The organism is Clostridium sp. AF36-4, assembly GCF_003435975.1.
Lineage (GTDB): Bacteria > Bacillota > Clostridia > Lachnospirales > Lachnospiraceae > Eubacterium_F.
This window is the reverse complement of record NZ_QTVH01000014.1, coordinates 1-57,671: the sequence shown is the minus strand read 5'-3', so window position 1 is coordinate 57,671 and position 57,671 is coordinate 1. Positions and strand designations below refer to the sequence as shown.

Below are 57,671 nucleotides of genomic sequence, written 5' to 3'. Positions count from 1 at the left end.
TCCGCTCCACAATTTTAGGGGCTCGCTCATAATAAGCATCAATCATTTCTTTTCCATATTGTTTGCTCTTTAAATATTCGTCACGAAACTTTCTCATGATTGTAAGTTCATGGCAATCATCCGGAAGCCCTTTATATTCACAACATGCAGTTGTCAAAAAGCATCCCGTACCAGACGACGAACGAGTCTCTTCAAAATATAAGCATGCCGAATCATTTTCATAAACTTTTGAATTATTATATCTTTTGCACCATCCATATACTGAATTTTCGCGGTCATATTCAACGCAGTCTCCACATACACTCATATCTCTTGCCTCCTTAAAACTATTTTTTAATTACAACTTTCTTTGCCGACCACTTACCATATACTTTCTTTTTCTTAGTATTTTTGTAAGCACGAATACGAATATAATATTTTTTCCCTTTCTTTAATCCCTTTATTATAATCGAATGTTTTTTTGCACTACAGCTCTTTGTTTTTCTTTTTTTCTTAAATAATTTATTTTCAGCGTACTGCAACTGATATCCTGACACTTTACTATTTTTTTTCCAAGACACCTTCACTGACACCTTACTTTTTTGCAATTTATATTTCTTTATTTTAATACCTTTAACCTTCCCTACACTTTTGTTTATTCTTTTGACGGATGATTTATTAGTTGCATTAAAACTACTAGTTTTGTTATTAGTTACATTATTGTCCACAACATTATCTTTTTTTGTATTGGAAGTATTGCTCTTACTGTCATCATAATAATCATCATCTATCTTATCATCATCGTCCGTGTCATTATTTCGTGACTCATAATATAACGGTACAAAAACATAATTATCTGACAAATATTTTTCATTATCATCACCTTTCACTGCAATGTATAGGTTACTATCATCCTCTACTAATTGCTTTTCAAATTTAGATTTTGAAATTACAATTCGCTTTATTTCACCAGCAGTAATGTTATCTATATCAATGCTATACAGTTTTTTCCCATCACTGTTATTCTCATAAATATCCATTTTAGCATTTGTTTTAAATGCTGAATTATTTTTTACATATATTACAACGTAATTATTCTTTTTTATGGCTGATAATTCGAGTTCCGATTGTCCAATCTTCAGCTCTCCAGCAGAACTTTCTGAATTATTTAATTGATTAATATATTTACATTCTAATTTACCTCCTTTTTCAATTTGTTTTGGATACTTGACAGTCACAGGAAGATTTGCTTCATCTCCGCTATTTATTATATTTGCAATTTCCTTTTCCCCTATCATTTCACCATCAAGCAGAATTTGAACTTTTCCTGATTGAATTGCATTGAGTCCCTTGTTTCTTAATGCTACCATTATCTCCGTCTTCTCACCTGGAGAAGCCATTATATCCTCATTGTCTTGAAACTCTACTTCTGTTTTCGTATATGCATTAAATCGGACGCCGCAAATTTTACTCATTACCTCAATATTATCTTTCGAAATATCACACTTCTTTTTCACATAAACAAAATAATACCCGTTATCAGTGCCTATCCCACTAACAGCTCCAACATATCCGGTTTGTTCTGTTATAGGGACGGGAGTTGACATTTTACCATCTTTTAGGATAGCTGCATATAAATGCGTTCCTGTTTGAACTGATTTTTTAGCTATTACTAATTTCTTTTCTCCTCCTGATACAATTTGAAAATCTGTATATCCAGTGGTATCCTCGAACAACGAGATATAATTATCCGTATCCGTGTACCCATATCCTTTCGAAGATGAATAAGCAATAACATTTTTCCCTTCAATGTTTACAAACGAAACATTTGATATATTATCACTATCCTTGTCTACTACCGTACTTTCACCTCCTTGTATATTTAACAGATTCAAAATACCATCGGTTCCTGTTTCAGCATTTCCGTCTTTATCCGTTATGTAAGCAAGGCAAATTTCATCTGACACTTTTCCTATTTGTGCCGATATAATCACTAACGAGTTGCTTTCAATCAACACACTTTCTTCTTGCCAAACATCATTTAAACACGTTGCATAATGTACGCCATTTTTTCCAGATAAATTTATAAGATCTCCTTCTGAATTTGTCAACCATGCAGCATACACAGTATTTCCATCAACAGCTAACGAAGGTTTCACATCTGCATAATTATTTTCTGTCAATACTGTTGTTGAACTAAATTCATTTTTATCCGTATCAAATTTTGTAACTGCTATTTCACATTTTTTTGCAATTTCAGAAATTGACGAATCCGATTTTTCCTCTTTTGAAGAATTTGTCCATGCAATATAAATATCTTTTCCACAGACAACCGCATCAAAATAATAATCTGCTGTATGATCGTCATCAACAATTTTAGGTTGCATCCATGAATCACTATTTTTATCATATAAGGAATACATTAATACTGATTGATTACCTACTGTACGCGAAGCATCCAACGAATTAAAAAGCATCAATTTCGTTCCATTATCTGTCGCAACAATTTTAGGGTTTGAATCCTCATACGCATTTTCCTCTAATACTCCAGCATACTTATTCTCAGTTTCTTTCTTTAACACACCATCCCATATATCACCTGAAGAGGTCTTCTGCTTTACAAAATCACACTCTCTTATTTTCGTTGATTCTTTAGTGATTCTGGATGTCATCTCTTTACCATCACTGCTATATACAATTTTCTTACCACTTTTCCAAAGCGGTTTACGATAAATATTGCCCAAAAGTGACGCGCTTACGCCAGCCTCCCCTTCAACATAATCTCGGACTACAACTTGATCCTCCTCATTTCTACTATCTGATTCCAAAGAAACAGTGTTAGAAAACGAACCATAGCACGAGACATCACAAATATACGCAACACCAACACCACCAGATAATGTTACTTTAGGCAGAACAATATCCCATGTACCATTTGAATACACAGACACCGTATCATTTGAAAAGTCAAGTCCAAGATTGATTTTCTGAGCAGAACTAAGTTCTAATTCAGCAGAAATTACAACTGGAATTTCCACCACTGCAACCTGCCATTTTTTTTCTGTTTTAAAACTAAGCTGTACATTAATTTGTCCTGAAACAGATTTCATCTTTTGATGATCCTCATTCATAACACCTTCAACAAATCCATAAACTGATGCTTTTATATTCTTCCTTGCTGGCATAGAAGCATACCCTTTTTTTTCAGCCAATTTCAATAGAGATGAACCATTTTTTATAGATTGGTCATGTTTTTCAACTGCCTTTTTAAATGTATTCCACTCTTCCTGTTCTAAATCAAACAAACTGGTGTCACTATTTTTTAAATCTACACCAATCCCAGCCCGAATCATGTCTCCTGACATTTCCATTTTTACAGGAACCATGCCAAAATCTAAAGCAACCTCTCCGCCACCAATAACTGGTATAGAATCCGGTAATGTAAAACTGGTTTTCAATCCATTTAATTTTACATCCTCGTATTTAAAGGCATTATCCTTTAACTCCTTATATGCATTTGTCATGTCAACGTCATGCTGCAATTGATTTTCTGAAACTTCTCCACTGTCAATCTTTTTTAACAATGGTTCTAAATTATAGATGTAATACTCATTTTCCGTAGTTTGAAAAATTGCAACAGTAGCACCAACTCTTGCTTTATTTGCATAACTATAATACATTCCTGACTCTGAATGCCCATTTACCTGTGCTGAAATGAGTTCTAAACCACTTCTGCTTACTACAGCAGCTTGATTGCCAACCAAAACTTTTCCTATTTTGCTGTCAAAATCAACATAATCCATCCACTCATCTAAAATAATATCTCCGTTTTGTGAGCAATAGTTATAAACATAATCACTGTCATTATAAACGTAATCGTCATCCTTCTTTTTCCTAACAACAAATATTCCTGTTTCATATACCGAAGCATTCCACGACCAACACGAATATCCGCATACACTTTCATCAAGCAATCTCTCGCCCTTAATATTATATATACCATCTTCTGTTGTATACACCCCTGTTTTTGCAAAATCATAAACATCTTCCGCTATAATGTCCATGTCAGTATTTATTATAAAATAATCAGATCCATCACTACACAATATAACCGCTATATCATCTTTTTCATAAACATTGCGAACATTGCCTGTTAGCTTTTTCTCTGTATCTAAATTAATTATTTCGAGATTTCTATTTGTCTTCTTTCCATAACCGAGATAACTATCTCCTGCTTTTTTTACTTCCAAACAATCCCATATCTTATCTTTTTTAATATCATATACAATACCTCCTGTCTCTAAAAATCTGTCGCATACAATATCAAAATGCTCTCTATTATCAGACAAAGAAACGTAAGGAATCCATTCATCTTCCAACTTTTTAATTTCATTCCCCATTGCATCGACTAAATAATAAGGACCATCACCCATAACATTTTTACTTACAATACCATAATTCCCCTTCCAAAAATAAAGTCTATATATATCAGTCTTATATTTCTGCTTTTCTTTTTCAAGAACATATCTCTTCTCTTGTGTTCCACCACTTTCACATCCCCAAAAAGCTATTCCATCTTTTAACTTAACAACATCTGAAACAGATTTATAAGGAAGTTTTGTTTTTCCCTTTTCATTCACATAATATAAATTTTCTTCTAGTGTATTATTATCATTATCGTGAACATGCTCCCCCACATAAATTCCACTTTCTGTTATACTCGCTATATAATAATTTCCCCATTCTTTTTCCGTATCCACTGCGGATAAAGTATAATTTAAAGAACCATCTTTTGCATTCAACCATGCTATTTTCTTTCCTTTAATTCCTTTTCCATAAAAAAGAACAGCCCACCAACCATCATAACAAGCCCAATCACGTCCCCCATCATTATTTGGCGAATACACTAACTGAACACCGCCTCCATCTTCACTTTCTAAATGACGAATCGTCTTTTTATTAGAGCATAAATACAATTCATTCTCATCCTCAACCACATATGTTTCTGTTGCCTTATCACAGTAAACCGAAGGAGAGTCTTGATCTTTCAAATCAATAATTTTACCTGCTTCGCAATTTAATATCTTTCCGCCATTTTCATCATATACGATAAACCCCAGTATTTTTTTATTCTTTTCAGAAGTAAATGCATTTGCATTTTCCTTAGTAACTGTTATGCCTCTAATAGAAGATGCAGCAAGCTCATACAATTCACCTTTTGTAACATTAATCAAATCCTTCTTATTTGTTTCTGGATTCGTAATTGCATAAAAAACATCTGAATCATCTGAGTCGTAATATGATCCGATCCTCTGTACATTATTCTTATTAAACTCATGAGTTGTTTCATAGGAACACAACAAACCATTTACTCCAATTACATAAATTCTTTTTCTATTATTCTCAAGGTTTTCCTGCAAAAAAGTCAATTCTTGACAAACCCAATCTAAAATTTCTTCCGTATTATCGGAAGTTACAGTTAATTTTATGGCTTTTATATTGCTATTTTTAATTCCATAGGTTGTATTTTCTAATTTAAATGGAACATCGTTTGTTTGTGCCTGCACCATAATATTATTGCATAAAAAACTCTCAGTTTCTAAAACAACCACAAGAAAAAGAGCTATAAATTGTCGTATAATTTTTGTTTTCATAAACCAGTCTCCTTAATATTCTATAACTTAATTTTCGATGTTTCCTAAATTGCTTTCTTCAAATTCTTCTTCGTTACTTTTTTGAATTTATAGCTCATCTCATAAATATTTCCTACCAGTTTGTTTCGCTTTTTTTCAAATTTTGACTCACTTACCTTTTTGCCATTAATAAAGAAACCATCCATTGTACTTTTATCTAATGTCGCTATTTTCTTTTTCTTACCCTTCTTATATTTGTAAACAATTTCCCTGCCATCAGTAAAAGTTCCAGAGTACATCGTAATTACACTTTTTTTCGTGTTGTAATAATACTCTGTTCCTCTCTGCCAACTATTGAATACTTTAACGATGCATTTAACTTTTCCGTTTACGCAGGCATACAAAGCAGTATCTGTTCCACCATTCCAATCCTTTGCCATTGACCAACCATTTACCATACATTCATCAATTCCATCATGGTCAAAATCAATATAGCAAAAATAGATTGGCCCTTGTGCATTTATATAGCCATTTTTCGTCAACTGCTTGTTCAATTTAAGCAGGGTAGTCATGTACTTTTTATGAACGGTACGATTGCTCATTTTTGCAGAAACATGACTGCTATTCACACCACATATAATTGCTACCAGGCATAATAGCGCAACCTGAATTCCAAAATATCTTTTCATCTTTCTTCCTCCATTCATCATTTCACTTTACATTTTTTCGTAATACTCCATTTGCCGTATACTTTCTTTGTGCCAACTTTTTTAAATGCTCTGACACGAACATAATACGTCTTTTTCCGTTTTAATCCTCTCAATTTAACTCTTTCTGCATAAAGGTCATATCGTTTTGTTTTCTTCTTTTTGGTAAACGATTTGTTTAATGCATACTGCACCTCAAATCCATCCTGTGAAACAAACCACCGCCAAGTTACGACAAGACTCTTTTTCGCTGCCTTTTTGACCTTAACGCCGGTCACTTTCTTAACCGTCACATTATCACTTGAAGTATCACTGCTGCTCCAGTTGTAATCGGAGTCATCGGTCTGTGATGATGGCTTTTTAGTGGCCTGCGGTTTCTTCGTAGACTGCGGACGGTTGGTCGCCTGCGGCTTTTGCGTGGCGTTCGGCGTATTGGTTGGAGCCGGTGTGCTTGTCGCCGTTGGCATCTTGTCAAATTCACCGATAAATCCAACGTCTACACTCTGCCCTGTATAATCGTTCCATTTACCATTTGCATACATTTGTACGTAGTTTTCTCCCCCGCAGTCAGCCGTATTATTTGGCTCATTTTGCGACCAGTTGGTGTATGTTACGGCGGAACCGTCACGCCAGACAAATTTTCCTTCTGCCTTCTCATCGCTAGCACCAATGTAAAAGGTTTTATTTAATTCTTTTACTTTTTGAGCAATCACATTATTTTTTTCTTCTGATTCGATTTTCACCAGATTTCCACCAAGTTCCTTGCAATAACGTTCTGCCAGTGCATAAGGAATTCCCGCCGTGTAAAAACGGTAAACTTTGTTTCCATACGTAATCTCAGCCGCCGGTTTAAGATTCAGTGGCGTTTCCAAAATAAAACCGGAATAAATGTACGAGGACGGCATGTCATTCCAGCGTCCATGTCCACGGATTGCCGCCATATAAAATTCACTGTTACCGGCGCAATCCGGCTGTGCAGCATCCCAATTGGTATATGTAACGCTTGAACCACTCTGCCATTTCCACGGCTGTCCTTTTCCCGCCTGACTTCCGCCGATGTAATAATACTGTCTTATCTGGTCGGATACTAAATTAGTAATTACCTGCTGTTTTTGTGCATCTTCCACTTCAGCAAGTTTACTTTGCAGTTTGCCGGACAGCGTTTTCATTTCATCCCACGAATAATTCTCGTTATACAAAGACAACAAAGAATTTCCATACTTTACTATCTTCTGCGGAAACAGACCTAATGGAACTACACAGCCACTTCTGCCGCAACTGTAATTTCCGTATTTATCATAAACGTAAATATGCGTAACATAACTTCCTACTTCGTTATTGTGTTCTGAAATGTTTACCCGGAACCGGTAAGTATCACCGGAAACACGCGTACCTCTTACTGCTTGATTGGTCCACCAGTCTTTGGCAATGTCATCCTGATCGTTTTTCACAGTCCACGTCGGAAACTGTACGCGGTCCACCCCACTCGCATCGCTTGCCTTACATTCTACGGTGTAGCCTTTGGAATCTTTTTCTACCACTTTGATATCCGTCAATGTCGGTGCCGTGCGGTCAATATAAACAATCGATGTTGGCACACCACTTTTATTTCCGGATGAATCCCATGCATAAATATGTGTCACATAGTTTCCCTGCACCGCTCCGGATTTGAGAGAGGAAAGTGAGATTCTTGCAGATGCCGTATTTCCGGATACACTGCCCTGAATCCAGTTTGCATCCTCGCCTCGGTGTTTGTCAGTGTTCCAGGAAGGAAATTCCACCTTGGAAATGCCTACATTATCTGATACGTTGCAGACTACGGTATAGCCATCCGCATTGACATCCGTGATTCGGACATTGCTGATGGTTGGGGGCGTTGTGTCTGATGTAAAGTTTGGTCGAATTGCACATGCCAGACACCTTACATGAAACCAATTTTGTGTACAATAAGATCTACCTGCATAATTTTGATTCACTGCATTAAATCCAACCGAGTCAATTGAGGTAATAATTCCTACATGCCCATTTTCACCGGTAGTACAAACCGAGCAGCCATTCTTTGCCTTAAACACCGCAATATCACCCGGCTGGTAATTTGAATATACTCTTGTCCATCCGGGCGGAAGACTATTCGATGTATATTGAATAGCATTGCCTCTTGCATATCCGGCAACCCCATAATGTGCATAATAGTACTTAATTAAATCCACACACTGGTTTCCCTTAACACCATCATAATCTAAGCCTTTCCCAATCTGTGACATAGCCCAAGATACGCCTTCCTCTTTTGTTGCAGCCTGTACCTCAGTTTTGTCAACACTAACAAAAGCAACAAAAAGAAGCATTGCTCCAAGACTTGCAATCAACATTTTTCGTAATTTTTTCATACCAATCTCTCCTTTCTACACAAAATACTTCTCAATCGTTTTCTGCATTCCTCTCGCCACAGGAAGCACCACATTTCCTGCGACGGTACACTCCCGATACCCAACTCCCATAAGGTAGTCTGTATTAATCACATAACTGTGATGAATTCGAATAAAGTTATCCGGCATCTTCTCCAAAAATGCAGCTAATGTCATGCGGCTATGAACAGTTCCCCATCCATTGGTAGTGATATACAAATCATGGTTCAGTATTTCCGCATAAATAATCTGCTTGATGGGTAATCGAAGCTTTTTCCCCTCACTGTAAAAGTAAAACATGATATTCTCCTCGAAACGCTTTTTCCACCCCTTTTCTATATTCCCATAGTATACAAAATCCCCTTACCAACTTTTTTTCAAAATATTTAGGATTTCTAAAAAGGTATAAAAATCCACCACTATTTTATCACCTTATGGCGAAAAATCGGGTGTTGTGTCGTAACTAACGGTTCTATCGACGTAGACGGTAAAATTTTCCTATTGGTAAATTTAAAATATAGAAAATGCAAAAAAGACAGCTGCCGCTGATTTTGCAACAACTGTCACTTCGATTATTCATATTTTCTTAAAGTCCCATTTCCTCACAGATATCCCCATACCAATACACTTCTTCTTTTTCGATATAAGAAAGTAAGATAGCATCCATTTCAAATTCCGGATTCAGTTTGCTCATATTGCATGCGGTCAGTGTCGCCTCGGAAAGGCGCAAAAACATTTCCTTTGCCTCACCGGCAGGAGCACGCTGTAAACAAACCGTATAAATTAACGGCAGCAAGTCTTCCCGCTGAATCTGCGGGCACCGCTGTTTTTTATCGGCACTCCATGTCTCTAAACAGGCACGCGCAGTCTTTACATCCCGGCACGCCTCCTCTGTATGGATATTTTCAGCAATAAATTTTAAAATCCACTCCGGAACCTGTGCACCGCCAGGCAAGTGCTTTAACTGTCTTTTCGCCTGTGCCGCATGAATTAACTGTTCCTTCTGAATCGGACCACGAAACAAATCCGAATAGCGCTTCGCATAACGTGAACTGTCTCCAAAGACCTCTGACAAAAACTTTGCATTGGACGGTTTTGTCGCATAAACCGACTTTGCAAGTTCCCAGATAACCTCCTGCATATGCTGTGCCACCGTGTACTGGCGCGCATACCGGTTTTTATGTAAAAAACGGTCAATTTGTTTGCGCGGAGTTTCCCTGCGTTTTCCGTGCTTTTGCTGCCATGCAGGGAAATTCACTTCATCGAGAAGTTCATCTAAGCGTTTTTTCTCTTCATCTCTCACCCACGAAAGAATACTGTCTCTGTATTGTTTCACATAATTAAGTGCCGTCTGGCTGTACCCTTTGAACCAGTCGACACGTCCTCCCATCCACCACAGAAATTCCTCCGTGGAAAAATCAATCGTTCCCTCATACGCATTCATCAGCTCTCTCGTACTCCGTGTGTGGGAAATCACCACATTGTCTTCTAAATTTTCCTCATAGAAAGCAATCATTTTCTCGCACTGCTCCATCGATTTCTTATGGTCAATGCCGTAAAGATAAATCATTTCCTGATAATCATTGACATAAAAAGACGGTTCACCGATTCCCACCATCAAATACTGCTTCGTCTCCTCCCTGTCAAGCCCCATGGCAAATGCCATTTGGAAAATGTTGTACCGGCTCGGTTTGTGATACCCATTAATTCCAAACCAGCGGTGCATCGTAGGAAGAGAGGCGAAATCCACACGGCCGGTTCGCTGGCGGAATACTAAAAATGCCTGACGCCTCGTCTGTTTATCCGGTTCATTTTCTCCCCATGGATACCCCATCCGCTCCATAATAAATTCATCAAATCTCATCCAAGCACTCCCATTCCATACACCATTCCGACAAACAAGTAACTGCACAAAATCGAAATGGACTTGATAAATCCTCTACGAACGGCTTTCATGTTCTTCCTTCTCCCTGTCAATAAACATCATAATAAAAGCGGCAAGCAAAAAGAATGCACACACTAAAATTGCCTTTTCCTTCATATAAAAAATGCATACATTCCCAAGTACGGCACCAATAATAAAGCACAAAATCACACCATAATAAAGGATGCTTTTTGACAGGCATTTCTTTTCTTTCGTATGTATATAATCGCACAAATTCTGTGTACCGCTGCGAAGATTTCCGATACACATCGTGGTCGCAATTCCGTTTCCGTGAATCTTACGGAAACTCTCTACCTGAATTCCGCAGGCAAGTGACGTTAAGCTGTTTGCTAAGAGATTAAGAGAAACCGGAATAAAGCACACGCCGGCAAGGACAATTGCCTCTAACAAGACAGAAATCTGCCGCCAATGAAGTCTTCTTTTCTCATCCATCCGAAAACGCACCAAATCCGCAAGCATAATTCCTGCCGCAAATGCAAGTACCGGAAACAGATACCGCACAACCTCCGGCCAGTTTCTCTCGGATATGCTTACGCCAAGCAACAGCATATTTCCCGTCTGTGCATTTGCAAATACATGGTCGCGCATGATGTACGAATACGCATCCATAAATCCACCGGATGCCGCTAACACGATTCCTAACTCGATGGACTCTGACATCTGCTTTGCTATTTTTTTCATTCCTATCGCTCCTTTATCACAATTGTATCACCCGGTGCAAACACCGTGTTTCCATTTGGAATAATCAATTCTTCCCCCCGCTGAATCATCACGACTAACTTTCCTTTTCCGAGATGAATCCGCGATAAACTTTTGCCTACCCATTTGTGACTGCCGTCTAACTCAATTTCAATTAGCCGCACACCATCCACATCACTCGGTGCCTTTGCACTGAGAATCAATGTGTCGCCCGGCACAAGCACGGTGTCTCCGTTTGGCGTCACATCTTTTTCATCCCGCTGAATCTGAACGAGAAGTGTTTCCGGCGGCAGCAAAATATCTTTAATCTTACTGCCTGCCCACGGATGATTTTCTTCAACCGTAAACTGGATAAATTGAACCGGCACTTCTTCGGTGTAGTCGGTAAAGGTCTTTAATACGTCTTCTTTATCATCAATCATATGGAGCATTTTCGCCACATACGGAAGCAGTGTTCCTTGCAAAAGAATGGAAAAAAGCACGATGAAAAATATCATGTGAAAAATGTCGTGTTCAAACAACGTGCCGCTGCTCCTTGCCATTATCGCAAACACAATGGACGCCGCCCCGCGAAGCCCCGCCCACGAAACTAATATCTGCTGCCGCCATTTACTTCGGAAAGGCGTTAACAGCAAACACACAACCGCAGGTCTGGCAACAAACGTCAAAAACAACGCAATCATCAGTGACGGAAAGACAACCGCCGGCAATGACGATGGAAATGCCAACAGCCCAACAAGGAAAAAGACTAACATCTGCATCAATCCGGTCACACCGTCAAAGAAATGTACCAGCGACTTTTTATTGTCCAAATCCGCATTTCCCAGTACAATACCAAACAAATACGCACTTAGGTATCCATTGCCGCCAACTGCGGAAGGAACCGCATACGCCAAAAGCACGAAGGCAAATACTAAAATGGTATCAAAGCCTTCTGTCGTAACCTGAAATTTTTTCAAAACAAAAATCGTAATTCCCGCCATCAAGGCACCGATTGCCACACCATAAATAATCTGCGCAAACACCGTATAGGTAATGGCTCCCGCACTGATTTTGCCACCACTAATCAAACCAAGCATAATCGTAGTAAGCATATAGGAGCATGGGTCATTACTACCACTTTCCACCTCTAAAAGAGAGGCAGTCCGGTACTTTAAGTTCAACCGTTTAGAACGCAGAATCGAAAACACCGACGCCGCATCGGTCGAGCTTATCAGCGAGCCAATCAAAAGACTCTCAAGCAGTCCGATGTGAAGTGCATAGTAACAAAACAATGCCGTCAGCCCCGCCGTAAGAACAACACCGGCAGTCGATAAAATAACCGCGCGCAGAGCAATTGGTTTTGCAGCGCTCCATTTTGTTCCAAAACCACCATAAAACATAATAAAAATCAGGGCAATGGAGCAGATTTGTTCTGCCAGTTCAAAGTTTTCAAACGAAATCCGAATGACACCATCCGAGCCGAAAAACATACCAAGCACAATAAAAATCAAAAGCATCGGAACACCAATGCGGTTCGATATTCGGTTCCCTACTAAACACGCCAGAATCACAATTGATACGAAAAGAATTGCAAATGTCATAGTACTTCCTTTCTTTGTCGTTTTTTTCGGTTACTTCTTAATCGCCCACCGCATCTTCGTAGAACGTGCCCGCCCATTTTGTGCACATTCTTTCGCTGAAGGGCGTATCACATCTTTTGCATAATCGCTGTAAATACCAGCTTTGTAGCCGGACTTTAGCGCCTTTTTTACTAGACGGTCTTCGCCGGAGTGGAAGGTAAGAATTGCTGCCCTTCCGCCGGGTTTTATGCATTCCGGTAATTTTTCCATAAATTCATACAATACTTCAAATTCATTATTTACATCAATGCGCAGCGCCTGAAAGACCCGCTGACACGTTTTTTTGACGGTATCTTTGCGCTCCTTTTCCGGAAGAAACATTAACGTCTTTTCAATGACATCACGCAGTTTCTTCGTCGTGTCCATCCGGTTTCCTCTGCGGATTTCATCGGTAATGGCCTTTGCCAACTCCTCACTGTAAGGTTCATCTGAGTTTTCATACAGCATCCCGGCAAGCTCCTCTTTGGTAATCGTGTCAAGCCGCTCTGCGGCACTGATTCCTTCCTTTTGGTTTAACCTCAAATCAAGAGGACCTTCTACTTTAAAGGAAAATCCACGCTCCGGATTATCAATCTGCATGGAAGAAACACCCAAATCGGCAAGCACAAAATCAAATCCGCCTGCCTCCTTTGCGATTTCGTCAATCGTACAGAAATTCTGCAGTTTTATTGTGAGAATTTCTTCGCCGTATCCCTGCTCCAAAAGGCGTTTCTTCGTCTTAACTGATTCTTCCGGATCCACATCTGTCGCATAGATATGTCCTCTGCCCTCTAAACAGGCAAGCATTGCTTTTGTGTGCCCGCCATAGCCAAGCGTCGCATCAAATCCAATCTGCCCCGGCTGAATCTGCAGAAAATCCAGAATTTCCTGTACCATAATCGAAAGATGCATCCCTGCCGGTGTATTTCCCTTGCGAATCACATGCTCAATCATATCCTGATACTTCTCCGGCTGGTGTTCCTTATATTTTTCCTCAAATTTCTTCGGATATTTTCCACTGTAATGTACCCGTCTCTTGTGCTTTTTCTCTTCCTGTGGCATCATTTTCATCCCTTCTTTGCATTTTCTGCTTTATGATACAATATTCAGCGGATATTGGTCAAGTAAGCGCTTAAATATTTTATGACAAAATTCATGATTTATGGTGAGCTTTTAATTTTTGCAACTTTTTTTAATTCTCATTCGTAATATTTGTATAACTCAAAGGAACAATTAAACTTATACAAAAAAAGGAGGCAGCACTCCGCCATCTTATTTTACCAAAAACAATTACCACAATTGGAAGTTACGCCTTTGCCGGTTGCTCTTCCTTATCCCGGATTGATTTTAATCATACAGAAAGACTGCACATTCAACAGTATGCGTTTGCAGACTGTGACCATTTGCAGGATCTGGATTTAAATAATATGCGAATTGGTCCTTATGCGTTCAGCGGTGTGTCTCCGCTTGCATCGGTCTCATTATTTAACGTTGATTTTTATGAAATAAACGAATGTGAAACTTCCACCGGCATTTATCCATTCGGCACCCGTACAGTCAAAAAAATGTTTGTCGACAGTGCCCTGACTTCCTTTTATTTTCCTGGCAGCACATCAGTTGAACATCTTTATGTCTGCGGCCGCTTAACAGCATTAAAGGGTGATGTTAAATCATACAAAAAAGTAAAAGTAATTCACACATACCCTTCCGCCAAAGCCGCCTCTTTTGCCAAGAAAAAGAAACTTTGCTACGAAACACTCAAAGTCTCTGGCAAAATGAAAAAAGTGGAACAAACGAATTTAACTGCATATAATTATGTTCTTGGCAGGATATCCCCCGCCTTACTGGCTAAGCCAGCAGGGCGGAGATTTTTTAATAATAATTATGACTCCTTACTTTTATTTCGAGCAATCATAATATCCATACAATGCTGGTGTGGCACACCGCCGCTGTTACAATCAAATACAACTTCTTCAATTTTGTGGAAATACCAATCATGATACAAGGTAAAAATTTGTCCTGATTTCCATCGAAAACGATTTTTTTCCTTCCCTGGTAAAATTTCAACAAATGGTTTATCCACAAATACATTCATAACATGAATTCCATCCGGCTTGGTATGTTGCTTCAACTCATTTACAACATCTTTCCTTTTCTCCGGTTTCAAAAAATGAAACACTCCACTACATAAAACAATATCATAATCTTCGCAAAGCTGCATATCCTCAATATTTGCTGTAAAAAAATCTACATAAACACCATGCTGTGAAGCTAACGCCCTTCCCTTTTCAACTCCTGTCTCTGCCAAATCAAAAGCAGATACATGGTATCCATTTCGTGCTAAAAAAACAGCATCTTTTCCTTCCCCGCACCCTACATCAAGAACCTTTAACGGCTTTATTGGCGGCTTTAATTTTAAAATTTCATAGCATAAGTCATTCGGCTTTATTCCCCAATAATACCCTTTCTCCTGATATCGTTTTTCATAATCGCTCAATATTGGAGACTGATATCCAAGAAGAGAATCCACACTCATCCCAAATACCTTTGCAATTGCAGGTAACAAACTAATTTCAGGACATGTCATCCCATTTTCCCATTTTGATACCGCCTGATTTGACACATGCAATTTTTTTGCCAATACTTGCTGCGTGATACCAAGTTCTTTCCTTTTTTTCATAATAATTGAACCAATTTCCAACCTTCACACCTCCTACTTATATTGTAGAGTACAAATTTTTAGAATGCTATCACTTTGTTGTTGAATTTTCAATTAAATTTCGCCAAATAGTTAAAAACTCTTGGCACATACTTACATGTGTTATATAATACCAATCATAATGATGCTTCTCCTGTCTGCCAGTGGAGGGAGACGATAGGATGGAGAACACGCAAAAGAACATTGAGAAAAATTTACAGTCATCCAAAAAGCATTCTTACAATTTACACAGCCCCGGCGTACGCACTTACAAAGACAGCGTATTTTGCCGAATATTTAACGAGAAAAAAGAATTATTGAGTTTATACAATGCTCTGAACATGTCTCATTACGAGAATCCAGATGATTTAGAAATTATTACTTTAGACAATGCTTTATTTCTTCAGATGAAAAATGACGTAGCTTTTCTTATTAACACCAACGAAATGTGTTTAATTGAACACAGCAGCACCGTCTGCTTGAATTATCCACTACGGAGCCTTTTGTACCTAGCCAGAGAATATGAAGTAATTCTCGAACAGCGAAATGAAAACATCTTAAAATATGGATTGGTAAAAATCCCAACACCTGCCTGTATCGTTTTATACAATGGTATGGAAAAACGTCCGGAAGTTGAAATTTTAAAACTCTCTGACGCTTTTGAAAATCAAGAAGTTGAGCCGTGTCTTGAACTTTTTGTAAAAGTATTGAACATCAACAATGGTATGAACGAAAATGTATTAAATGGTTGCAAAACGCTAAAAGATTATGTTATACTAATCTCAAAAATACGGGAAAATTATAACGAAATCGGAGACTTGGCAAAGGCAATACACAAAGCAGTTGACTATTGTATTGACGCAGACCATTTGCGCTCGTTTCTGATTCGAAACCGAGCGGAGGTAGAGCCTATGTTGTTATCAGAGGGTACGGTGGAAGAATACGTAGATAGCATGAACGAAGTCAAGGAACAGGAAATTGAGCGGCTAAAAAAGGTAGTTCAGGAAAAGGATGAGGCATTATCACAAAGAGATAGTGAAATCGCTCGATTAAAAGCCTTACTTGCATCAAAGGAAAATAACTAATTAGCACAGCAGGAGAAGTTATCATCTAGAGAGAACACAGGAAGTGTCCTCTTGAACTAAAATGAAAGCAAGAAATTCCAACACAATTGAAACTATATTTGCATAGCAAATATCCTGTTTCAATCGGTGTTGGAATTTCCGGCTCAGCTATTTAGTCAAAATAATTCTCCCACTTTGTATTTGCCTTATCCGTTTCAGCAGCAGTCATTTTAATATCCCGCCAAAAATATGCATCTTCTGTGCATAAGACAGAACCCTCATTTTCCCCATCATGTAAACAGCGGTCCTTTTCCCCCGATAGCATTGAAATACGAACCTGCTTATCCTGGCGGTAAATTACATACTGTGCGGTTGCACTCATGAGCTGCTGCCCATCTTTCATTTCGCGAACCTTTGTGATTTTATTTGTTTCACCAGAGTATCGTATAATCACTCCTCTCTTCAAATCACTATATGCGAACCCATTAGCCGAATCTGTATCATCATATTCATTAAAAATTCCATAAATATCATTTCCACACTTATTAAATACCAACCTACCATATTTGCAGTTTCCTATAATTTTATCCAATTCCTTTTTGTGCTTCACAAAAAATGCACTTTGTTTTTCTCGTCCCAGCGTCTGCCAGTCACCATCCTCACAAATTAAATCCTGCGTAGAACCTCTTTATCCTTAATTTTTTTCCACTTCTTTTCCATGTCTTTTTCTTTAACATAATGTGTAGCAACCAGATAATCCGGCATTTCCGATGCCAGCAAATCAACTGTATCCGGCACCCTTTCCTCCAGATAGCCAAACAGGTATCCATTTCGGTAAGTAACTTGTGAGTAAGGCACTTCATATTCTGCCTTCTTTTTGAGCGAATAATCGTATTTCAGCAAATAATACTTTAATGCTCTTCTTTCAATAAGTACATAAAGATACTTTTCGCTGGCTGTTATCATCCATGGGTCTTCAGAAAGCCCTGTTTCTCGAAGCGGTTCATTTTTTTCATTTCCCACAACGAGTTTAACCCCATCATAAGTATCACCAATCCATGCAGTCCCATGAGGTGTCTTAATGTAGTTTCTCCCATACTCAATTCCGTATTCTATTGGTGGCTTTAATAAATCACAGCCGGCAAGCAGCATCACCAAAAGCAAACACACACATGCAATATGTATCTTTCGTTCCTTGAAAACGTTCTTCACAAATTAACCTCCTGCTCTAAATACTTTCATCCGCAAATACCTGCCGAACTTACACTACAAAAAGGCAAGCTGACCAAAGCCAACCTGCCTTTCTGGTTTTACGCTTTTAACACATTATAATATTCGCCAAGAATTACTTCCTCTAACACCGCTCTCATACCACTATGAATCGGATGTGCAACATCACGGTATTCACCATTTGGCATTTTCTTGTTCGGCATTGCGACAAATAAGCCCCGCTCTCCTTCAATTACCTTAATATCATGAATAGCAAATGCTTCATCCAAAGTAATTGAAGCAACCGCTTTCATTTTCGCATTCCCATCCACAATCCGGACACGAACATCTGTTATCTGCATCGTATCCTCCCTTCATCTGTACGCTACATTACATAACGCTCATTCTTCTCCTGAATGATTTTAACGTCATCCGGACTTCCGACGTAGTTGGAATTTGCCCGAATGGTTCCATGACTCTCTACGATGCAATTTTCAATATAAGTGTTATCCCCAATGTAGACTTCATTTAAAATTATCGAGTTTCGTATTGTACAATTGTTGCCTATATAAACTTCCTTAAACAAAACGGAATCTTCAACCTCACCATTGATGATACAACCACTTGACACAAGGCTGTTCTTAACTTTTGCGCCAACATTGTATTTAGCCGGAGGTAAATCCTCAATTCTTGATGCAATCTGTGGGTATTCATTAAAGAAATACTCTCTTGTTCTGCGGTCTAAGAAATCCATATTTGTCTTAAAATAGGAATCAACCGTTGTTACATTGCTCCAATAGGAGTCCAACGGATAGGCATAAAATTTCTTGACTCCTTTGTAACGGATAAAAATATCCTTTACCAAATCGAATCCATCTTCCGCCCCTGCACGCTCAATCATCTCAATCAACTGTCTGCGGCGGATTACATAGATTCCGGTAGAAACCAGCGTTTTCGAAGTCACAAGCGGCTTCTCTTCAAACTCGGTCACCCTGCCTTCGATGTCAACCGATACGACACCAAACCGGCTCGGGTCATCTACCGTTCCCAAGTCCTTCGTCACGATGGTAACATCAGCATTTTTCTCAATGTGATATTCCAAAAGTTTATTCATATCCATCTTGTATACACAGTCACCGGATGCAATAATTACATACGGCTCATGACTTGATTTCAGAAAATCAATGTTTTGCGCAATGGCATCTGCGGTTCCGCGGTACCAATAACTATTGTCATGGGTCTGTGTCGGTGTGAATACAAACAAACCGCCTTTTTTACGTCCAAAGTCCCACCATTTTGATGAGTTCAAATGCTGTGTCAACGACTTTGAATTGTACTGCGTAATGACACCAACTTTGTTAATCCGGGAACTGGACATGCTGCTAAGTACAAAATCAATGCTGCGGTATCCACCGGCAATCGGCAGTGCTGCTGTTGCACGATTTTTTGTCAGTTCTTTCATGCGGGTACTGGACCCACCTGCTAAAATCAATCCTATTGCTCTCATTACATGTCACCTGCCTTTATCAAAGTTTCGCCACCTGCTAAGGTGTTATCCGGGTAATCGTCAATGGTTGTCTTACCCGCTATGGCAGTGTTTTTACCGATGGTAACGCCATCCGGAATCACGGTCTTTTCGCCAACCGTAACCAGGTTAAAGGCATAGACATCCGGCTTTAGTTTGTTTGGAATGTCATCTTCGCCCGCACCGAGCACGCAATTTTCTCCAATTATCGAACCCTCTGCAATAATTGCACGGTCAAGAACGGTATTTTTACCAATTCTCGCAGAATTCATAATAATCGAATCACGCACTACAGCGCCTTCCTCAATAACAACATCCGAACCAATCACAGAGCTATGGACTTCTCCGTAAATCTCACAGCCGTCACCCATAATGGCTTTGTCAATCACAGCATCTCCTGCAATATACTGTGGACGAATCCATTCGTTACTTGTGTAAATCTTCCAAAACTCTTCGTACAGGTTAAATACCGGAATCAAGTCAATCAATTCCATATTTGATTCCCAGTACGAACCAAGCGTACCAACATCCTTCCAGTATCCATTGTACTCAAAGGCAAAAATGCGGTCGCCCCTTTCGTGGCAGTAAGGTAAAATATGTTTACCAAAGTCACAGCCTTTTTGGTCTTTCAACTGAATCAGGGCTTCTTTTAATACCGGCCATGAGAATATGTAAATTCCCATAGATGCCAGATTACTGCGTGGATGCTCCGGTTTTTCCTCAAATTCCAAAATACGATGGGTATCATCTGTAATACAGACACCAAACCGGCTTGCCTCTTCAATCGGCACCGGTATCGTCGCCATCGTAATGTCCGCGTGATTTGCCTTATGGAAATCAAGCATTACCTGATAATCCATCTTGTAAATATGGTCACCACCAAGAATTAATACATAATCCGGGTTGTAATACTCCATATAATTCAAGTTCTGGTAAATCGCATTTGCGGTTCCGGTGTACCACTCGCTGCTTGTGCTTCTCTCATACGGCGGCAGGATTGACACGCCCCCAATATTGCGGTCAAGGTCCCATGGAATTCCAATGCCGATATGAGTATTCAGCTTCAACGGCTGATACTGTGTCAGCACTCCAACGGTATCGACTTCCGAGTTGATACAATTACTCAACGGAAAATCAATGATTCGATACTTTCCCCCAAAAGCAACAGCAGGTTTTGCTACATTTGCAGTCAAGACCCCCAGTCTTGACCCTTGCCCCCCAGCAAGTAACATGGCTATCATTTCTTTTTTGATCATGTTATCACCCCTGTTGTTAATATTGTAAAATAAGTATACCACATTGTTTAAGTTTTGTGAATATTTTTCACAAAATATTTTCTTATGATTCTTAACTTTTGTACATTTTGCACAAATACCGTGTGAAAATCTTAAGCATATTCACCTTTTTCCTTGTATTTTCTCCCCTGTCTATATATAATGAATCTGAGGAATCATAATTTTGTTTCCAAATAATAGAAGGAAGGGTGTCATTTATGTACGAAATCGACTTTACACATCCGGGAAAGATTCATTTTATTGGAATTGGCGGCATTAGTATGAGCGGGTTCGCCGAGCTGCTTCATTCCATGGGCTTTACCATTACCGGTTCCGACTGGCATGAAAGCAAAATCACAAAACATTTGGAATCTCTCGGCATACAAGTAGTATATGGACAAAAAGAAGAGAATATTACAAAAGATATCGATTTGGTTGTCTATACCGCAGCAGTTAAAAAGACCAATCCGGAATATCAGGCGGCTGAAAAATTAAATCTTCCGCTGATGGAGCGAGCAGTTATGGTTGGGCAGGTAATGAAAAATTATTCTTCCGCCATTGCGATTGCAGGAACGCACGGAAAAACAACGACCACTTCGATTGCTTCCCACATCTTTTTGGCAGCAAACCTTGACCCGACAATTTCCGTCGGCGGTATTTTAGAAGCAATCGGCGGCAACATCCGCATCGGCCACTCCAAGCATTTCATTACGGAAGCTTGTGAATACACGAATAGTTTTCTTCACTTTTTCCCTACTGTGGGAATGATACTTAATATAGAAGAAGACCATATGGACTTTTTCCATGACCTTTCTGATATCCGTCACTCTTTCCATTTGTTTGCGAAACGGATTCCGGAGCATGGCACGTTAATTATCAATGCAGATATTGAAAATTATGAAGAAATTACAGAAGGACTTTCCTGCCGTGTTATCACATACGGATTAGAAAATAAGGATGCTGATTTTACAGCTGAAAACATCACTTACAATGACCTTGGATGCGGCACCTTTGACGCTGTCGTACAGGGAGAAGTAAAGGGGCATTTCCACCTGTCCGTAGTCGGCAGACACAACGTTTCCAATACCCTTGCCTGCTTAGCGTTAGCCTCTCTCTACGGCATTGATGACGGCACCGTCCAGAAAGCATTGACTACATTCCACGGCGCAGACCGCCGCTTTGAATACAAAGGAGAGAAAAACGGATTTACCATTATTGATGACTATGCTCATCACCCGACGGAAATCCGAGCAACACTCACAGCAGCGAAAAATTATCCGCACAAAACGTTATGGTGTGCCTTCCAGCCGCATACCTACACACGTACCCGCGCCTTTTTAAAGGATTTTGCCTCTGCTCTTTCTCTGGCAGATAAAGTAATCTTAGCAGACATTTATGCGGCGCGTGAAAAAGACCCGGGAGATATTTCTTCTGCTGACCTTGCAAGAGAATTGGAAAAACTCGGAAAGGAAGTTCACTATTTACGCAGTTTTGACGAAATCGAAAAATTTATTTTAAAAAATTTAGTCAACGGCGACCTGTTGATAACTATGGGTGCCGGAAACATAGTAGAAATTGGTGAAAATCTTCTGAATAACTAAGTTATGAACGTTATCCACAACCTTATCAACATTCAGTCGAAAGATACGGTTGTGGATATTTTTTTGTTCAAAAAAAAATGTGAATAAATTGCATTTTTTACTTGACAAACTCAACCAACGTAATTTCGGCACATTGACCCACTCTTTCTACCAGAATAGTCTGTTTGTGGTTTTGTTATGAACATTATGCACATTATCAACAGATAAATTCTACATGAAATGTATGCACATTTGCAATTTGCAACTGTTTTTTCTTTGTGATATACTCATCCTTGCTGACAGGTAAAAAATACCTGATGGAGAAAGGGAATGAGTTTTATTATGGGATTTACAATTTCCACAACATCGAATTGCGGACTCACTTTGATTTCCAATTCATTTATTCAAAATCATATGCCATCTGCAAATGGCAATTTCGTGAAAATATATTTGTATCTGGTTATGCTCTGCCAGCATGCCGACACCGCAGGTATTTCATCCATTGATGCTCTTGCCGATTGTTTCGAATGCACAGAAAGTGACATTTTGCGTGCACTGCGTTACTGGCAGAAAGAAGGACTTCTTTCTTTCACAGAGCAAAATGGCGAGATTACTTCGATTGTTCTTTCTACTGACGCCACAGACACTGCGTCAGCAGTTACGGCAGAAAGAGAACCGGATATCGATGCTTCACCGGTAGCGGAAGAAACCGTTGTACCCGACGGCATCTCCATTCCGAACCGCCAGGAGTATACTCCTTTACAAGCGGAAGCACTGATGAAAGATATTGAAATCAGCGAGGCGATTTCGCAGGCAGAAAAGATACTTGGCACGACCCTTTCCACCACACATCTGCAAATGATTTTATATTTTATGTGTGACATCGGATTTTCACAGGAGATGATTGCTACCCTGTACCGCACGGCACACAGCCGCGGAAAGACTTCACCAAAGTATATGGAGGCAATTGGTCTTACATGGGCGAAAAAGGGGATTACAACGCCGGAGGAAGCAAAGGATGAATCTTCTGCTTTTTCAGGTCTTTATCACGTCGTAAGCAAAGCACTTGGCTTAAATCGCTCCCTTGCTCCGGCAGAACGTGAAATCATTGATACATGGAGTGATTACGGCTTCTCGGATGAAATTATTGAGCAGGCATGTAAGCGTACGGTTTTGCAGACCGGTGGCACAAATTTAAATTACATAACAAGTATATTAAAGGACTGGCACAAGAAAGGTGTCCTCACCCTTGCGGACATAGAAAAATGCGACAAGTCATTTCAGCAGAAGAAAAAAACCGGAGAGCAGAAAAACTCTGCCACACAGCAAAAAAGAAACCAATTCCAGAGTTTTCCTCAAAGAGAGTATTCCAAAGAGGATTACAGTTCACTGGAAAAACAGTTACTGCGCAATGTGCAGGCATAAAACAAACGAAAGGATTCATTTATTATGCTTTTGACCAACAGTCAGTACGAGCATCTGATGTCCCATTACTATCATCAGCAGCTCAAGGACAATTTCATCCTAAAAAAGCGCATGAAGGAAGTCTATGATGCGATTCCCCAAATGAACGAATTGGAAAACCGGGTTCGTACACTTTCGGTGCAGCACGCTGCCTCTCGTTTGAAAGGACAAACCGATTCGATTGACCTAGATGCCGAGATTGATAAAATCACAAAACAAAAAGAAGCCCTGCTTTTGCAGCACGGTTACCCGGCGGACTACCTGAAACCGGTCTACGAGTGCGCTGACTGTAAGGATACCGGCTATATTGACGGCAGGAAATGCCATTGTTTTGAAAAACTGATTGTTCAGTATTTGTACTCACAGTCAAATTTGAAAGACGTTTTGGAACATGAGAATTTTTCTCATTTTAATTTGGATTTTTACCCGGATGACTACACCGAAGAGGCAACCGGCGAAACACCGCGTGACAATATGCGACATGTCTTAGAAACCGTGAAATCCTATTTATCCGGTTTTTCGGACACACCGGGAAATCTTCTGTTATACGGTAACACCGGTGTCGGTAAAACTTTTTTAACAAACTGTATTGCAAAAGAGCTTTTAGACAAGTCTCATACCGTTGTGTACTTGACTTCTCTAAAACTATTTGATATTTTAGAATCGTGCAAATTTGACCGGGACTTATCACAGACCCGGAAAAATGCTTCGCTTTCTTATTTATTAAGCAGCGATTTACTGATTATCGATGATTTGGGAACAGAATTAAACAATAGTTTTACTTCCTCTCAGCTTTACCACTGCATCGATACACGATTAACAAACCGCCGTTCCACGATTATTTCAACAAACTTGTCGTTTGATGATTTACGGGAACGCTACAGCGAGCGGATTTTCTCCCGGATTACAAGTAATTATACATTATTAAAAATCACCGGCGATGACATTCGTTTGAAAAAGGCAATTATGCAACATTAAGTATGTTTTTCTTTCTGTTGCTGCAAACTATAAACCTACAACACAATATTTACACGGAGGACTTTAATCATGAGTCAAAAAGATTTGTCGAAAACAATCCCTTATGGAGACCTTGGTATTATTCCATTGGAGAGCAGCAAAGCAATCGGAAAAAAAGTGGATGATTACATTGTTGGCTGGAGAAATGAAGCCGATGTAGATTCTTCCATTCATTTTACCAATTACAAAAGGGATTCTTACATCATCGATGCCGTATGCCCACGTTTTGGGTCCGGTGAAGCAAAGGGTATCTTAAATGAATCCGTCCGCGGAAAAGATGTATACCTTCTTGTTGATGTATGTAACCACAGTTTAGCTTACACAGTATGTGGACAGGTTAATCATATGTCACCGGATGACCATTTTCAGGATTTGAAACGTATGATTGCCGCAATCAGCGGAAAAGCAAGACGAATCACTGTTATTATGCCTTTCCTGTATGAAAGCAGACAGCATAAACGCAGTTCCCGCGAATCGTTAGACTGCGCTTTGGCACTTCAGGAACTGACCGCTATAGGCGTTGACAATATTATCACTTTTGACGCACATGACCCTCGCGTACAGAATGCAATTCCATTGAAGAGTTTTGAAACTGTACAGCCAACATATCAGTTTATTAAAGCCCTTTTGAAAAATGTACCAGACATTCATATGAAACCGGAAAACATGATGATTATCAGCCCGGATGAAGGTGCTATGGGACGTGCGATTTACTTTGGTAACGTAGCCGGTGTTGATGTAGGAACCTTCTACAAACGCCGTGATTACACAAAAATTGTTGAAGGACGTAACCCGATTATTGCACATGAATTCCTCGGTGCTGATGTTTCCGGCAAGGACGTTGTTGTGATTGACGATATGATTTCCTCCGGTGAAAGTATGATTGACGTTGCAACTGAATTGAAGCGCCGCAATGCAAACCGTATTTTCGTTGCTTCTACTTTTGGTCTGTTCACAAACGGTCTGGAGAAGTTTGATGAAGCTTATAAGAGCGGCTTGATTTACCGTGTCATGACGACAAACTTAGTATATCAGCCGGAAGAACTGTTACAGCGTGAGTATTACATCAATGTTGATATGAGCAAGTACATTGCTCTCCTTATCGATACTTTAAATCATGATTCCTCAATTGCGGAATACTTAAATCCAACCGAACGTATCGAGCGCATCCTGAAAAAATATCATCAGGAACACTAATAGAAACGTGTGTCGCAAGGCACACCTATTAAAAAGCCTGTCAAGCATTTGCCTGACAGGCTTTTTTTAGCTCTTATTTTTTATTCTGCACCCTCTGCTGCCGGGTCTGCTGCCGGGTCTGCCGGTGGCTCTGTCGCAGCCGGTTCCGCTGTTGCCGGAACTTGTGTCGCCGGTACCTGCGTGGCCGGTGGTTCCGTAACCTGTGTATCCGTTCCATCATCCGGATCCACATCAACGTCATTATCATTCGAATCTGCCGGGTCCGTATCTACACTTCCACCACTTCCGGTATCTTCCTGTGGAGTCGTATAACCACTACTGCTGCCACCACCGGAACTTCCCGATGATAACTCACCCAAATCAAATTCTTTTACATCTAAGTCTTTATGAATCTCATTCATGTACTCATGCCAGATTCGTCCCGGATAGGTGGAACCATACAAGTCGGCAACCGTTTTCGGGGAATCATAGCCAACCCAGACTGCCGTTGTATAATATGGTGTAAAACCACAGAACCAGCCGTCTTTTTTATCATTGGTTGTTCCGGTCTTGCCGGCACTTGGCTGTCCATTATCAAGGCCAAGACCACGTGCCGTACCACGTTTGATTACACCGGTCAGGATATCAATCATCGCACGTGCTGAATCCTTCTTGTAAACACTCTTTTGCTCGACTTTATCGGAAACAATTTCATTTCCATCGGAATCCAAAATTTTCACAATACACGTTGGTTCCCGGTACTTTCCGTCATTTTCCAGTGTTGCATAACCGGATGCCATCTCTAACGTACTGGTACCGTATGTCAATCCGCCAAGGGATGCCGACAAGTAGTAATCCGACTTCACGATTTTGGAATAATTCATATCCAATAAATACTGCAAGCCAACTTCCGGTTTTAACTTCTCGAACAGCTGCCATGCAACCGTATTCAAGGACTGCTCCACCGCAAAACGAAGCGAAATATAACCGTAGTAACGTCCACTGCTGTTTGACGGACCGCCCTTAAACTTATAATCATGTACGGTCGTGCTTGCCGTTGAACCACGCTCCAAAGTCGGTGTATAAACAATCAACGGCTTAATTGAACTACCAGGCTGGCGGTAAGACTGGTACGCACGGTTTAGGGAAAGTCCTTCCGTCTCCTGGCTTCGTCCGCCCACCAGCGCAACAACACGTCCGGTCTTATTATCGATACATACTGCCGAGCCCTGCATTTTGTAGGTTCCGTTTGTCTCTTTATCCTTAAATCCGGACAAATTATGATTGACTGCTTTTTGCAGTTTTTTCTGTTTCTTCAAATCAAAGGATGTATAAATTTTATATCCTTTATTTAAAAGCATCTGCTGAGCAGTCGAGTACGCATCATCATACTCCGTCTCATAGGTCTCTCTTTCTTCCTTATCTGCAAATGAATTTTTAAACTCAAATCCATTCTTTTTCATCAACTCGCGAATCGCACAGTAAGAAACAAACGTCTGGATGTAATCTCGTTTCTGCACTTCCTGAATGTTCAGTTTAATTTCTTCCTGATACGCCTCATCGTAATCCACCTTCGTAATCACGCCATCATCTAACATCTGATCTAAAATACGATTTTTACGTTTGACCGTGTTATCGAAATTTTTCAATGGATTATAAAGGGTTGGATTATTTGGAATAGAACACAAAAAGCATAACTGTCCAAGTGACAATTCCTGACAACCCTTTCCGAAATATCCGCGTGCCGCCGCCTCAATTCCATAGTAACCATTTGCATAATAAATGGTATTTAAGTAAAATTCCAGAATCTGGCTTTTGGTATACTTCTTTTCCAGCTCAAGCGCAATAAAAATTTCCTTTATTTTACGCTCATACGTCTTCTCCGTCGAGAGGAAAACACCGCGCGCTAACTGCTGGGTAATTGTCGATGCTCCCTGTGTTTTCTCACCGTTGTTCTTAATCAATGCAAAAACCGCACGCATAATACCTTTGGCATCAATTCCGTTATGTGAGTAAAACTTTTTGTCCTCGGTAACAATTGCTGCATCTTTTACCGCCTTTGGTATTTTGTCCAAGGTAAGGTAATAGGAGTCTTTTTCTCCCTTTAATTTCGCTATCTCTTTGCCCTTATTGTTATACACAATTGATGTCTCGGATGAACGGAATGTATCTATGGACGACTCTTTCACAAGTGCAACCGCGTCATCCTGCATTGCGAAGATATCTTTTCCATATTTGAAATAAAAGATAATTCCGCCGACTAATATTGTGAGCAGAAACAAAAGTAATACAATTTTAAACCCAAACCAAAACTTAGGATGTTTCCGCTGTTTTTTGTTTTTTCTAGCCATCTTTACCTCCATTTCTCCCGCTTTATACTACGTGGACGCTTTGACTTATGTATCATCATACCACATTTAGCGTATCTTGGAAAGAATTTCTTTATGCACAGCCCCTGCACGGTGTTCCCATGTATGCGACTTCTCAGCCGTCTCATACGCCGCTTTCTGCATGTGCTCCCATTTCTTTCGATTTTCTAAAATTCCCTGCACCATATCCGGCAGGCATTCAAGTGCATCCAGTTCATAAAAGAAAATATCCTCTCCATCCCGTAAATTTTCTGCCAAATACCGGCTCCAGTCGGTAAAACATACAGCGCCGTTTAACATCGAATTAAATACGCGATCATGTGCACCATCCTTAAACCACGGCATTACATTCAAAGAAACTTTCGCCTTGCTTAACGCCTGCAAACACGCCAGTGAATCAACGCCACCCTCTTTTATCAGATTTTCCGAATGTTCACAGGGAAGAAATTCCCATCCAGCTCCAAAACAATGCACGGAAACACCGGCATCCACAAGCGTCTGCACCACTTTTCCACGAAAATAATTGCGCACATACAAATCGATCATAATCATATTTGGCATCATTTCTTTTACACCGTCTTCGGTAATATCCTCAACCTCGGAAAGCAGATGCTCACGAATTCCGATATCCATCCCCAGATGCGGATGTCTCTTAAAATCCTCAATAATTCCGTAATAAAAATCGGCATACTCTTTGCCATGTCTCTCAATCGTTGGTTCAAATTTAGAAAGCGGCGTGTAATTTCCGGTAAATACAACGTCATATGGGCGTTCTTCCCACTTAGGCAGCGTATCTTCTTCCCACAAGGACGTTCCCGCCAATGGCAGAAACAGCCCCCGCTTAATTTCCGGAAAATAATACTGCAAATAAGCTTCATGCTCTCTGTCAATCGAAATCTGGCAGTAGTCTTTTGGCAAAAATGGCAGAAATTTATGATAGTAAAACGGATGGTCAACCACAATATTGATAACCGGTATTTTTCTGTCATCAAACAAATGAATTCCCTTGCAGTCAATAAAATATCCCTCACCACAGCAGCCGTCAAAATTAAACGTCACTGCCGCTGTTGCCTCCGGTTTGGCAAACAAAAGCAATTCAGCAAGACTATCATACGATTTACACTGGTCAAAGTAAAACACTTCATATCCCAATTTACTAAAAGTCTTCCCAAGCTGCTCACTAAAAAAACTTAATGTTTCAATTCCCTTGGTAAATAAAATAATTCGTTCGATTTTCATACTGCCTCCGCTATTGATTAAATATGATCAAATGCCTTCTGTCACAAAGAGGGTATTCCGATTTTACAATCAAAATACCCTCTTTCTTATCTTGTTTCTTTTACCTTACGGCAAATCAATTTCTGAATATTCTTTCGGTGGCAGTGCAGTTGTTGAATCCTTAACAAACTTGCGCACAGCCTGTGCCGCTTTCGGTATCGCAATATTCGTACCAACACCGGCAACACAGCCACCCGGACAGCCCATACCTTCAATCAGACAGCCATCCTTTTTACCGGCCTTCGCCATAAGAAGCATTTTCTGACAGTCGGATAATCCTTCCGCATGCTCAATATAAACTTCCGTTCCCGGATAATATTCGTTAATGCAGTTTTCAATGGCATTTGCAACACCACCGGCAACGGCGTAACCACGTCCGGTTCCTGTTGCATCATGAATTGGCTCCTCTGCATCATAGGTTTCCATATCAATTCCTTTGGCAGTGAAAATCGCATCCAATTCTTCAAAGGTAATTACAAAATCCACATCACTTCGTACCGAACGGCGGGAAGCTTCCAGTTTCTTTGCCGCACACGGTCCGACAAATACAATCTTAGCTTCCGGATGACGCTGTTTAATTGTACGTGCAGTAGCCACCATCGGTGTCAGAGCACTTGAAACAGTCTCTACCATATCCGGCAGTGTTTTCTTTGCCAACATCGACCAAGCCGGACAACAGGAAGTCAGCAAAAATGGAAGTTTTCCTGTTTTTACTTCATTTACATAATGTCTTGCTTCCGTAATCGCTCCGATATCTGCACCAAGTGCAACTTCGAACACTTCCGCAAAACCAATCTCTTTCAACGCTGCTTTGATTTTCCAAAGACGGACATCGTCACCAAACTGTCCGATAACCGCCGGAGCCAATTCGGCAATAACCGGTCCCTGCTTCATTGCCTGAATCAACTGGAAAATCTGGGATTTATCTGCAATCGCTCCAAATGGACATGCAGCCATGCATTGTCCGCATTTTACGCATTTTTCATCATCAATCTGGGCACGTCCGCGCTCATCACTGGAAATGGCTTTCACACCACATGCAGCTGCACATGGACGAACCTTCTTCGCAATTGCATCATAGGGACAGATTGCCTTACATTTTCCACATTTAATACATTTATCTTTATCAATATGAGATTTTCCGTCTACAATGCTGATAGCACCTTTCGGGCAAACCTCTACACAAGGATGTGCCACACAGCCACGGCACTGATTGGATACTTCATATACGTTATCCTCACACATATCACAAGCCGACGGAATTACCTGCATCAAAGGCGGCTCATAATATTTTTCTGCCACATTACTCTCATCCAATCCACTTGTAACGTGAACCGGTTCGTCATCCGGTCTTAATGAAAGTCCCATCGCAAGACGCACACGCTCCGAGCAGATAGCACGCTCACGGTAAATACTCTCACGGTATAAAGGCGCATCTCCCGGCGTAATTTTATATGGGATTGCCTCGATATCATCATTTATGTTCTGTGAATCAAAAGCGACTTTTGCAACTTCTGTAAACACTTTCTGTCTCAGTGTCTTAATCGGGGTTTCTATTCCTCTCATTCTTGTCCTCCTTGGCGTAATTGATACAAATTCTCATAATCAATGGTAGAATATCATAGTTTCCAAATATTTTCAAGATACTTCCGATACTTCTCTTGTTCTTCTTTTGGTTCCACGATCGAAACACCCTTTCCAATCCCCGCAAGCCAACCATAAAACTGCTTGCTGACACTGATTTCTACGAATGTCCGAAACTGTGTCTCGGACTCTTTTAAAACGGGAATTTCCTTTCCAAAACGGTCAATTGCAACGCCAATCAGCGAATTATCAAAAACAAGCTGAAGCCTTTTTTTCTCCCCGGCAAACATTCCAAACGTTTTTTTTGAAAAATCCGTGACATCCAATTTTTGATATGCTGTTTCCCCTTCTCTTTTTCCCTCTTCTCTCTTTAACTGTCGAAGTTTATCTACACGGAAATATTTAATCATCTCTGCTTTGTGGTCATACGCCAGCAGATAATAATTTTCGTCTTCCCACATAAGCATCCATGGAGAAACAAGATAGCGTTCGCCACCGTGCCGCGGCACAAGTTCCTTGTTCTGATTCCATTCGCAGTAAACAAAAGTAACCGGTTGATTTTCGTGCATTGCCTGATGAATGTCATCAATCAGATAAAGGGAAGACAAATTTTCTGTTTTCACACGGTCATTGACACAAACTTGACGCTGTAACCGATTTGCCTCATGGCGGCTCGTGAAATGTTCCAACTTCTCAATCAAATTTCTGCTTTGTTTTTGCGTAATAAATTTGGACGCCTGCACAGCATCAACTAAAAGTTTTAACTCCGCCAATTCAAACTCACGGCTTCCCAGATAGTAACCCGCCGGGTTTTTCTGACATACAACATCGTACCCGAGTATCTGCAAAGCTTCCATGTCCGAATAAACACTTTTTCTTTCCGCATGAATACCATTCTGCTTTAAATACGAGATGATTTGCGGCATCGTTACCGGATGTTTTTCGTCACTCTCACTTCGCAGCAGTTCCAAAATATAAAATAATTTGTATTTCTGGTTTGGTGCTTTCGGCATCAGGATTCCTCCTCCCTTGATTCCATTACGATCTGGTCTCGCCCATGCTCTTTTCCATAATAAAGAAGTTCGTCCGCACGGTTAATCGCTTCTTCCATTTTCTCTTCTTCACAGTAAGTTGCAATACCAATCGTCAGAGAAATTGAGAATTCCATACCGTTATGTGAAAACTTTTTCGATTTCACATCGTCCAAAAATCCCTGCAAAACTTTTCCCGTCTCATTTACTGTTCCATCAAAACCAATCAAAAATTCTTCGCCGCCCCAGCGTGCAGAAAAACCATCTTCACCAACTGCTTTCTGTAGTGCTCCGGCAACATATTTTAGAACTTCATCACCTTTTTCATGACCATAACTGTCATTGACGCTCTTAAAAAAATCGATATCTGCAATCGCAAGTGAAAAACAATCGTTTTCTCTACGGTAATCCATCTGAATCTGCGCCGCACGCCGGTTCAGAAGTTTTGTCAATGGGTCACGTGACACCATTTCTTCCAATGAATCACTGACCGCCACTGCATATTCGCCCATTTGCGCCAGTTCGTCGCCTCTCTTTAAAACATTTTCCGGCATTTCATGATGAAATTCTCCATGCGCCACTCTGCCAAGAAATCTCTTAATTGCCTGAATCGCCTCCACCATTTTCTGTGCCGACAGATTACAGATAAATCCGGCAAGAATTATGATAAACAGGCAGATAATCACATTCCCATGCGTCATAAATCTCATGGAAGTATTCACAGACTCCGCCGACTCTCCGGCAAAACTAACACCTACAACTTCATTCTCATCATTGCGAATTGGCACATAGTAGCCAAAGTATCTGACTCCCATAACGTCAACATTCTGGGAAAAATATTCTTCCCCGTCTTCAATCACTTGTGAAGCAACTTCTTTATCTAAGTGAGAGCCAACCAAACGATTTCCTTTTTTATCAACCAGTGTTGTAAGACATCTCTCATCACCAACAAATACAGTAACATCCGCACCGGTATCATTTTTAATATCGTCTAAAACGCGGTAATCCGATGTAATTTCTGTTTCCCCCTTATAAACCCTATCGTCTTTCTGTGAAAAATCTCCCGCATCCAACACATTATAAATACTAATCAGATTATGAGCGATACCGGACAAACTCTTTTCAATCTCAAATACCATACCTTCATGAACCGAATTCTGACTGTAAAATGTCATGACAACTCCTAAAATTGCAATCGGAATTACTGACATTCGCATGATGGTAAAAATTAGACTTTTCCTTTTTTTTCGCGCCATATCCGACACCCCCTCATTTCCATTGTATACGTTTACTCTTCGTCCTCTTCCGGCAAAGCCATTTTCTGCTCTACCATAACTTTTTCATCCAAGCAGTTAAAAATTCCATCTACAATTGCTTCGTCCGGTTTCTTCGTTATTACACTAACAACCGGGACAACAATCAAACCAGCAAGCATTGCTAATGCTCCGGCGTTAATCGGTGATGCAATATAATTGATAAACATGTTAGAAACCGTAATTCCAACTCCGGCAATAAAACTTGCCCAGACAGCCGCTTTTGTCACGCGCTTCCAGTACAGTCCATACAAAAATGGTGCTAAAAACGCTCCTGCCAGAGCACCCCAGCTGATTCCCATAAGCTGTGCAATAAATGCCGGCGGATCAAGTGCAATCACAACGGAAATGATGATAAAGAACGCAAGCAGTATTCTCATCCAGATTAACTGCTTTTTCTCACTCATATCTTTTACAAACAATGGTTTGATAAAATCAAGTGTGAGTGTGGAACTTGACGTCAGCACAAGGCTCGACAAAGTCGACATGGATGCAGACAAAACAAGCACAATGACAATTCCAATCAGAATGTCAGGCAGGCTTGAAAGCATCGTCGGTATAATAGTATCATATGCCACACTGCCATCGGCTGCTTTTGTCACACCGGAAATCTGGCTGAATCCACCAAGGAAATAGCAGCCGCCGGAAACAACTACGGCAAACAACGTCGAAATAATAGTTCCTGTATGTACTGCTTTTTCATCTTTAATGGCATAAAATTTCTGAATCATCTGTGGAAGGCCCCACGTACCCAATGAAGTTAAAATCACAACCCCAAGCAGATTCAATGGGTCTGGTCCAAAGAAAGATGCATAAGCTCCCGGCATTACGTCACTTGGCACATGCGCAAGTTCCTTCACTGCAGCCAAAAATCCGCCATGACCGGAAAGCACTGCCGCAATGACTGCCACAATACCAAATAACATAATAATTCCCTGAATCAAGTCATTCAGTGCAGTCGCCATATAACCGCCCACAATAACATATACACCGGTCAGCACCGCCATCACGACTACACAGATGCGGAAGTCAATATCAAATGCCATACCAAACAAATAGGAAAGACCATTATACACCGATGCGGTATACGGAATGAGGAAAATAAAGGCAATCATCGACGCTGCAACGCGAAGCGATTTACTGCCATAACGTTTTCCAAAGAAATCCGGCATGGTCATGGATTTCAAATGCTTTGTCATAATTCTTGTACGTCGTCCCAATACAACCCATGCAAGCAGAGAACCAAGCACTGCATTGCCAATTCCAATCCAAGTGGAAGCAAGTCCGTATTTGTAACCGAACTGTCCTGCATATCCGACAAATACAACCGCTGAAAAATAAGACGTTCCATATGCAAATGCGGTCAGCCACGGACCAACCGAACGTCCTCCCAACACAAAACCATTCACATCTGTCGCATGCTTTCTGGAATAAAATCCAATCCCAAGCATCACGGCAAAAAATACCAGTAACAAAATCACCTTAATAACCATAATAAACTCTCTCCTTCGTATGTTATTGCAACTACCCTATTACTCACTATTTTATCATAATTTCGGAGGGGTTTCCATAGTGAGTTTTTTTGGTTCCGTAATTGTGTAGAAAAGTTTTGTGACTCGTGGGTCTACGTTCCACTCCGGTCCGCGCAGGTCAGAGGTTCCCCGAACCTCTTGCGCCGTTCTCACTAATTGAGTTGCGTAGCAGCAGGGGTGCTGAAACTACCAGCACCTCCTGCTGACGCACTCAAACCCACGAGTCACAAAACTTTTCTACACAATTACTGGAATCCAAATAAATCGACAAAAAACAGTTGTCCCCCTCCTTCTCACCAGCCTCCTCTTTCCCAAAAAGCAAAAAATAAAAAGAAATCCCCCGAAAAGCTATATTTGCAACGCAAATATCCTGCTTTTTAGGGGATTCTTTTTATTTTTCAGCTAACTGCAACCGAATCAACGATTTTCGCAAAGCCAAATCTGCTCGTGCCATGTTTATATTTTCATCTGCACTTTTTAAGCGGCGCTCGGCTCTCGCCTTCGCCTCTGCCGCACGATTAATGTCAATTTCTTCCGGCCACTCGCAGGACTGAGCAAGAATTGTAACTTTATCCGGTGTAATTTCCATAAAGCCTTCCAGCACTGCTGCCTCTTTGAGCACGCCACCCGGCTCGGTAATCGTCATTACACCAGGTGCAACAATCGTCGTAAGCGGAATGTGATCCGCATAGATTCCGATGTCACCTTCCGTCGTCGTAAGTTCCACCATCTCAGCATCTCCGGTATAGAAAATGCGCTCCGGCGAAATCACTTCAAGACGAAATGTTTTACGTTCTGCCATGTTGTAACCACTTCCTTTCCTATCCGCCTGAAATTACTGGCGGCTCTCTTTGTATCGTGCTACAACATCATCAATACTTCCGGCATTTAAGAAATAACCTTCCGGAATCTCATCATGTTTACCATCCAGAATTTCTTTGAATCCCTGAATCGTATCAGACAACTGAACATATTTACCGGGAAGACCGGTAAACTGTTCTGCGACGTTAAATGGCTGCGACAGGAATCGCTGCACTTTACGCGCACGGTTGACAAGCATTTTCTCGTCTTCCGACAACTCGTCCATACCAAGAATGGCAATAATATCCTGTAACTCTTTGTAACGCTGCAAAATCTCCTGAACACCACGGGCAACCTGATAATGTTCTTCACCCAGCACACGAGGGTCCAGCATACGGGATGTTGAAGCCAGCGGGTCTACTGCCGGGTAAATACCAAGTTCTGCAATCGAACGCTCCAATACGGTTGTTGCATCCAAGTGGGCAAAAGTCGTCGCCGGAGCCGGGTCTGTCAAGTCATCGGCCGGTACATAAACCGCCTGAACGGATGTAATCGAACCGCTCTTTGTCGAAGTGATTCGCTCCTGCAAAGCACCCATCTCTGTCTGCAGTGTCGGCTGGTAACCTACCGCACTCGGCATACGTCCTAAAAGTGCTGAAACCTCAGAACCTGCCTGCGTAAAACGGAAGATGTTGTCAATGAACAAAAGCACATCCTTTCCACCTTTGTCACGGAAATATTCTGCCATCGTAAGTCCGGCAAGACCTACTCGCATTCTCGCTCCGGGCGGCTCATTCATCTGTCCAAACACCATGGTTGTTTTATCAATTACGCCGGACTCAATCATTTCATAGTACAAATCATTTCCCTCACGGGTACGCTCACCAACACCGGTAAATACCGAATATCCACCGTGCTCTGTAGCAATGTTTGTAATCAACTCCTGAATGAGTACCGTTTTACCTACACCGGCACCACCAAACAAACCAATTTTACCACCCTTCTGATATGGGCACAAAAGGTCAATTACTTTAATACCGGTTTCCAAAATCTCCGATTCGGTAGACTGCTCTTCAAAAGAAGGTGCTTTTCTATGAATCGGATCATACTCTTTTACTTTTGGCGGCTCTTTTTCATCAATTGGCTCGCCGAGAACATTAAACATACGTCCTAATGTTTCTTCACCTACCGGCACACAAATCGGAGCTCCCGTTGCCACTGCTTCCATGCCGCGGACCAAACCATCCGTTGGTCCCATGGCAATACAGCGAACGGTATCATCACCCAAATGCTGTGCCACCTCAACTACAAGCTTATCCCCATCCTGTCGTTTGATGTGGATTGCTTCATTAATCTCAGGCAGGTTTCCGTCCTGAAAACGAATATCCAGTACGGCTCCAACAATCTGGGTAATTACGCCGAGACTTGTCTTACTATTCTCTGCCATTTTCTACCTCCTAACTTATCGCTGACGCACCAGCAACAATCTCTGTCAATTCCTGAGTAATTGCAGCCTGTCTTGCACGGTTATACTGCAATCCCAAGGTATCAATCATCTCCTCTGCGTTACTTGTTGCAGAATCCATCGCCTGCATACGCGCACCATTTTCACTGGCCACCGCTTCCACGAGCGCACCAAAGATTAGGCTGTTTACATACAAAGGAATGATATAACCCAGAGTTTCTTCCTCCTCCGGCTCATAATTCATCTGTGCCACAGCACCCTTATTCTTCTCATCCTCTTCCTGTGCATTTTCCTTGATATCATCCTCTGCAAATGGAAGAATTTTAATCAAAGTAGGGATTTGTGTCACGGTATTTTTAAATACCGTATACGCTAAATACACTTCATCAATGTCACCATTTTCCAACGCACCAATCACGGTCTTTCCAATGCTTACCGCATCTCCAAACAACGGATTGTTAATCACCTCGGAAAAATCACCCTGACAGGTATACCCCTGTCTTACAAGGCTTTCCAAGCCTTTTCTTCCAACCGGAAAAATAATCGTATTTTCTCGGTCAAAATCACCTTTGGTAACTAACTTGACAAGATTGGAATTGTAACCGCCCGCCAGTCCACGGTTTGACGAAATTACAATCACACCTTTTTTGCATGGTTCATCCGGATTTTTCTCTCGTTTTCCGGGATATCTCACGGTGCCTGATTTGGCAAGCATACCCGAAACCGTCTCATACATTTTGTTAAAATAAGGCTGTGTTTCTTCTGCTCTTCCCTTCGCTTTTTGAAGTTTTACAGTCGAAACCAGTTTCATTGCCTTTGTAATCTGAGAAGTGCTTTGTATACTTTCTTTTCTTCTTTTGATGTCCCTCATTGAGGCCATAGCATCACACCTCTCTTTTATTTCTCATGAATAAAATTGCGTTTATATTCCTCAATCGCCTGAATCAATTTCTTCTCTGTCTCTTCACTGATTTGTTTCTCATCGCGGATGGCAGCCGGTACTTCCGGATACTTTTCATCCACAAAACGGAACAAACCTTTTTCAAACGCAAGGACATCTTCTACCGCAATATCCAAAAGATACTGTTTTGTCGCTGCATAAATGATAATAACCTGATACCATACCGGCAGCGGCGCATACTGATCCTGCTTTAAAATCTCACGGATTCTTTCACCCTGGTCTAACTGGCGTTTTGTGTCGGCATCCAAATCGGAGCCAAACTGGGAAAATGCAGCCAGCTCGCGGTACTGTGCAAGTTCGATACGAATCGGTCCCGCAATCTTTTTCATCGCCTTAATCTGTGCCGAACCACCAACTCGGGATACGGACAGACCCGGATTTACCGCCGGACGGAAACCGGAGTTAAACATCTCGGTCTCTAGATAAATCTGACCATCTGTAATCGAAATTACATTAGTCGGAATGTATGCAGATACGTCACCTGCCTGTGTCTCAATAATCGGCAGTGCCGTCAAAGAACCGCCGCCTAATTTATCTGACAATTTTGCCGCACGCTCCAAAAGACGGGAATGCAGATAAAAGACATCACCAGGGAACGCCTCACGTCCCGGTGGTCTGCGAAGAAGCAGCGAAAGGGTACGATAAGCAGCCGCATGTTTGGTCAAATCATCATAAACGATAAGAACATCCTTGCCGCTCTCCATCCACTCTTCACCAATCGCACATCCTGCATATGGCGCAATATACTGAAGTGGTGCTAACTCACTTGCGGTCGCTGCTACAACCGTTGTATAATCCATCGCACCACTCTCTTCGAGTGTCTTTACAATATTGGCAACCGTTGATGCTTTCTGTCCGATTGCTACATAAATACAAAGTACATCCTGGTCTTTCTGGTTAATGATGGTATCAATCGCAATTGCCGTTTTACCGGTCTGGCGGTCACCGATAATCAACTCACGCTGACCTCTTCCGATTGGAACCATGGAGTCAATCGCCTTAATACCTGTCTGCAGCGGTGTATCTACCGATTTACGGGAAATAACACCTGATGCCACACGCTCAATCGGACGAATCTTATCCGTATTTACCGGACCTTTACCATCAATTGGCTGTCCGAGCGCATTCACAACGCGGCCTAACATTGCGTCGCCAACTGGCACCGTTGCCACACGTCCTGTCGTCTTAACCATGTCACCTTCGTTAATGTTTGCCGAATCACCAAGTAAAACCGCACCAACATTATCTTCCTCTAAGTTCATGACCATTCCGTACACTTCATGCGGGAACTCTAACAGCTCACCCTGCATTGCCTTCTCCAGTCCATGAATACGGGCAATTCCATCGGCAACCTGAATTACCGTTCCTACATTGGCAACTTCAAACTCCGTACTATATTTTTTTATTTCTTCTTTAATGACTGAACTAATTTCTTCCGGTCTTAAATTCATGTTTCCAACACACCTTCTTTCTGAAAGCCGCCCGTCTAATTTGACAGCCTTACTTTACTCAAATCTCTTGTCATCGCATCCAGTTTTGCACGGATACTGTTGTCAAGAACTTGGTTGCCAATACGAATCACAATGCCGCCAAGCAGACTTTTATCAATTTCGTAGTCCACCGACAAAGTTTCGTACTCGCTCACCTCAAGAAGTTTTTGTTCAATTTTCTTTTTTTGTTTCTCCGATAGTGGCATCGGCGTCTGAATCTGAACTTTTCCTATCTTTTTGTATGCCATGGCACATTCATTAAAATATGCTAACACATGGATTAGTTCTCCGATTCTTCCTTTTTTTACAAGAACATGCAAAAGTCCCATCATGTCCTGGGACAGTTCCTTTTGAAAAACCTCCTGCAGCACATCCATCTTTTTTTCCATCGTCATTTCAGGATGTTCCAAAATCGCCATGAAATCCGGATTTTCCGAAAGCACCTGCTTCATCGCACGCGTTTCGTCCCAGAGTTCATCCACACGATTTTCTTCTACCGCAAGAGAAAACAAAGCATCGCCGTACACTTTTGAAACTAACTTTGCCATGTCGAATCCCCCATTTCATTGCATGTCTCTTCAATCAACTTGGCCTGTGCCTCTTCACTGATGGATTCTGACACCAGTTTGCCAGCCATCATAGAAGCCACCTGAACCATTTCCTGTTTCATTTCATCACGGACTTTATCCTTTTCAAGTGCCACTTCTTTCTCTGCACGTGCCAGAATACGATGTGCTTCATCGCCGGCCTCATTTACAATTTCACTCGCACGCTCTTTTGCTTTTTGGCGAGCCTGTGAAATCAATTCTGTGGATTCATCATCCACCTTTGCCAGTTTGTCATCATACTCTTTCTTCATGGCAAGTGCCTCATCTTTAGCGGATGCCGCCTCCGAAAGCTGGCTCTCAATATAATCCTTTCTCTTTTGAATCAGCTTGCGTGCCGGATTAAACAAAAGATACGATAAAAGGATAAACAATGCCAGCATGGCAACTAACGTAATGCATGTATCAAATAACGTCTGCGGGTCAAGTCCAAATATTCTTGGATCCAATTACAGTCCCTCCTTTCTTACAATTTTCGGATGGATTGCATTATACTCCAAATGGATTTACAAACAGCAGAATCATGGCTACAACCAGACCATACAAACCGGTTGTCTCGGCTACTGCCTGTCCAAGAAGCATGGTTGACATAATCTCACCACGGGCACCCGGGTTACGTCCTACAGCACTTGCACCATATCCGGCTGCAATACCCTGTCCAACACCAGGTCCGATACCTGCGATAACTGCTAATCCTGCACCAATTGCTGATGCTGCATGTACTAAATCTGCTCCTGAAATATTCATATCTTTTCCTCACTTTCTGCGCTTATGCGCGATAAAATTAATCATCCAAATCTGCGGCATTCGCAATGAATACCATTGTCAGCATAGCGAATACATACGCTTGCAATGCGCCGGCAAATACATCCAGATAAGCGTGTAGTGCAGCCGGCCAGACCCACAAAAGGAACTTAGGAAGAAGTCCGTAGATCAACGCCATCATCATGGTTCCCGATAAAATATTGGCAAACAGACGAAGTGACAAAGATACCGGTGTGGCAAATTCACTAATTACATTAATCGGGAAAAATAAGAAAATCGGTTCAAACAAACCTTTGAGTTTTCCCCACTTCTGCCATTTGATTCCCTGATACTGAATCATAACAAAAGTGATTAACGCCAGTGGAAGTGTCGTACCATAATCCGCAGTCGGTGGTCTGAGTCCAAAAAGCCCGGACAAATTACATGTCACAAGGAACATGAAAATCACACCAATATAGTTTTTGAACTTTGGTGCCAGCGTCTTTCCCATGTTGCTCTTAACCAGATTGTCAAGGGTTTCCACTAAAAGCTCGATGACATTTAAAAATCCGGTCGGTGCTTTCGTCGGGTCTGCTTTTTTGATTTTACGATTTGCTGCAATCGCAAAAATAATCAGAGCCGCCATAACGATAGCCAGACATATATGGGTCGTCGTGATGTACACCGTCACGCCGCCAATATGAATCGGCAGATGCCCATATACATAAAAATCTACTCCATCCACGCTCTCACTCTCCTTTCCTATAATAATTTCTTTTTACGAAGTCTTATTTTTTCCATCCACGGAACCATAAGTGCTGCTGCCTTTCTTGCAAGCAGTCCCGCCAAAACGGTATATGGCATAACCCATTTTGAAAGAAAAAAACTTCCTACAAGCACTCCGATTTCAATGGCGCTCCGTACAAGTCCCATCGCTCTGGAGTGACTTACTGCCTTTTTTTCCGGAAGGTCTAACTCAATGTCAATGCTCCGGTATAAATGAACCATAAGTCCACTCGCCGTGATACTGCCAGCGATTTCTCCCAAAGCATACGGTAACGGCTCCGGCACAAAAAAGATACCGCCAAGAATTACCACAATGGCAAGAATCCATATGCCGATTATGACTTCCCATAAACTAATCTTCGCCGTCTCCATCCTGTTTTCCTTCCTGTGTTTCCTTTTTTGTACTGCCCGGGTGATACTGTCCGGTCAATACAAGCATACTGCGAAGCGATGCCAAAATCCCGATAAACATCATAATTACCATAAAACATTTGGTACCAAAAAGCTTGTCTAAGCCATAGCCAATCAATAGGCTGACACTCATGCAGACCATCATCGATAATCCAATCTGCATAATCATCGATAAGGCATGTATGATTTCTCTCCGGTTTTTCGCTTCGTCACGTTTTCTCATAATTCTCTCGCCTTCTTCACGCATGCCATCTGTCCTTCTATGACAGCACTGCGCAGTCCCTTTTCCTCTAAGACACGAACTGCCTCAATCGTCGTTCCCGCTGGTGAGCAGACCATATCTTTTAATTCACCCGGATGTTTTCCGGTCTCAAGCACCATCTTAGCACTTCCGTACACCGTCTGTGCCGCCAGTTCATAAGCCATGGCACGCGGCATACCATCCGCCACAGCCGCATCCGCCATTGCCTCAATAAACATAAATACGTAAGCCGGCGAACTGCCACTGACACCAATCACGGTATCAATCATATTTTCAGAAACTTCTGCAACCACACCAAAACTTTCAAATATAGTAATTGCTGTTTCTCTTTCTTCTTTTGAAACCGATGGATGAAAACACATCCCGGTTGCTCCCGCTAACACAAGTGCCGGTGTATTCGGCATCGTGCGTACTATTTTCATAGTCTTTCCAAATAACTTCTCGATATTCGCTATCGTCTGGCCTGCCGCAATCGAAATGACTAACGCATTTTCTTTACAAACCGGTGCAATCTCCGGAATCACATCTGCAAACTGATACGGTTTTATCGCAAGTACCAGCACATCTGCTTTTTCTGCCACTTCTTTGTTATCTGTTGTTGTCTGCACGCCAAGTTCTTCATGCAATGCATCTAACGCCTCTTTGGTACGTCTCGATACAATAATCTCATCTGCTTTGTACAAGCCTTTTGCCAAAATTCCTTTCAGCATCGCCTGTGCCATATTTCCACATCCAACAAAACCTAACACGTTATTTCACTCCTTATTCTTCAATCATATCAACCCGGCGTTTATGTCTCTCCACACCGGAAAATTCTGTGTCTAAAAAGATATCTACAATTTTTTCTGCAAGCCCCGGTCCCACAACTCTCGCACCGAAAGCTAAAATGTTGGCATCGTTATGCAGTCTGGTCGCTTCTGCGCTGAAGCAGTCACTGCAAACGGCTGCACGAATTCCCGGTACTTTATTCGCTGCAATTGAGATACCAATGCCGGTTCCGCAAATTAAAATTCCTTTGTCACATTCCCCATCAACAATGGCATGTGCTACCTTTTTTCCATACACCGGATAATCTACAGGGTCGGGACTATAACTTCCGTAATCTTTGTAAGAAAGTCCGCGCTCCTCCAAGTGACGCATCACCACCTGTTTCAATTCATATCCTGCCTGGTCGCTGCCTAATGCTATCATATTGTAACACCCTCCTCATATTTTAGTTCCACTGTAATTTTTTCTTCACCCGGTACAATAAATCTTTGAGTTCTAAGTAACATTCCTCATATGCCTCATCCCCGCTTCCATATGGGTCCGGCACATCCGGGTCAAATTCTTTTCCATCTTCTTCCTGCACAAATTCGCGAAGCGTATAAACATGTTCCGTCACACCATAATCTTCGAGAACTTTGACTTTTTCGGTAAAATTCATCGTGAGCACAAGCGTTGTCTCATCAACCTGCTCTGCATGAAATTCTTCCGATACCTGCTCCTCGCAGGGAACCCCATGATTCATAAGCAGTTCCGTCACCCGCTGGTCTCTCGGTTCCGCAAAAAGTACAACCAGTCCACGTGACATAATCTGCTTCGATTTATCCATCAAAATACTTTTCATAATCCACTCTGCCATTGGACCAAGAAGGACATTTTCCTTCGATACAAAAATAATTTTTGTGTAATCCATCCGTATGCCTCCTCCAATCACTTATCCGAAAGATACTCAATCTTTTGCCCTGCTGCCTTCAATAAACGGTTCATAATTGCCTCGCTCCGGTCATCATCCGCAAAACTCTCAGAAAAAATAACCGAAACCCCCATATGGTCAAATTCGCGTAATGCACGGTATAACCCCTGTTCTATCGTGTGTTCATTCCGCGATCCCGCTGACACAACTTGTCCATGTGTATAACAGGATAACGTCTCATCCGCAGCAAGAATCCCCACATTTTCTTCTGGATATTCTGCAGCAAGTTCTTCAATCCGGCGGATAACAGCTTCCTTTTCTCCCTGAATCACCGTCATCGACGCCTTCGGTGCATAATGTCTGTACTTCATGCCTGGTGCTTTCGGCTTTACCGATGGGTCTAATCCGGATAAACCGGCATCCATCTGTACTGTGCCAATCACCTTAGCAATCATATCTTTTGTAATATGTCCCGGACGCAGAATCGTCGGCGTCTCTTCTGTGACGTCAATAATCGTCGATTCCACGCCGATTCCAACCGGACCGCCATCAATAATCATATCAATGCGTCCCCACAAATCTTCTTTTACATGTTCTGCCGTCGTCGGGCTTGGTCTGCCTGACGTATTTGCACTCGGTGCCGCCACCGGCACGCCGGCACTTTCAATCAACTGTCTGGCTCCCTCATGTGAAGGCATCCGGACAGCTACCGTATCAAGTCCACCGGTTGTCTCATAAGGCACAGCTTTTGTCTTTTCAAAAATAAGTGTCATCGGTCCCGGCCAGAATGCATCCATAAGTTTTTCTGCCGTTTCCGGTATCCGTGCGGCAATTGCGTCAAGTTCTTCTCTCTTACTGATATGAAGAATCAGTGGATTATCACTCGGACGCCCTTTTGCCTCATATATTTTTTTAGCCGCCTGCGGGTTAAATCCATCCCCGCCAAGTCCATACACAGTCTCCGTCGGGAAGGCAACCAGCCCGCCCTGCCGTAAAATCTGTGCGGCATGATTCAATTCTCCTTTGTCATACCCTGTTACCGCATCGAAGCAAATCCATTCTGTATCCATATACGATTCCTTCTATCTCGCTTTTTCTCAAATACTCATATGACTTATCATACCATATTCTGCCTATTTATACAAGAAATTTTCAATGCCCTCTGCAATCCCTTCGACCATCTTTTTTTGATATTTTTCGTCATTTAACAGCCTCTCTTCGTCAGGATTTGACAAAAATCCGCACTCTACGATAACAATCGGACAGCTCACCTTCCGAAGCATATAATAACTGGCATTCGCTTTTTCCACACGGTGGTTTTCTTTGTCCGCTTTTTCTTTGATGGACTGCTGTAAAATACCGGCAAGACGCTTGCCTTTTTCGGAACTTTTATGATAAAAAACCTGCGCCCCTTTTGTGGATGCAGAAAAACTGTTCTGATGAATGCTCACAACCAAATCCGGTTTCTTTTCTTCAATCAGCGCCACACGATTCTGCATATCTGCTCGCTTTTTTGATGATTCATCGCCACGGCAGAGTGCCTCATCACTCACTCTTGTCATATAAACCGTATAACCGCTTGCCGCCAGTTTTTGATTTAATTTCTCACTGATGGCAAGGTTTACATCCTTTTCCAATGTCTGATTTGCTCCCACTTTTCCGGGGTCAAAACCACCGTGTCCGGGGTCAATTACAATCGTTGCCTTCGTTCCTTTCGCAGTCTGGTTAAGTGTCTTGTGAAATGGTTTTTCTAACGGTGACACAAACTTGTACCACGCACTCAAAAAAGCAGCCACGGCAAAAAAGAATACCATGGCTGCTTTCTTTGTTTGTTCTATTTTTTCCTTCGACATAACGGACTCCCGCATCCTTTTTGGTACTATTGTATGTCTTTTTTCTTTCAAATAGTCTTACCATCCGCGAACGGCATCCGCTATCGTCGTCCAGGTAACGGCACGCTCAAAACCAAGTTTCCAGAACGCCACACCTGCCGTCTTACTTTTCTTCACAACTTCCAGTTTTTTCTTTAACGAAGTTTCTTCTTCCAGCCAGATTTTATAAGTTGCACCACTGGACTTAAATTCCGCATAATACTGACCGGTTGCTTCATCCCACTTTGGTGATGCATCATTTGCCCGGACAACACTCTCGGCACCGCTCATGCCATAAGCTTCCGGATGTGGCTTTTTGCCTTTTACTTCTTTCCACAATCTCGTATAGAACGGAAGTGCAACTACCGTACGTTCTGCCGGTACCTTTGCCAGCACATTTTTGACACCTTCTTTTACAAATGGAAGCGACGAAACCGAACCGCTTTCTTCACTGCCGTTGTAATGCTCATCATACGCCATCAAAATCACATAGTCCACAATGCGTCCCTGCTCTTCCAGATCATAATACGCATTGTAACTTGCCGGCGAATAGTTGTCCACCGAAACAATCAAATCATTTGCGTGGCACTTAAGAGTAAGTTCACGTAAAAATTCCAGATATGCCGGTGCAGTATCTTTTGTTACATGCTCAAAGTCAATGTTAATTCCATCCAATTCATGCTGAATCGCCGTTGCCACCAGACCATTTACCAAACGATTCCGGTTTGATGTCACGCCGAGCACTTTACTTAACTTAATTCCATTACCAAAATCATTAATCAGTCCCCACACCTGTTTTCCCTGTGCGTGTGCCTGAGCAACATAAGAAGAATTTGCCAGCGAACTGAACTTGCCTGTATTATCGCTGAGCGCATACCACGTAGGGCTGATGACATTCATCGCCTTTGCACTCTGAATGAGCGATGGAAGCTGTCCGCTGCTCGTCTCATTCGTTACCTGATGCCATCCCAAACATACCTGGCCTTTTGTCTTTAACTGGGTAAAAGATTCCGGCTCTTTGTCAAATTTCCAAGCCGTCTCTTTCTGCCCCTGCAGGCGGTCGCTCGGTACATAGCCGGCAATTCCATCCTGTGTGGTAACTGCCGTATAATCATTTTCTTTTTTCTTATCCGTTTCCACAAATACGCGGGTGCCTTTTGCCAACTCCACAAAATATTTGTATTTTTTATTCGGACCCTTGCGCACACGGGTATCCTCTGTCAGTGACGCCATCGTATAGGACGCACTCCGGTCTGACATAATCACAAGGCGTTTTGGATTTTGATATGTTTTATAATAGCAGCTCGTGTGTTCTTTGATAAAGGAAAGGGATACATAAAACGCATCATCTTTTTTCTGCAGAATTGGCTTCTTCGCGTTCTGCGTCTCCTTGCCAACCTGATAAGAAACTTCTCCTGCCTGCGCCAAAATCACGCCGCCACTTGTCACATAGGAAAGGCTGCTTTCCACTGTATCGACATAAATTCTCTGGTCCATATAAGTAGACGCAACCGATGCCGGTATATAAATTTCGCCCTCTGCTTCATATCCCTTCTCTTTGCTTTGTTCATCATTAATCACAAGTGCCACTTCATTTTTCTTTAGTTTAAATAAATCATTCAGCGGTGCCTGTCCCGGGTCCAGCCATTCTATCACCAAATTCACAACCGGTCTTGCAAGCAGTGCCACAAGCACAACGGCTAAAACCACAACAACCAACAGTCTTTTTTTCTTTTTCGTCATGGAAGTTCCTCCTTCCTTAAGCTATCAGTCTTTACCATTCCAACAATACGTGCAGAGTTTTTCTTTCGGAATTCCAACCGCCTCCAACATATCATCTAAGCGGTTAAAACGAAGGGATGTGAAGTTTAACTCCTTGCGGATTTCTTCAACCATCTGATCATATTTTTCCGATTCCGGATCGGTATACTGCTCTAATACTTCCTCTGATACATCCTCCGTTCCTTCCAGTCGTGCAATCACACGGCGGGTAATCAAATCCATCTCCGATGAGGAACGCGAGAAATTCAAAAACTTACATCCATATACAAGCGGTGGACACGCCGGACGAATATGTACTTCCTTTGCCCCGCTGTCATACAGAAATTCCGTCGTTTCACGAAGCTGTGTTCCGCGGACAATGGAATCGTCAATCAAAAGAATACTTCTATCCTGAATCAAATCATGCACAGCAAGCATTTTCATTTTTGCAATCATGTCACGCTTACTCTGAACTGTCGGCATAAAGGAGCGCGGCCACGTCGGTGTATATTTGATAAATGGTCTTGAAAATGGAACACCGGACTCATTTGCATAACCAACCGCATGTGCCGTACCGGAATCCGGAACCCCGGCAACAATATCCGGTTTTACATGGTCACGTTTTGCCATATTTTTCCCGCAGTTATAACGCATCTGCTCAACACTGATTCCCTCGTAGGAACTGGATGGATAACCATAGTACACCCACAAGAATGTGCAAATCCGCATCTTGCTTCCCGGTGCCATCAGCGTTTTAATTCCCTCTTGATTTACAATTACAATCTCACCCGGTCCTAATTCTTTTAGTGGACGGTATCCTAAATTTTGGAACGAGAAAGATTCCATTGCCATACAATAAGCATCTTCTTTATGTCCAATCACAAGCGGTGTTCTTCCATATTTATCACGCGCTGCATAAATGCCCTTTGGTGTAAGAATCATTAACGTTAAAGAACCATCAATCCGCTCTAAGGCATAATGGATGCCATCAATCAAGTTCTCTTTCTGGTTAATAATCGCTGCCACAAGTTCTGTCGGATTAATATCTCCACCACTCATTTCCAGAAAATGAGTGTTATTGTCATTGAAAATTTCATCCACAATTTCCTGTGCATTGTTAATTTTTCCCACGGTTGTAATGGCAAATGTGCCATGATGGGAACGCACAATCAATGGCTGTGGCTCAAAATCGGAAATGCAGCCAATCCCGTAATATCCCTTCATTTTCTGCATGTCTTTATCAAATTTCGTCCGAAATGGTGCATTTTCTATATTGTGAATTGCACGGTCAAACCCGTCCTCTCCATACACCGCCATTCCGGCACGTCTTGTTCCCAGATGGGAATGATAATCGGTTCCAAAAAACAAATCAAATACGCAGTCATCCTTCGATGCCACTCCAAAAAAACCGCCCATGATGTCCTCCTCGTTCTCTATTCATTGTTGTAATGGATTAAATCCTCTAATAGAATACCACGTTTTTCGACAGTTCTCAACCCTAATACTCCTTCAGTTTGTGTCAAGTTTTTTGTTTTCCGTAATTCCGGAGAAAAGCTTTGCGTCTCGTGGGCACTCCCGTTTAACAAACACGTAAGGGTATGGGCATGCAAAATACGCAAGCCTCATACCCACGTGTTTGTACCCACAAGTCACAAAGCTTTTCTCCGGAATTACTGGAATACAAAGGAACTGGCAGCAAACATTTGTCACAGCCCAACGATAAGGTTTTTTCGGAGTATAACCCGAAAAACTTTTCATTTTTAAAGCATTTATCGGATTATACTCCATATTTTTCTCACTCTCTACACAAAATATTATTTTTGCAGGAGCGATGGTGTCTTTGGTGTCTTGGGGAAGGGGTTTCGATGAATGGTTACAAACGCACGGGTATCAGGCTGTGCGTATTTTGCACGCCGATACCCCTGTGTGTTTGTCGAGCGAGAGCGCCATTCATCGGCCCCTTCCCCAAGACGCCCCGTAAAACCAATATTTTACCTTGATTATATTTTTATCTCTTATTATAATAGAAAGGTAAAGAACGTAGTTTTTCACCAAACATTCAAAAAGAAACGAGGTACTCATTGTGAAAAAATTAGAAGAATATATCCGGAGTATTCCTGACTTTCCGGAAAAGGGAATTATTTTTCGCGACATTACAACGGTTCTGCAGGACGCAGAAGGATTGAAGCTTGCGATTGATTCCATGATTGAAACACTCAAAGATGTGGATTTTGATGTAATTGTCGGAACGGAATCCCGTGGATTTATTTTTGGTGTACCGATTGCCTATGCAATGGGCAAACCATTTGTGCCATGCCGTAAGAAGGGAAAACTGCCTTGTGAAACAGTAACTGCAGAATATGATTTGGAATATGGCAGTGCAGCAATTGAGCTTCACAAGGATTCCATTAAAAAAGGTCAGAAAGTTGTTATCGTGGACGACCTCATCGCAACCGGCGGTACAGTAAAAGCGTGTGCCTCCTTAGTTGAGGAATTAGGCGGAGAAGTTGCTAAAATTGTATTTCTGATGGAACTTGCCGGCTTAAAGGGAAGAGAACAATTGTCGCAGTACGACGTGTCTTCTTTAATTATTTACGAAGGGAAATAGGCGGCTATTTGCTGCCTTTTACCGCCTCGCGAAGGGAGCACGTGAGCGCAATATATCTATCACTTACAAGGAGGAGCATTTCATGTTAGAAAAAATGTTCAAACTGAAAGAGAATAATACCTCTTTCCGTACTGAGGTTGTTGCCGGTCTGACAACATTTATGGCCATGGCTTACATCCTCGCTGTCAATCCAAATATTTTAAGTGCTACCGGAATGAATTCCGATGCCATTCTTTTGGCAACTGCACTGGCATCTTTCGTCGGCTGTATGGCTATGGCTCTGTTAGCCAACTATCCATTTGCCCTTGCACCGGGTATGGGACTGAATGCATACATGGCATTCACCGTTTGCGGCAATATGGGATATTCCTGGCAGATTGCTTTGCTTGCCGTATTTGTTGAAGGTTTGATTTTCATCGTATTATCTTTGACAAATGTACGTGAAGCCATCTTTAATGCCATTCCAATGGCTCTGAAAAAAGGCGTAAGCGCCGGCATCGGCTTGTTTATCGCTTTCATCGGCCTTCAGGGTGCAAACCTTGTTGTCAACGATGATTCTACTCTTTTGACTTATGTAAAATTTGTAGGCAATTTCCATACCATCGGTATTGGTGCCCTGCTTGCTTTAATTGGTTTGTTCATCATCGTTGTTCTGCATCACAAAAATATCAAAGGTTCCATTTTGATTGGTATTCTTGCCACATGGATTCTTGGTATGATCTGCGAAGCAATCGGTCTTTATGTACCGGACGGCAAAGAGTTCTACTCCCTTTATCCAAGTTTCCGCATGATTGACTTCGGTGCATTTGGAACAACATTTGGCCAGTGCTTCAACGTTGATTTCTCAGGTATTGATATCCTGAACTTCATCGCTGTTTTATTTGCCTTTTTGTTTGTCGACATTTTCGATACGCTCGGAACTTTGATTGGTGTTTCCACCAAAGCGAATATGCTTGATGAAGAAGGAAAACTTCCTCGCATCCGTCCGGCTCTTCTGGCAGATGCCATCGCAACTTCGGTTGGTGCTATTTTCGGAACATCAACTACTACTACTTACGTTGAGTCCTCCGCTGGTGTTGCAGCTGGTGGACGTACCGGTTTATCTGCAATGGTAACCGGTCTGCTGTTCTTATTGGCTATCGTATTTGCACCAATTTTCACAGCAATTCCATCCTTTGCCACTGCACCGGCATTAATCTTCGTTGGATTTTTGATGATTTCTTCTATCATCTCGATTGACTTTGAAGATATTACAGAAGCCGTTCCTGCATACCTTGCTATGCTTGCAATGCCTTTGATGTACAGCATCTCCGAAGGTATCGCACTCGGCGTAATTTCTTATGTTGTAATTAACTTATGCTGTGGAAAAGCTAAGAAAATTAAACCTTTGATGTATATCTTAGCAGTATTGTTTGTTTTGAAATACATTTTCTTATAAGAAAATTTTCTGCATATAAAAAGACCCACCAAAACTTGTCTGCTCCCGACAATTGGTGGGTCTTTTGTCACTCTTAAATTCCAATTATTCGAATGAAATTGTCAGATAAAATCTTCTTTTTTTCTGTCTCTGTTAAATCGGTTTCCATAAACCACTGCACCGCATCTTTTTGCCCACTCCACGGACTGTCCGTTCCGAACAGGACACGGTCACTTCCCATCGCATGAATCAAATCGACAAATGCTTCTTTTGTAAGCATTCCCGAAACACCCTCTTTTTGCAGATAATCACCCGAAAAAGAAGTGTCAAAGTAAAGCGGCTTTTCCATCAGTTTTTCTTTCACTTCATTCCACAAACGCCATCCGCCCATATGGGCAAGAATCAAGTGGTCCGACTCTGTGTCCTTTAACACCTCAAGCACATGATTAGGCGTACAGTGAACGGGGTCCGGCATTCCAATATCTACGCCGGCATGGACGGTAATATACAGTCCTAATTCTGTTGCTTTTTCTACAATCCGCTTGTACCGTATATCATTAAAAAAGGTCCCCTGATAATCCGGATGAATTTTGATTCCTTTAAGCCCAAGTGCTTTGATACGGTTTAATACTTCCGAAACATTCTCGGTCTCCGGATGAATTCCGCCAAACGAAAGAAGCCCAGTCTCTAAAGCCTTTGCATTTGTTTCTGCTGCCACTTCATTAATCGTATCTACCTGTTTTTTTGACGTAGCGACAGGAAGAAGCAGGGAATAAGAAATCCCTGCCTCTTTCATCGACGCCATTAAGCCGGACTGCACACCATTGGTGTGAGCCTTCGTACCCGAATTTTTCTCAAGCTTTTCAATCGCCCGTTTTGCAATCGTCTCCGGATACGTGTGCGTATGTGCATCAATTATCATTTTTCAAAACCTACCTCAAATGCTTTTTGGTTGATTTCAACGGTTTTTGGCGGAACAGTGTTTGCAATAACATCTAACCACTGCTGTTTGTCAAAGTCCATATTTTTCGCTGCTACACCAATAATAATGGTGTTAAATACGCGGGAATTGCCAAGTTTTTTCGCCTCATCCATCGCATCAATCGAAACCACTTTGTGGTCTTTTTTCAGTGTATCCAAAATATTCTCCGGATATTCAGCAACGCCGGTCACAACCGTCATCGGGTCCATGCGCTGGTCATTGACAATCATAACGCCATCTTTTTTCAAAAAGTGTGCATAGCGCATTGCCTCTAATTTTTCAAAAGCAATGAGCACATCTGCCTGTCCTTCTTCTACAATCGGCTCATATACTTTTTCACCGTAGCGGACAAACGTAACAACGCTTCCGCCTCGCTGTGCCATACCATGAACCTCGCTCAGTTTTACATCAAAGCCTCCCGCTTTAATAATTCCACCTAAAATGCGGCTGGTAAGGAGTGTTCCCTGACCACCTACACCTACAATCATTATATTTTTTGTTTCCATGAATCAATTCCTCCGTTTTGCTTAGCGTGCCACACAATCAATGGCGTCAAACTTACACAACTGTTTGCAAAGTCCGCAGCCATTGCACATCGTCTCATCAATTGCAATCGTTCCATCTTCGTTTTTCGTAAGTGCCGGACATCCCGGTTTCAGACACATACCGCATTTCTTACATTTATCGGAAAGCGGCACACACTTATTCGGGAACTTCACGCCCTTAAGAAGTGCGCATGGTGCGCAGGCAATAATTACGGAAACTTCATCTTTTGCCACTTCTTCTTTAATTGTCTTCTCCATTGCAGCCAAGTCAAATGCATTGACTTCCGTTACATTTTTTACGCCAATGGATTTACACAAGTTGTAAATGCTGATTGCCGGTACTACATCTCCCTGCAGCGTTTTTCCGGTTGCCGCATGGTCCTGATGTCCGGTCATACCGGTTGTGGAGTTGTCCATGATGATAACCGTTCCGGTACCCTGATTGTAAACCATGTTAATCAGCGAATTAACACCGGTGTGCATAAAGGTCGAATCACCAATTACAGCTACCCAGTTTTTAATGTAATCTTTGCCGTGTGCCATTTCCATACCATGAAGGGTTGAAATGCTGGCACCCATGCAGACCGTTGTATCAATAACATTTAACGGGGCTACCGCACCAAGTGTATAACATCCGATGTCACCGGCTGCGTGAATTTTCAATTTGTTCAGTACGGTGAATGTACTTCTGTGCGGACATCCCGGACACAAAATCGGCGGACGTGCCGGAAGGTTCGGATATGGTTTTGTCTCAACATTCTGTCCTAATACTTTCTCACGCAAGAGGTTTGCACTGTACTCACCCTGACGGGTAAAGATTTCCTTACCAATACACTCAATACCCCATGCTTTTACCTGCTCTTCAATTACCGGCTCCAATTCTTCAAATATGTAAAGTTTGTCTACTTTTTTTGCAAACTCTTCAATCAATTTTTTCGGAAGCGGATATACCATACCAAGTTTTAACACAGATGCCTGTGGAAATACTTCCTTCACATACTGATAAGGAATACCACTGGTAATGAAACCAATGGATGTATCATTATATTCTGCTTTGTTAATTGCAAAGTCAGAACCATCTTTCTCTAAACGGTTCATGCGGTCTTCCACATGAAGATGACGCTTAATCGCATTACCCGGCATCATAACATTTTTGCCCGGATTTCTCTCATATGGTTTATCTGCCGGCTCCACACGGTCTTCCAATACAACAGGGCCCTGTGAATGTGCCAGTCTTGTCGTCGTGCGAAGAATTACCGGTGTGTCATATTCCTCACTGATTCGGTAAGCTTCTTTGACAAAATCTTTTGCTTCCTGGCTGTCGGACGGCTCCAATACCGGTACCAGTGCAGCACGTGCTACACAACGGGTATCCTGCTCGTTCTGGGAACTGTAAAGTCCCGGATCATCCGCTACAACCATCATAAGACCACCGTTTGCTCCAATATAAGAAGCGGTATACAATGGGTCACTCGCCACATTTAACCCTACATGCTTCATCGATGCCATTGCGCGGACACCGCTGATGGATGCGCCAATTGCCACCTCAGTAGCAACTTTCTCGTTCGGCGACCATTCGCAGTAAATATCGTCATACTGTACCAGATTCTCGCTAATCTCCGTACTCGGTGTTCCCGGATAAGCAGCCGATACTTTTACCCCGGCTTCATAAGCACCACGGGCAATCGCTTCATTTCCTAACATAATCTTCTGTTTCGCCATGTCTGTTTTCATCCTCCTAGTTGTTTGTCCTTGGTTTAGCTCCTCTGCCAAACCCTAATGATACTATTCTATCACATTTGCTCATAAATGGGAAATTATTTCATTATCTTTTCAGATAAACATTCTTCTGATTATTACCCACGTTTTCAACCTGAAGTGCACGGATGGAGTGCACCAGTTTCTGAAACGTTGCATATCCCAATTTCTTTACCTTAAAATTCGGGAAATGGTCATACACCTTCTGCGCCAGCTGTCCAATATCAATTCCTGTGACGCCCGCCTTTTTCACCGTATCAACCATAAATTGTTCCACTTCTTTGGCATCATTTTTCAGAATTACCTGAATACTGGTATGATTTCTCTTCAATTCAAAATTATCCAAATCCTCAATAAATCTCGACAGCGAACTATAACCATAATTTCTCACGTCAAAATCGGAATATTTTTTCACAAGAGCACTTCCAATTTCACCAAGCCCCGTATCTTTTCCATTGTTTTCGTTTGTCGTAATAACTTCCAAAACGGCATCCGAAATTTTCTTTTTGGAAACGGCATTTTTCTTTTCTTTCTTATTTTCCTCTTTGTCACCCTCAAGTAAAAGCTCGATATTTGTAAATACCGAGCATGCACCACGGAACGATTTTGGTGTCTTGCTCTCGCCCATGCCAATCACTTCCATGCCGGATTCCCGCAGGCGGCTCGCTAATCTTGTAAAGTCACCGTCCGATGACACAATGCAGAATCCTTCTACATTTCCTGCATACAAAATGTCCATCGCATCAATAATCAGTGCCGAATCCGTCGCATTTTTCCCTGTCGTATTGCGAAACTGCTGAATCGGCGTAATCGACCGCTCCGCCAGCTCACTTTTCCATTTATTCATGTGGTAGTCAGTAAAATCGCCGTAAATACGTCGATACGTTGCCACCCCATGCCTTGTCATTTCATCCAGAATACTGTCAATGTATTTTGCTGATATGTTGTCTGAATCAATCAGCAGCGCAAATCGTTTGTCGCTCATATCCCTCTTTCCTTTCTACTGATTTATAGGAAAATGTTCTTTTTTATTCTATCACAGCACCATACCCCATGCAACATTAGACAAATTTCTCTTTTAACCTATCCATACATTCTCTATCCATTCCAATACTCTGAAAATAATTGGATACATCTCCATATTTTTCTCGAAACATCTTCAAAAACATTTCCATAAAATATTTGTTTGGCGTTACAATCGCCATATCAATATCTGAATTCTGCTTAATATACTCAAGTCTTTGTTTAATATAATATTTTGTAACTACATAATTCTCAATAATATCCTCATCCTTCGCCCCGGCAAATAACAGCAAAATAGCAGAAACGACACCACTTCTATCTTTTCCGGCAGAGCAATTAAAAATAACTCCTTGTGGCGCATTCGCAATACATTCAAAAATGGCTTTCATATTTGGTTCTTCTGCAATTTTCAAAAAACTAAAGGGTACCTCTTCTACTGAATTTGGCACCTTACTTCCTTCATAAACGGGAAAGTTATAATATGTCATTCCTTTAACATTTGTTAAACTACTTGGCTTTTTCTTTACATCTTCTTCCGTTCGCATATCTATCACTGTTGTAATATCATGGTTGACAAGAAATTTTTTATCTCTATCGCTTGCATATCCCTGCCTGTCACTCCTAAGAACCGAAAAACTCTTTGTTTTTCTTCCATAACAGGTTTCATAGCCTCCCAAATCTCTTGTATTTTGAGTTGTTTCCAGTAAACTTTTATACTCCATATCCTTCTCCATTTCTGCAGCGTTAAATTACTTTAAATCATCCTGCTCTCTTCCACTTTAATCGCAATCTGCCATTTATCTTCATACACAATTTCACCTACAAAATTTGTATAGACAACATCGTATGCCCTATTATATTTATCTAACAAATGTATTGCCGGCCTCAATTTTTCGTACATTTCCCTTGTAGTATCACATTTAAAAAAGTAATAACTTTTTCCCTTTTTACACATGGTTCAGGCTCTGGTAAGTGACTCTTAAACCACTCATCAATACACACAAACATCTCTTTTTCGCTTTCATCCATGGCCCCTGCATTTACAAGATTCTAACAAAGGCTAAAAATCCCTTTAGGATACCTGGTAATATAAGAATCTTCTCTACCTTGTATTCGCATATACTTATAACTCATTTTCTCCTCCCTCCTCAAAATAAAAACACGCCTGTTGGAAATAAATTTTCCCTAACAAGCGTGGATCAAGCATTTTGCTAATATCGATGTTACCAAATTTAAAAGGAAACCAGACGCATCCAACTCCCTTAGGCATAGCCCGCAGACGTCCGCCGCAATTCTGTATTATATTATGCCACATCTCCTTCGATTATGCAATAGATATCATTCCTTGAGTTTCCGCAAAGCGCATAAAAAAAAGTGGATGACTTTAATTAAAACACTAATCTGCTGGATTTTGAGGACT

At 41.6% G+C, this 57,671-nt stretch carries 51 protein-coding genes (1 of these 51 running past the window's edge); 7 read left to right on the top strand and 44 right to left on the bottom strand.

The window, feature by feature from the left end; translation table 11 throughout:
- From DW005_RS08785 to DW005_RS08735, 10 genes are all read right to left on the bottom strand, one after another.
- Positions 1 to 307, bottom strand: the 5' portion of a protein-coding gene (locus DW005_RS08785) for a CFI-box-CTERM domain-containing protein (RefSeq protein WP_117478991.1). Its footprint begins 161 nt before the window's first position; 307 of the gene's 468 nt are visible here — the first part of the coding sequence; its start codon is at positions 305 to 307; its stop codon lies beyond the left edge, outside the window.
- A 19-nt stretch (positions 308 to 326) separates the two neighbouring features.
- Positions 327 to 5,633, bottom strand: coding sequence for a fibronectin type III domain-containing protein (locus tag DW005_RS08780; RefSeq protein ID WP_117478990.1), 5,307 nt, complete (start codon positions 5,631 to 5,633; stop codon positions 327 to 329).
- A gap of 44 nt (positions 5,634 to 5,677) precedes the next feature.
- Positions 5,678 to 6,301 carry a hypothetical protein gene (locus tag DW005_RS08775; RefSeq protein WP_117478989.1) on the bottom strand — a complete coding sequence of 208 codons (624 nt, stop codon included), beginning with the start codon at positions 6,299 to 6,301 and terminating at the stop codon, positions 5,678 to 5,680.
- Positions 6,302 to 6,318: 17 nt separating this feature from the next.
- Positions 6,319 to 8,706, bottom strand: a complete 2,388-nt coding sequence (locus tag DW005_RS08770) for a lectin-like protein (protein WP_117478988.1) — start codon at positions 8,704 to 8,706, stop codon at positions 6,319 to 6,321.
- Positions 8,707 to 8,721: 15 nt separating this feature from the next.
- On the bottom strand, positions 8,722 to 9,024 hold the full coding sequence (locus tag DW005_RS08765; protein WP_117478987.1) for a LytTR family DNA-binding domain-containing protein: 303 nt from the start codon (positions 9,022 to 9,024) through the stop codon (positions 8,722 to 8,724).
- 286 nt (positions 9,025 to 9,310) lie between these two features.
- The gene (locus tag DW005_RS08760; RefSeq protein ID WP_117478986.1) at positions 9,311 to 10,588 is read right to left on the bottom strand and encodes a hypothetical protein; all 1,278 of its coding nucleotides are present in this window, start codon (positions 10,586 to 10,588) and stop codon (positions 9,311 to 9,313) included.
- A gap of 75 nt (positions 10,589 to 10,663) precedes the next feature.
- Complete coding sequence (locus tag DW005_RS08755; protein WP_242989396.1) at positions 10,664 to 11,350, bottom strand: YoaK family protein; 687 nt, start codon at positions 11,348 to 11,350, stop codon at positions 10,664 to 10,666.
- A 2-nt stretch (positions 11,351 to 11,352) separates the two neighbouring features.
- A complete protein-coding gene (locus DW005_RS08750) occupies positions 11,353 to 12,951 on the bottom strand; it encodes a potassium/proton antiporter (RefSeq protein WP_117478985.1) in 1,599 nt (532 codons plus the stop codon).
- Between the two features lie 30 nt (positions 12,952 to 12,981).
- Complete coding sequence (rsmH, locus tag DW005_RS08745) at positions 12,982 to 14,031, bottom strand: 16S rRNA (cytosine(1402)-N(4))-methyltransferase RsmH (protein ID WP_347461580.1); 1,050 nt, start codon at positions 14,029 to 14,031, stop codon at positions 12,982 to 12,984.
- A gap of 820 nt (positions 14,032 to 14,851) precedes the next feature.
- A complete protein-coding gene (locus DW005_RS08735; protein ID WP_242989394.1) occupies positions 14,852 to 15,670 on the bottom strand; it encodes a methyltransferase domain-containing protein in 819 nt (272 codons plus the stop codon).
- Positions 15,671 to 15,849: 179 nt separating this feature from the next.
- Here DW005_RS08735 and DW005_RS08730 point away from each other — a divergent pair, with 179 nt between their 5' ends.
- Entirely contained in the window at positions 15,850 to 16,752 is a 903-nt protein-coding gene (locus DW005_RS08730; protein ID WP_117478982.1) for a hypothetical protein, read from the top strand.
- A gap of 151 nt (positions 16,753 to 16,903) precedes the next feature.
- On the opposite strand, the gene DW005_RS08725 is transcribed toward DW005_RS08730, so the two are convergent.
- The 5 genes from DW005_RS08725 to DW005_RS08705 form a co-directional block, all read right to left on the bottom strand.
- The gene (locus DW005_RS08725; protein WP_117478981.1) at positions 16,904 to 17,341 is read right to left on the bottom strand and encodes a hypothetical protein; all 438 of its coding nucleotides are present in this window, start codon (positions 17,339 to 17,341) and stop codon (positions 16,904 to 16,906) included.
- 56 nt (positions 17,342 to 17,397) lie between these two features.
- On the bottom strand, positions 17,398 to 17,943 hold the full coding sequence (locus DW005_RS08720) for a hypothetical protein (protein ID WP_117478980.1): 546 nt from the start codon (positions 17,941 to 17,943) through the stop codon (positions 17,398 to 17,400).
- 98 nt (positions 17,944 to 18,041) lie between these two features.
- Positions 18,042 to 18,302, bottom strand: a complete 261-nt coding sequence (gene spoVG, locus DW005_RS08715) for a septation regulator SpoVG (RefSeq protein ID WP_022376106.1) — start codon at positions 18,300 to 18,302, stop codon at positions 18,042 to 18,044.
- Positions 18,303 to 18,325: 23 nt separating this feature from the next.
- Positions 18,326 to 19,447, bottom strand: coding sequence for a glucose-1-phosphate adenylyltransferase subunit GlgD (glgD, locus tag DW005_RS08710; protein WP_117478979.1), 1,122 nt, complete (start codon positions 19,445 to 19,447; stop codon positions 18,326 to 18,328).
- Positions 19,447 to 20,721 (bottom strand): glucose-1-phosphate adenylyltransferase, encoded by a 1,275-nt coding sequence (locus tag DW005_RS08705; RefSeq protein WP_117478978.1) that lies wholly within the window; start codon positions 20,719 to 20,721, stop codon positions 19,447 to 19,449. Before DW005_RS08705 ends, glgD begins: the two co-directional genes overlap by 1 nt.
- 236 nt (positions 20,722 to 20,957) lie before the next feature.
- Between DW005_RS08705 and murC the strand changes: the two genes are divergently transcribed.
- The 4 genes from murC (at position 20,958) to DW005_RS08685 (ending at position 25,997) form a co-directional block, all read left to right on the top strand.
- The gene (murC, locus tag DW005_RS08700; protein ID WP_117478977.1) at positions 20,958 to 22,340 is read left to right on the top strand and encodes a UDP-N-acetylmuramate--L-alanine ligase; all 1,383 of its coding nucleotides are present in this window, start codon (positions 20,958 to 20,960) and stop codon (positions 22,338 to 22,340) included.
- Positions 22,341 to 22,649: 309 nt separating this feature from the next.
- Positions 22,650 to 23,744 (top strand): DnaD domain protein, encoded by a 1,095-nt coding sequence (locus DW005_RS08695; RefSeq protein WP_117478976.1) that lies wholly within the window; start codon positions 22,650 to 22,652, stop codon positions 23,742 to 23,744.
- 24 nt (positions 23,745 to 23,768) lie between these two features.
- Entirely contained in the window at positions 23,769 to 24,761 is a 993-nt protein-coding gene (locus DW005_RS08690; RefSeq protein WP_117478975.1) for an ATP-binding protein, read from the top strand.
- A 66-nt stretch (positions 24,762 to 24,827) separates the two neighbouring features.
- Positions 24,828 to 25,997: a ribose-phosphate pyrophosphokinase gene (locus DW005_RS08685; RefSeq protein ID WP_117478974.1), complete on the top strand. Its 1,170-nt coding sequence runs from the start codon at positions 24,828 to 24,830 to the stop codon at positions 25,995 to 25,997.
- 80 nt (positions 25,998 to 26,077) lie between these two features.
- On the opposite strand, the gene DW005_RS08680 is transcribed toward DW005_RS08685, so the two are convergent.
- The 23 genes from DW005_RS08680 to DW005_RS08570 form a co-directional block, all read right to left on the bottom strand.
- Positions 26,078 to 28,327 carry a PBP1A family penicillin-binding protein gene (locus DW005_RS08680; RefSeq protein ID WP_181974999.1) on the bottom strand — a complete coding sequence of 750 codons (2,250 nt, stop codon included), beginning with the start codon at positions 28,325 to 28,327 and terminating at the stop codon, positions 26,078 to 26,080.
- Positions 28,328 to 28,393: 66 nt separating this feature from the next.
- Positions 28,394 to 29,584: a glycosyltransferase gene (locus DW005_RS08675; protein ID WP_117478972.1), complete on the bottom strand. Its 1,191-nt coding sequence runs from the start codon at positions 29,582 to 29,584 to the stop codon at positions 28,394 to 28,396.
- A gap of 105 nt (positions 29,585 to 29,689) precedes the next feature.
- On the bottom strand, positions 29,690 to 31,189 hold the full coding sequence (locus tag DW005_RS08670) for a 4Fe-4S dicluster domain-containing protein (RefSeq protein ID WP_117478971.1): 1,500 nt from the start codon (positions 31,187 to 31,189) through the stop codon (positions 29,690 to 29,692).
- Between the two features lie 53 nt (positions 31,190 to 31,242).
- A complete protein-coding gene (locus DW005_RS08665) occupies positions 31,243 to 32,220 on the bottom strand; it encodes a WYL domain-containing protein (protein ID WP_117478970.1) in 978 nt (325 codons plus the stop codon).
- Positions 32,220 to 33,494 (bottom strand): diguanylate cyclase, encoded by a 1,275-nt coding sequence (locus tag DW005_RS08660; RefSeq protein WP_117478969.1) that lies wholly within the window; start codon positions 33,492 to 33,494, stop codon positions 32,220 to 32,222. The genes DW005_RS08665 and DW005_RS08660 overlap by 1 nt, the downstream gene beginning before the upstream one ends.
- A 32-nt stretch (positions 33,495 to 33,526) precedes the next feature.
- The gene (locus DW005_RS08655; RefSeq protein WP_117478968.1) at positions 33,527 to 35,044 is read right to left on the bottom strand and encodes a sodium/solute symporter; all 1,518 of its coding nucleotides are present in this window, start codon (positions 35,042 to 35,044) and stop codon (positions 33,527 to 33,529) included.
- 430 nt (positions 35,045 to 35,474) lie between these two features.
- Positions 35,475 to 35,885 (bottom strand): ATP synthase F1 subunit epsilon, encoded by a 411-nt coding sequence (gene atpC, locus DW005_RS08650; RefSeq protein ID WP_117478967.1) that lies wholly within the window; start codon positions 35,883 to 35,885, stop codon positions 35,475 to 35,477.
- Between the two features lie 33 nt (positions 35,886 to 35,918).
- Positions 35,919 to 37,331, bottom strand: a complete 1,413-nt coding sequence (gene atpD, locus DW005_RS08645) for a F0F1 ATP synthase subunit beta (protein ID WP_022376120.1) — start codon at positions 37,329 to 37,331, stop codon at positions 35,919 to 35,921.
- 10 nt (positions 37,332 to 37,341) lie between these two features.
- The gene (atpG, locus tag DW005_RS08640) at positions 37,342 to 38,229 is read right to left on the bottom strand and encodes an ATP synthase F1 subunit gamma (RefSeq protein ID WP_117478966.1); all 888 of its coding nucleotides are present in this window, start codon (positions 38,227 to 38,229) and stop codon (positions 37,342 to 37,344) included.
- 17 nt (positions 38,230 to 38,246) lie between these two features.
- Positions 38,247 to 39,761 carry a F0F1 ATP synthase subunit alpha gene (gene atpA, locus DW005_RS08635; RefSeq protein WP_022376122.1) on the bottom strand — a complete coding sequence of 505 codons (1,515 nt, stop codon included), beginning with the start codon at positions 39,759 to 39,761 and terminating at the stop codon, positions 38,247 to 38,249.
- A 35-nt stretch (positions 39,762 to 39,796) separates the two neighbouring features.
- The gene (gene atpH / locus DW005_RS08630; protein ID WP_117478965.1) at positions 39,797 to 40,348 is read right to left on the bottom strand and encodes an ATP synthase F1 subunit delta; all 552 of its coding nucleotides are present in this window, start codon (positions 40,346 to 40,348) and stop codon (positions 39,797 to 39,799) included.
- Entirely contained in the window at positions 40,336 to 40,854 is a 519-nt protein-coding gene (atpF, locus tag DW005_RS08625; protein ID WP_117478964.1) for a F0F1 ATP synthase subunit B, read from the bottom strand. The genes atpH and atpF overlap by 13 nt, the downstream gene beginning before the upstream one ends.
- A 40-nt stretch (positions 40,855 to 40,894) precedes the next feature.
- Positions 40,895 to 41,152 (bottom strand): ATP synthase F0 subunit C, encoded by a 258-nt coding sequence (gene atpE, locus DW005_RS08620; protein ID WP_022376125.1) that lies wholly within the window; start codon positions 41,150 to 41,152, stop codon positions 40,895 to 40,897.
- 37 nt (positions 41,153 to 41,189) lie between these two features.
- Entirely contained in the window at positions 41,190 to 41,894 is a 705-nt protein-coding gene (gene atpB / locus DW005_RS08615; protein ID WP_022376126.1) for a F0F1 ATP synthase subunit A, read from the bottom strand.
- A gap of 17 nt (positions 41,895 to 41,911) precedes the next feature.
- On the bottom strand, positions 41,912 to 42,307 hold the full coding sequence (locus DW005_RS08610; protein WP_117478962.1) for a hypothetical protein: 396 nt from the start codon (positions 42,305 to 42,307) through the stop codon (positions 41,912 to 41,914).
- Positions 42,288 to 42,593: an AtpZ/AtpI family protein gene (locus DW005_RS08605; protein WP_117478961.1), complete on the bottom strand. Its 306-nt coding sequence runs from the start codon at positions 42,591 to 42,593 to the stop codon at positions 42,288 to 42,290. Before DW005_RS08605 ends, DW005_RS08610 begins: the two co-directional genes overlap by 20 nt.
- Positions 42,566 to 43,357, bottom strand: coding sequence for a pyrroline-5-carboxylate reductase (proC, locus tag DW005_RS08600; protein WP_278286512.1), 792 nt, complete (start codon positions 43,355 to 43,357; stop codon positions 42,566 to 42,568). Before proC ends, DW005_RS08605 begins: the two co-directional genes overlap by 28 nt.
- A 13-nt stretch (positions 43,358 to 43,370) precedes the next feature.
- Positions 43,371 to 43,799 carry a ribose 5-phosphate isomerase B gene (gene rpiB / locus DW005_RS08595; RefSeq protein ID WP_117478960.1) on the bottom strand — a complete coding sequence of 143 codons (429 nt, stop codon included), beginning with the start codon at positions 43,797 to 43,799 and terminating at the stop codon, positions 43,371 to 43,373.
- Positions 43,800 to 43,821: 22 nt separating this feature from the next.
- A complete protein-coding gene (locus tag DW005_RS08590; protein WP_117478959.1) occupies positions 43,822 to 44,286 on the bottom strand; it encodes a hypothetical protein in 465 nt (154 codons plus the stop codon).
- A gap of 17 nt (positions 44,287 to 44,303) precedes the next feature.
- Entirely contained in the window at positions 44,304 to 45,356 is a 1,053-nt protein-coding gene (locus DW005_RS08585) for an L-threonylcarbamoyladenylate synthase (RefSeq protein WP_117478958.1), read from the bottom strand.
- 63 nt (positions 45,357 to 45,419) lie between these two features.
- Positions 45,420 to 46,139, bottom strand: coding sequence for an N-acetylmuramoyl-L-alanine amidase (locus DW005_RS08580; RefSeq protein WP_181974998.1), 720 nt, complete (start codon positions 46,137 to 46,139; stop codon positions 45,420 to 45,422).
- A 57-nt stretch (positions 46,140 to 46,196) separates the two neighbouring features.
- Complete coding sequence (locus DW005_RS08575; RefSeq protein ID WP_117478956.1) at positions 46,197 to 47,900, bottom strand: glycosyl hydrolase family 18 protein; 1,704 nt, start codon at positions 47,898 to 47,900, stop codon at positions 46,197 to 46,199.
- A 24-nt stretch (positions 47,901 to 47,924) separates the two neighbouring features.
- Positions 47,925 to 49,334 carry an amidophosphoribosyltransferase gene (locus DW005_RS08570; RefSeq protein ID WP_117478955.1) on the bottom strand — a complete coding sequence of 470 codons (1,410 nt, stop codon included), beginning with the start codon at positions 49,332 to 49,334 and terminating at the stop codon, positions 47,925 to 47,927.
- A 667-nt stretch (positions 49,335 to 50,001) separates the two neighbouring features.
- Here DW005_RS08570 and DW005_RS08560 point away from each other — a divergent pair.
- Both DW005_RS08560 and DW005_RS08555 read left to right on the top strand, forming a co-directional pair.
- Positions 50,002 to 50,526: an adenine phosphoribosyltransferase gene (locus DW005_RS08560; protein WP_117478953.1), complete on the top strand. Its 525-nt coding sequence runs from the start codon at positions 50,002 to 50,004 to the stop codon at positions 50,524 to 50,526.
- A gap of 82 nt (positions 50,527 to 50,608) precedes the next feature.
- The gene (locus tag DW005_RS08555; RefSeq protein ID WP_117478952.1) at positions 50,609 to 51,964 is read left to right on the top strand and encodes an NCS2 family permease; all 1,356 of its coding nucleotides are present in this window, start codon (positions 50,609 to 50,611) and stop codon (positions 51,962 to 51,964) included.
- A gap of 73 nt (positions 51,965 to 52,037) precedes the next feature.
- On the opposite strand, the gene DW005_RS08550 is transcribed toward DW005_RS08555, so the two are convergent.
- The 6 genes from DW005_RS08550 to DW005_RS14345 all read right to left on the bottom strand — a co-directional run bounded on the left by DW005_RS08550 (position 52,038) and on the right by DW005_RS14345 (position 57,140).
- Positions 52,038 to 52,865, bottom strand: coding sequence for an amidohydrolase family protein (locus tag DW005_RS08550; protein ID WP_022376139.1), 828 nt, complete (start codon positions 52,863 to 52,865; stop codon positions 52,038 to 52,040).
- Positions 52,862 to 53,431, bottom strand: coding sequence for an indolepyruvate oxidoreductase subunit beta (locus DW005_RS08545; RefSeq protein WP_117478951.1), 570 nt, complete (start codon positions 53,429 to 53,431; stop codon positions 52,862 to 52,864). The genes DW005_RS08550 and DW005_RS08545 overlap by 4 nt, the downstream gene beginning before the upstream one ends.
- Before the next feature lie 21 nt (positions 53,432 to 53,452).
- Positions 53,453 to 55,192, bottom strand: a complete 1,740-nt coding sequence (gene iorA, locus DW005_RS08540; RefSeq protein WP_117479005.1) for an indolepyruvate ferredoxin oxidoreductase subunit alpha — start codon at positions 55,190 to 55,192, stop codon at positions 53,453 to 53,455.
- 103 nt (positions 55,193 to 55,295) lie between these two features.
- Positions 55,296 to 56,213, bottom strand: a complete 918-nt coding sequence (locus DW005_RS08535) for an NYN domain-containing protein (protein ID WP_022376142.1) — start codon at positions 56,211 to 56,213, stop codon at positions 55,296 to 55,298.
- A 76-nt stretch (positions 56,214 to 56,289) separates the two neighbouring features.
- Positions 56,290 to 56,973, bottom strand: coding sequence for a tyrosine-protein phosphatase (locus tag DW005_RS08530; RefSeq protein WP_181974997.1), 684 nt, complete (start codon positions 56,971 to 56,973; stop codon positions 56,290 to 56,292).
- Positions 56,974 to 57,005: 32 nt separating this feature from the next.
- The gene (locus tag DW005_RS14345; protein ID WP_278286511.1) at positions 57,006 to 57,140 is read right to left on the bottom strand and encodes a hypothetical protein; all 135 of its coding nucleotides are present in this window, start codon (positions 57,138 to 57,140) and stop codon (positions 57,006 to 57,008) included.
- Positions 57,141 to 57,671: the final 531 nt, after the last annotated feature.

Excerpts from the sequence above, each read along its gene's own strand:
- rsmH (WP_347461580.1), bottom strand. The coding sequence starts at position 14,031 with ATGCCACAGGAAGAGAAAAAGCACAAGAGACGGGTACATTACAGTGGA.
- DW005_RS08550 (WP_022376139.1), bottom strand. The coding sequence starts at position 52,865 with ATGATAATTGATGCACATACGCACACGTATCCGGAGACGATTGCAAAA.
- DW005_RS08545 (WP_117478951.1), bottom strand. The coding sequence starts at position 53,431 with ATGGAAACAAAAAATATAATGATTGTAGGTGTAGGTGGTCAGGGAACA.
- atpC (WP_117478967.1), bottom strand. The coding sequence starts at position 35,885 with ATGGCAGAACGTAAAACATTTCGTCTTGAAGTGATTTCGCCGGAGCGC.
- DW005_RS08670 (WP_117478971.1), bottom strand. The coding sequence starts at position 31,189 with ATGAGAGGAATAGAAACCCCGATTAAGACACTGAGACAGAAAGTGTTT.
- DW005_RS08605 (WP_117478961.1), bottom strand. The coding sequence starts at position 42,593 with ATGCGTGAAGAAGGCGAGAGAATTATGAGAAAACGTGACGAAGCGAAA.
- DW005_RS08695 (WP_117478976.1), top strand. The coding sequence starts at position 22,650 with ATGAGTTTTATTATGGGATTTACAATTTCCACAACATCGAATTGCGGA.
- DW005_RS08755 (WP_242989396.1), bottom strand. The coding sequence starts at position 11,350 with ATGAAAAAAATAGCAAAGCAGATGTCAGAGTCCATCGAGTTAGGAATC.
- DW005_RS08610 (WP_117478962.1), bottom strand. The coding sequence starts at position 42,307 with ATGGAGACGGCGAAGATTAGTTTATGGGAAGTCATAATCGGCATATGG.
- DW005_RS08570 (WP_117478955.1), bottom strand. The coding sequence starts at position 49,334 with ATGGGCGGTTTTTTTGGAGTGGCATCGAAGGATGACTGCGTATTTGAT.
- iorA (WP_117479005.1), bottom strand. The coding sequence starts at position 55,192 with ATGGCGAAACAGAAGATTATGTTAGGAAATGAAGCGATTGCCCGTGGT.
- DW005_RS08585 (WP_117478958.1), bottom strand. The coding sequence starts at position 45,356 with ATGGATACAGAATGGATTTGCTTCGATGCGGTAACAGGGTATGACAAA.
- atpG (WP_117478966.1), bottom strand. The coding sequence starts at position 38,229 with ATGGCCTCAATGAGGGACATCAAAAGAAGAAAAGAAAGTATACAAAGC.
- DW005_RS08765 (WP_117478987.1), bottom strand. The coding sequence starts at position 9,024 with ATGTTTTACTTTTACAGTGAGGGGAAAAAGCTTCGATTACCCATCAAG.
- DW005_RS08730 (WP_117478982.1), top strand. The coding sequence starts at position 15,850 with ATGGAGAACACGCAAAAGAACATTGAGAAAAATTTACAGTCATCCAAA.
- murC (WP_117478977.1), top strand. The coding sequence starts at position 20,958 with ATGTACGAAATCGACTTTACACATCCGGGAAAGATTCATTTTATTGGA.
- DW005_RS08580 (WP_181974998.1), bottom strand. The coding sequence starts at position 46,139 with ATGTCGAAGGAAAAAATAGAACAAACAAAGAAAGCAGCCATGGTATTC.
- DW005_RS08660 (WP_117478969.1), bottom strand. The coding sequence starts at position 33,494 with ATGGCGCGAAAAAAAAGGAAAAGTCTAATTTTTACCATCATGCGAATG.
- atpA (WP_022376122.1), bottom strand. The coding sequence starts at position 39,761 with ATGAATTTAAGACCGGAAGAAATTAGTTCAGTCATTAAAGAAGAAATA.
- DW005_RS08665 (WP_117478970.1), bottom strand. The coding sequence starts at position 32,220 with ATGCCGAAAGCACCAAACCAGAAATACAAATTATTTTATATTTTGGAA.
- DW005_RS08775 (WP_117478989.1), bottom strand. The coding sequence starts at position 6,301 with ATGAAAAGATATTTTGGAATTCAGGTTGCGCTATTATGCCTGGTAGCA.
- DW005_RS08760 (WP_117478986.1), bottom strand. The coding sequence starts at position 10,588 with ATGAGATTTGATGAATTTATTATGGAGCGGATGGGGTATCCATGGGGA.
- glgD (WP_117478979.1), bottom strand. The coding sequence starts at position 19,447 with ATGAGAGCAATAGGATTGATTTTAGCAGGTGGGTCCAGTACCCGCATG.
- DW005_RS08655 (WP_117478968.1), bottom strand. The coding sequence starts at position 35,044 with ATGGTTATTAAGGTGATTTTGTTACTGGTATTTTTTGCCGTGATGCTT.
- DW005_RS08575 (WP_117478956.1), bottom strand. The coding sequence starts at position 47,900 with ATGACGAAAAAGAAAAAAAGACTGTTGGTTGTTGTGGTTTTAGCCGTT.
- DW005_RS08530 (WP_181974997.1), bottom strand. The coding sequence starts at position 56,973 with ATGGAGTATAAAAGTTTACTGGAAACAACTCAAAATACAAGAGATTTG.
- DW005_RS08555 (WP_117478952.1), top strand. The coding sequence starts at position 50,609 with ATGTTAGAAAAAATGTTCAAACTGAAAGAGAATAATACCTCTTTCCGT.
- atpH (WP_117478965.1), bottom strand. The coding sequence starts at position 40,348 with ATGGCAAAGTTAGTTTCAAAAGTGTACGGCGATGCTTTGTTTTCTCTT.
- DW005_RS08680 (WP_181974999.1), bottom strand. The coding sequence starts at position 28,327 with ATGGCTAGAAAAAACAAAAAACAGCGGAAACATCCTAAGTTTTGGTTT.
- DW005_RS08780 (WP_117478990.1), bottom strand. The coding sequence starts at position 5,633 with ATGAAAACAAAAATTATACGACAATTTATAGCTCTTTTTCTTGTGGTT.
- DW005_RS08770 (WP_117478988.1), bottom strand. The coding sequence starts at position 8,706 with ATGAAAAAATTACGAAAAATGTTGATTGCAAGTCTTGGAGCAATGCTT.
- DW005_RS08750 (WP_117478985.1), bottom strand. The coding sequence starts at position 12,951 with ATGACATTTGCAATTCTTTTCGTATCAATTGTGATTCTGGCGTGTTTA.
- spoVG (WP_022376106.1), bottom strand. The coding sequence starts at position 18,302 with ATGCAGATAACAGATGTTCGTGTCCGGATTGTGGATGGGAATGCGAAA.
- DW005_RS08690 (WP_117478975.1), top strand. The coding sequence starts at position 23,769 with ATGCTTTTGACCAACAGTCAGTACGAGCATCTGATGTCCCATTACTAT.
- DW005_RS08705 (WP_117478978.1), bottom strand. The coding sequence starts at position 20,721 with ATGATCAAAAAAGAAATGATAGCCATGTTACTTGCTGGGGGGCAAGGG.
- atpD (WP_022376120.1), bottom strand. The coding sequence starts at position 37,331 with ATGGCAGAGAATAGTAAGACAAGTCTCGGCGTAATTACCCAGATTGTT.
- DW005_RS08590 (WP_117478959.1), bottom strand. The coding sequence starts at position 44,286 with ATGGATTACACAAAAATTATTTTTGTATCGAAGGAAAATGTCCTTCTT.
- rpiB (WP_117478960.1), bottom strand. The coding sequence starts at position 43,799 with ATGATAGCATTAGGCAGCGACCAGGCAGGATATGAATTGAAACAGGTG.
- atpE (WP_022376125.1), bottom strand. The coding sequence starts at position 41,152 with ATGAATATTTCAGGAGCAGATTTAGTACATGCAGCATCAGCAATTGGT.
- DW005_RS08535 (WP_022376142.1), bottom strand. The coding sequence starts at position 56,213 with ATGAGCGACAAACGATTTGCGCTGCTGATTGATTCAGACAACATATCA.
- DW005_RS08675 (WP_117478972.1), bottom strand. The coding sequence starts at position 29,584 with ATGAAAATCGAACGAATTATTTTATTTACCAAGGGAATTGAAACATTA.